Source organism: Hathewaya massiliensis (assembly GCF_902143515.1).
Classification (GTDB): domain Bacteria; phylum Bacillota; class Clostridia; order Clostridiales; family Clostridiaceae; genus Hathewaya; species Hathewaya massiliensis.
Genome location: NZ_CABFVD010000002.1, coordinates 230,687 through 288,357 on the forward strand (window position 1 = coordinate 230,687; position 57,671 = coordinate 288,357).

The 57,671-nt window shown below is 29.0% G+C and carries 57 protein-coding genes, 1 pseudogene and 1 riboswitch (1 of these 59 cut by a window edge); of the genes and pseudogenes, 41 read left to right on the plus strand and 17 right to left on the minus strand.

The window, feature by feature from the left end; genetic code table 11:
• Positions 1 to 128, minus strand: the start of a protein-coding gene (locus FNZ64_RS06325) for an anti-sigma-I factor RsgI family protein (protein WP_185903699.1). It extends 442 nt beyond the left edge of the window; only the first 128 of its 570 coding nucleotides appear in the window; its start codon is at positions 126 to 128; its stop codon lies off the left edge, out of view.
• A gap of 748 nt (positions 129 to 876) precedes the next feature.
• On the opposite strand from FNZ64_RS06325, the gene FNZ64_RS06330 reads away from it, so the two are divergent.
• The 10 genes from FNZ64_RS06330 (at position 877) to FNZ64_RS06375 (ending at position 12,687) form a co-directional block, all read left to right on the plus strand.
• Positions 877 to 1,998, plus strand: coding sequence for a BMP family ABC transporter substrate-binding protein (locus FNZ64_RS06330; RefSeq protein ID WP_142414003.1), 1,122 nt, complete (start codon positions 877 to 879; stop codon positions 1,996 to 1,998).
• 94 nt (positions 1,999 to 2,092) lie between these two features.
• Positions 2,093 to 3,649, plus strand: a complete 1,557-nt coding sequence (locus FNZ64_RS06335) for an ABC transporter ATP-binding protein (protein WP_142414004.1) — start codon at positions 2,093 to 2,095, stop codon at positions 3,647 to 3,649.
• Complete coding sequence (locus tag FNZ64_RS06340) at positions 3,639 to 4,736, plus strand: ABC transporter permease (protein WP_142414005.1); 1,098 nt, start codon at positions 3,639 to 3,641, stop codon at positions 4,734 to 4,736. Before FNZ64_RS06335 ends, FNZ64_RS06340 begins: the two co-directional genes overlap by 11 nt.
• A gap of 1 nt (position 4,737) precedes the next feature.
• Positions 4,738 to 5,667 (plus strand): ABC transporter permease, encoded by a 930-nt coding sequence (locus tag FNZ64_RS06345; protein WP_142414006.1) that lies wholly within the window; start codon positions 4,738 to 4,740, stop codon positions 5,665 to 5,667.
• The gene (gene rihA, locus FNZ64_RS06350) at positions 5,667 to 6,605 is read left to right on the plus strand and encodes a pyrimidine-specific ribonucleoside hydrolase RihA (protein WP_142414007.1); all 939 of its coding nucleotides are present in this window, start codon (positions 5,667 to 5,669) and stop codon (positions 6,603 to 6,605) included. Before FNZ64_RS06345 ends, rihA begins: the two co-directional genes overlap by 1 nt.
• 231 nt (positions 6,606 to 6,836) lie before the next feature.
• Positions 6,837 to 7,763 carry a nucleoside hydrolase gene (locus FNZ64_RS06355; protein WP_142414008.1) on the plus strand — a complete coding sequence of 309 codons (927 nt, stop codon included), beginning with the start codon at positions 6,837 to 6,839 and terminating at the stop codon, positions 7,761 to 7,763.
• Positions 7,764 to 8,018: 255 nt separating this feature from the next.
• Positions 8,019 to 9,044, plus strand: coding sequence for a LacI family DNA-binding transcriptional regulator (locus tag FNZ64_RS06360; protein WP_142414009.1), 1,026 nt, complete (start codon positions 8,019 to 8,021; stop codon positions 9,042 to 9,044).
• The gene (locus FNZ64_RS06365; RefSeq protein WP_142414010.1) at positions 9,041 to 9,256 is read left to right on the plus strand and encodes a heavy-metal-associated domain-containing protein; all 216 of its coding nucleotides are present in this window, start codon (positions 9,041 to 9,043) and stop codon (positions 9,254 to 9,256) included. The genes FNZ64_RS06360 and FNZ64_RS06365 overlap by 4 nt, the downstream gene beginning before the upstream one ends.
• Before the next feature lie 193 nt (positions 9,257 to 9,449).
• A complete protein-coding gene (locus tag FNZ64_RS06370; protein WP_142414011.1) occupies positions 9,450 to 11,966 on the plus strand; it encodes an ABC transporter permease in 2,517 nt (838 codons plus the stop codon).
• Between the two features lie 10 nt (positions 11,967 to 11,976).
• On the plus strand, positions 11,977 to 12,687 hold the full coding sequence (locus FNZ64_RS06375) for an ABC transporter ATP-binding protein (RefSeq protein ID WP_142414012.1): 711 nt from the start codon (positions 11,977 to 11,979) through the stop codon (positions 12,685 to 12,687).
• 94 nt (positions 12,688 to 12,781) lie between these two features.
• Here the strand turns inward: FNZ64_RS06375 and FNZ64_RS14645 are convergent, their stop codons facing one another.
• Positions 12,782 to 13,096: an FtsX-like permease family protein gene (locus tag FNZ64_RS14645; protein WP_185903700.1), complete on the minus strand. Its 315-nt coding sequence runs from the start codon at positions 13,094 to 13,096 to the stop codon at positions 12,782 to 12,784.
• Here FNZ64_RS14645 and FNZ64_RS14650 point away from each other — a divergent pair.
• On the plus strand, positions 13,083 to 13,292 hold the full coding sequence (locus FNZ64_RS14650; protein ID WP_185903701.1) for a hypothetical protein: 210 nt from the start codon (positions 13,083 to 13,085) through the stop codon (positions 13,290 to 13,292). The two genes, FNZ64_RS14645 and FNZ64_RS14650, sit on opposite strands and share 14 nt — an antisense overlap.
• A gap of 52 nt (positions 13,293 to 13,344) precedes the next feature.
• On the opposite strand, the gene FNZ64_RS06385 is transcribed toward FNZ64_RS14650, so the two are convergent.
• Positions 13,345 to 13,614, minus strand: coding sequence for a hypothetical protein (locus FNZ64_RS06385; RefSeq protein WP_142414014.1), 270 nt, complete (start codon positions 13,612 to 13,614; stop codon positions 13,345 to 13,347).
• Positions 13,615 to 13,933: 319 nt separating this feature from the next.
• Between FNZ64_RS06385 and FNZ64_RS06390 the strand changes: the two genes are divergently transcribed.
• Positions 13,934 to 15,151 (plus strand): transposase, encoded by a 1,218-nt coding sequence (locus FNZ64_RS06390; RefSeq protein ID WP_142413083.1) that lies wholly within the window; start codon positions 13,934 to 13,936, stop codon positions 15,149 to 15,151.
• Between the two features lie 174 nt (positions 15,152 to 15,325).
• Here FNZ64_RS06390 and FNZ64_RS06395 read toward each other — a convergent pair whose 3' ends face one another.
• Positions 15,326 to 16,588 (minus strand): ABC transporter permease family protein, encoded by a 1,263-nt coding sequence (locus FNZ64_RS06395; RefSeq protein WP_142414015.1) that lies wholly within the window; start codon positions 16,586 to 16,588, stop codon positions 15,326 to 15,328.
• Between the two features lie 382 nt (positions 16,589 to 16,970).
• Here FNZ64_RS06395 and FNZ64_RS06400 point away from each other — a divergent pair, with 382 nt between their 5' ends.
• From FNZ64_RS06400 to FNZ64_RS06440, 9 genes and pseudogenes are all read left to right on the plus strand, one after another.
• A complete protein-coding gene (locus FNZ64_RS06400) occupies positions 16,971 to 18,107 on the plus strand; it encodes a cysteine desulfurase family protein (RefSeq protein ID WP_142414016.1) in 1,137 nt (378 codons plus the stop codon).
• Between the two features lie 146 nt (positions 18,108 to 18,253).
• Positions 18,254 to 19,399 (plus strand): tRNA uracil 4-sulfurtransferase ThiI, encoded by a 1,146-nt coding sequence (gene thiI, locus FNZ64_RS06405; RefSeq protein ID WP_142414017.1) that lies wholly within the window; start codon positions 18,254 to 18,256, stop codon positions 19,397 to 19,399.
• A gap of 20 nt (positions 19,400 to 19,419) precedes the next feature.
• Entirely contained in the window at positions 19,420 to 19,857 is a 438-nt protein-coding gene (locus tag FNZ64_RS06410) for an RrF2 family transcriptional regulator (RefSeq protein WP_142414018.1), read from the plus strand.
• 102 nt (positions 19,858 to 19,959) lie between these two features.
• A pseudogene (locus FNZ64_RS06415) lies at positions 19,960 to 20,430 on the plus strand (Uma2 family endonuclease); the annotation flags it as partial.
• A gap of 288 nt (positions 20,431 to 20,718) precedes the next feature.
• Entirely contained in the window at positions 20,719 to 21,510 is a 792-nt protein-coding gene (locus FNZ64_RS06420) for a type II CAAX endopeptidase family protein (protein ID WP_142414019.1), read from the plus strand.
• Between the two features lie 125 nt (positions 21,511 to 21,635).
• Positions 21,636 to 22,007, plus strand: coding sequence for a hypothetical protein (locus FNZ64_RS06425; protein ID WP_142414020.1), 372 nt, complete (start codon positions 21,636 to 21,638; stop codon positions 22,005 to 22,007).
• A 39-nt stretch (positions 22,008 to 22,046) separates the two neighbouring features.
• Positions 22,047 to 22,418 (plus strand): CPBP family intramembrane glutamic endopeptidase, encoded by a 372-nt coding sequence (locus tag FNZ64_RS06430; RefSeq protein ID WP_423244933.1) that lies wholly within the window; start codon positions 22,047 to 22,049, stop codon positions 22,416 to 22,418.
• 317 nt (positions 22,419 to 22,735) lie between these two features.
• Complete coding sequence (gene cysK / locus FNZ64_RS06435) at positions 22,736 to 23,665, plus strand: cysteine synthase A (RefSeq protein ID WP_142414022.1); 930 nt, start codon at positions 22,736 to 22,738, stop codon at positions 23,663 to 23,665.
• A 515-nt stretch (positions 23,666 to 24,180) separates the two neighbouring features.
• Complete coding sequence (locus tag FNZ64_RS06440) at positions 24,181 to 25,350, plus strand: recombinase family protein (RefSeq protein WP_142414023.1); 1,170 nt, start codon at positions 24,181 to 24,183, stop codon at positions 25,348 to 25,350.
• 128 nt (positions 25,351 to 25,478) lie between these two features.
• Here FNZ64_RS06440 and FNZ64_RS06445 read toward each other — a convergent pair whose 3' ends face one another.
• Positions 25,479 to 26,069, minus strand: coding sequence for a manganese efflux pump MntP (locus FNZ64_RS06445; RefSeq protein ID WP_142414024.1), 591 nt, complete (start codon positions 26,067 to 26,069; stop codon positions 25,479 to 25,481).
• Positions 26,070 to 26,316: 247 nt separating this feature from the next.
• Between FNZ64_RS06445 and FNZ64_RS06450 the strand changes: the two genes are divergently transcribed.
• From FNZ64_RS06450 to FNZ64_RS06470, 5 genes are all read left to right on the plus strand, one after another.
• Complete coding sequence (locus FNZ64_RS06450) at positions 26,317 to 26,673, plus strand: ArsR/SmtB family transcription factor (protein WP_142414025.1); 357 nt, start codon at positions 26,317 to 26,319, stop codon at positions 26,671 to 26,673.
• Between the two features lie 120 nt (positions 26,674 to 26,793).
• Positions 26,794 to 27,810, plus strand: a complete 1,017-nt coding sequence (locus FNZ64_RS06455; RefSeq protein WP_142414026.1) for a permease — start codon at positions 26,794 to 26,796, stop codon at positions 27,808 to 27,810.
• 139 nt (positions 27,811 to 27,949) lie between these two features.
• Complete coding sequence (locus FNZ64_RS06460; protein WP_142414027.1) at positions 27,950 to 28,183, plus strand: thioredoxin family protein; 234 nt, start codon at positions 27,950 to 27,952, stop codon at positions 28,181 to 28,183.
• A gap of 144 nt (positions 28,184 to 28,327) precedes the next feature.
• Positions 28,328 to 29,257 carry a CobW family GTP-binding protein gene (locus FNZ64_RS06465; RefSeq protein ID WP_142414028.1) on the plus strand — a complete coding sequence of 310 codons (930 nt, stop codon included), beginning with the start codon at positions 28,328 to 28,330 and terminating at the stop codon, positions 29,255 to 29,257.
• Between the two features lie 77 nt (positions 29,258 to 29,334).
• Entirely contained in the window at positions 29,335 to 30,000 is a 666-nt protein-coding gene (locus FNZ64_RS06470; protein WP_142414029.1) for a DUF4230 domain-containing protein, read from the plus strand.
• 137 nt (positions 30,001 to 30,137) lie between these two features.
• Here FNZ64_RS06470 and FNZ64_RS06475 read toward each other — a convergent pair whose 3' ends face one another.
• Entirely contained in the window at positions 30,138 to 30,368 is a 231-nt protein-coding gene (locus FNZ64_RS06475; protein WP_142414030.1) for a hypothetical protein, read from the minus strand.
• 197 nt (positions 30,369 to 30,565) lie between these two features.
• Between FNZ64_RS06475 and FNZ64_RS06480 the strand changes: the two genes are divergently transcribed.
• The 7 genes from FNZ64_RS06480 to FNZ64_RS06510 all read left to right on the plus strand — a co-directional run bounded on the left by FNZ64_RS06480 (position 30,566) and on the right by FNZ64_RS06510 (position 37,118).
• Positions 30,566 to 31,756 carry a DNA polymerase Y family protein gene (locus tag FNZ64_RS06480; RefSeq protein WP_142414031.1) on the plus strand — a complete coding sequence of 397 codons (1,191 nt, stop codon included), beginning with the start codon at positions 30,566 to 30,568 and terminating at the stop codon, positions 31,754 to 31,756.
• 157 nt (positions 31,757 to 31,913) lie between these two features.
• The gene (gene citC, locus FNZ64_RS06485) at positions 31,914 to 32,966 is read left to right on the plus strand and encodes a [citrate (pro-3S)-lyase] ligase (protein ID WP_341472627.1); all 1,053 of its coding nucleotides are present in this window, start codon (positions 31,914 to 31,916) and stop codon (positions 32,964 to 32,966) included.
• Between the two features lie 6 nt (positions 32,967 to 32,972).
• Positions 32,973 to 33,488 carry a citrate lyase holo-[acyl-carrier protein] synthase gene (gene citX / locus FNZ64_RS06490; RefSeq protein WP_142414033.1) on the plus strand — a complete coding sequence of 172 codons (516 nt, stop codon included), beginning with the start codon at positions 32,973 to 32,975 and terminating at the stop codon, positions 33,486 to 33,488.
• Positions 33,481 to 34,374 (plus strand): triphosphoribosyl-dephospho-CoA synthase CitG, encoded by an 894-nt coding sequence (citG, locus tag FNZ64_RS06495; RefSeq protein ID WP_142414034.1) that lies wholly within the window; start codon positions 33,481 to 33,483, stop codon positions 34,372 to 34,374. The genes citX and citG overlap by 8 nt, the downstream gene beginning before the upstream one ends.
• Positions 34,367 to 35,680: a tetratricopeptide repeat protein gene (locus FNZ64_RS06500; protein ID WP_142414035.1), complete on the plus strand. Its 1,314-nt coding sequence runs from the start codon at positions 34,367 to 34,369 to the stop codon at positions 35,678 to 35,680. Before citG ends, FNZ64_RS06500 begins: the two co-directional genes overlap by 8 nt.
• 243 nt (positions 35,681 to 35,923) lie before the next feature.
• Positions 35,924 to 36,238, plus strand: coding sequence for a thioredoxin (trxA, locus tag FNZ64_RS06505; RefSeq protein ID WP_142414036.1), 315 nt, complete (start codon positions 35,924 to 35,926; stop codon positions 36,236 to 36,238).
• A 13-nt stretch (positions 36,239 to 36,251) separates the two neighbouring features.
• A complete protein-coding gene (locus tag FNZ64_RS06510; protein WP_142414037.1) occupies positions 36,252 to 37,118 on the plus strand; it encodes an NAD(P)/FAD-dependent oxidoreductase in 867 nt (288 codons plus the stop codon).
• A gap of 182 nt (positions 37,119 to 37,300) precedes the next feature.
• On the opposite strand, the gene FNZ64_RS06515 is transcribed toward FNZ64_RS06510, so the two are convergent.
• Entirely contained in the window at positions 37,301 to 37,870 is a 570-nt protein-coding gene (locus FNZ64_RS06515) for a cell wall hydrolase (RefSeq protein ID WP_142414038.1), read from the minus strand.
• Position 37,871: 1 nt separating this feature from the next.
• Positions 37,872 to 38,007, minus strand: a riboswitch (cyclic di-AMP (ydaO/yuaA leader).
• 68 nt (positions 38,008 to 38,075) lie between these two features.
• Positions 38,076 to 39,050, minus strand: a complete 975-nt coding sequence (locus FNZ64_RS06520) for a hypothetical protein (protein ID WP_142414039.1) — start codon at positions 39,048 to 39,050, stop codon at positions 38,076 to 38,078.
• A 217-nt stretch (positions 39,051 to 39,267) separates the two neighbouring features.
• On the opposite strand from FNZ64_RS06520, the gene cdaA reads away from it, so the two are divergent.
• The 4 genes from cdaA (at position 39,268) to FNZ64_RS06540 (ending at position 43,949) form a co-directional block, all read left to right on the plus strand.
• Entirely contained in the window at positions 39,268 to 40,125 is an 858-nt protein-coding gene (gene cdaA / locus FNZ64_RS06525) for a diadenylate cyclase CdaA (RefSeq protein WP_243129213.1), read from the plus strand.
• Positions 40,098 to 41,366: a CdaR family protein gene (locus tag FNZ64_RS06530; RefSeq protein WP_142414040.1), complete on the plus strand. Its 1,269-nt coding sequence runs from the start codon at positions 40,098 to 40,100 to the stop codon at positions 41,364 to 41,366. The genes cdaA and FNZ64_RS06530 overlap by 28 nt, the downstream gene beginning before the upstream one ends.
• Positions 41,367 to 41,532: 166 nt before the next feature.
• Positions 41,533 to 43,128, plus strand: coding sequence for an NAD(P)/FAD-dependent oxidoreductase (locus FNZ64_RS06535; RefSeq protein ID WP_142414041.1), 1,596 nt, complete (start codon positions 41,533 to 41,535; stop codon positions 43,126 to 43,128).
• Between the two features lie 26 nt (positions 43,129 to 43,154).
• Positions 43,155 to 43,949, plus strand: a complete 795-nt coding sequence (locus tag FNZ64_RS06540) for a YdcF family protein (RefSeq protein WP_142414042.1) — start codon at positions 43,155 to 43,157, stop codon at positions 43,947 to 43,949.
• Positions 43,950 to 44,180: 231 nt separating this feature from the next.
• On the opposite strand, the gene FNZ64_RS06545 is transcribed toward FNZ64_RS06540, so the two are convergent.
• Together FNZ64_RS06545 and FNZ64_RS06550 are read right to left on the minus strand one after the other, a co-directional pair.
• A complete protein-coding gene (locus FNZ64_RS06545) occupies positions 44,181 to 44,684 on the minus strand; it encodes a hypothetical protein (protein WP_142414043.1) in 504 nt (167 codons plus the stop codon).
• Positions 44,660 to 46,192, minus strand: a complete 1,533-nt coding sequence (locus tag FNZ64_RS06550; RefSeq protein ID WP_142414044.1) for a TrkH family potassium uptake protein — start codon at positions 46,190 to 46,192, stop codon at positions 44,660 to 44,662. Before FNZ64_RS06550 ends, FNZ64_RS06545 begins: the two co-directional genes overlap by 25 nt.
• On the opposite strand from FNZ64_RS06550, the gene FNZ64_RS14655 reads away from it, so the two are divergent.
• Positions 46,187 to 46,336 (plus strand): hypothetical protein, encoded by a 150-nt coding sequence (locus FNZ64_RS14655; protein ID WP_185903702.1) that lies wholly within the window; start codon positions 46,187 to 46,189, stop codon positions 46,334 to 46,336. The two genes, FNZ64_RS06550 and FNZ64_RS14655, sit on opposite strands and share 6 nt — an antisense overlap.
• A gap of 65 nt (positions 46,337 to 46,401) precedes the next feature.
• Here the strand turns inward: FNZ64_RS14655 and FNZ64_RS06555 are convergent, their stop codons facing one another.
• The gene (locus tag FNZ64_RS06555; protein WP_142414045.1) at positions 46,402 to 46,800 is read right to left on the minus strand and encodes a potassium channel family protein; all 399 of its coding nucleotides are present in this window, start codon (positions 46,798 to 46,800) and stop codon (positions 46,402 to 46,404) included.
• 97 nt (positions 46,801 to 46,897) lie between these two features.
• Positions 46,898 to 47,536: a potassium channel family protein gene (locus FNZ64_RS06560; protein ID WP_142414046.1), complete on the minus strand. Its 639-nt coding sequence runs from the start codon at positions 47,534 to 47,536 to the stop codon at positions 46,898 to 46,900.
• 591 nt (positions 47,537 to 48,127) lie between these two features.
• Between FNZ64_RS06560 and FNZ64_RS06565 the strand changes: the two genes are divergently transcribed.
• Together FNZ64_RS06565 and FNZ64_RS06570 are read left to right on the plus strand one after the other, a co-directional pair.
• Positions 48,128 to 50,752 carry an FAD-dependent oxidoreductase gene (locus FNZ64_RS06565; RefSeq protein ID WP_142414047.1) on the plus strand — a complete coding sequence of 875 codons (2,625 nt, stop codon included), beginning with the start codon at positions 48,128 to 48,130 and terminating at the stop codon, positions 50,750 to 50,752.
• Between the two features lie 255 nt (positions 50,753 to 51,007).
• Positions 51,008 to 52,129, plus strand: coding sequence for an IS4 family transposase (locus tag FNZ64_RS06570; protein ID WP_142412845.1), 1,122 nt, complete (start codon positions 51,008 to 51,010; stop codon positions 52,127 to 52,129).
• A 330-nt stretch (positions 52,130 to 52,459) separates the two neighbouring features.
• Here the strand turns inward: FNZ64_RS06570 and FNZ64_RS06575 are convergent, their stop codons facing one another.
• From FNZ64_RS06575 to FNZ64_RS06590, 4 genes are all read right to left on the minus strand, one after another.
• Entirely contained in the window at positions 52,460 to 53,023 is a 564-nt protein-coding gene (locus FNZ64_RS06575) for an HD domain-containing protein (protein ID WP_142414048.1), read from the minus strand.
• Positions 53,024 to 53,237: 214 nt separating this feature from the next.
• Entirely contained in the window at positions 53,238 to 54,014 is a 777-nt protein-coding gene (locus FNZ64_RS06580; protein WP_142414049.1) for an ABC transporter permease, read from the minus strand.
• A 97-nt stretch (positions 54,015 to 54,111) separates the two neighbouring features.
• A complete protein-coding gene (locus tag FNZ64_RS06585) occupies positions 54,112 to 54,735 on the minus strand; it encodes an ABC transporter ATP-binding protein (protein WP_142414050.1) in 624 nt (207 codons plus the stop codon).
• A gap of 11 nt (positions 54,736 to 54,746) precedes the next feature.
• Entirely contained in the window at positions 54,747 to 55,424 is a 678-nt protein-coding gene (locus FNZ64_RS06590) for a uracil-DNA glycosylase (RefSeq protein ID WP_142414051.1), read from the minus strand.
• Positions 55,425 to 56,012: 588 nt separating this feature from the next.
• Here FNZ64_RS06590 and FNZ64_RS06595 point away from each other — a divergent pair.
• Positions 56,013 to 57,314: a methyl-accepting chemotaxis protein gene (locus FNZ64_RS06595; protein ID WP_142414052.1), complete on the plus strand. Its 1,302-nt coding sequence runs from the start codon at positions 56,013 to 56,015 to the stop codon at positions 57,312 to 57,314.
• A 156-nt stretch (positions 57,315 to 57,470) separates the two neighbouring features.
• On the opposite strand, the gene FNZ64_RS06600 is transcribed toward FNZ64_RS06595, so the two are convergent.
• Entirely contained in the window at positions 57,471 to 57,632 is a 162-nt protein-coding gene (locus tag FNZ64_RS06600; RefSeq protein WP_142414053.1) for a DUF1540 domain-containing protein, read from the minus strand.
• Positions 57,633 to 57,671: the final 39 nt, after the last annotated feature.

The following is a 57,671-nucleotide window of genomic DNA, read 5'->3' on the forward strand; positions in this document are numbered from 1 at the left end:
TCTCCAGCATAGGCTGCACCTTTTTCAGGTACTATATTGTTTTTTCTAATAGTACAAAATTCATTATCTTTCGTAACTATGTAAACCTTATCGCCCTCTACATTTAATACCTTTCCTACTTTTCGCAAAATAATCACCCTATTCAAAATTAAAGTTATCTACTTAATAATAAGTAAAAAAGGCATATATATCAATAGGTTATTTTACTTTTTCTAATTCTTTACATGTATATGTGTAGAGCTTAGACGTACTGTATGTAGAAAATATAACTACTAATAGGGTTAAAGTTATAATAATAACCTTTTTCATAGTGGATTTTTTGTATCGGATTTTCATATATAGGTTCCTTTCTTTATTATATATAAATAATATGTATAAAATATTCTATGCAAAATTTTATAAATTAATTAGTATACTCTAAATTAAATTAATATAGCATAATATGCTATATATTATTTATATATTATTCGCCACTGGGACAAAATTTATACCGATAATAAAAAATATTAATGTTATAAAAATTTCATATGGTGGTTTCAAGTTATGAAATACATAGGTTTAAAAATGAAATGGATGATATTTCAATATTTATCTACAAGTTTTCAAGAATAAAATAAAAATGCATAAATGATTAGTTTTTTAGCCAAAATATAATAAAAGTATAGTATATTTATCAAATCAGAAAGTTGTTTAAGATAAATTAGCTTTTTAATTCAACATAATACTACAAAATACTTAGGTGTATACAAAAAAACTTTGAAAATCGAGTTTAATTTGTATATAATGTTATTAGTTAAACGTTTACTCAATGTTTAAAATTTTTTAAATTTGAACTAGAGTAAAAATTATAAACTCAAACTCAGGGGGTATAATGAGATGAAAAAAATATTAACCTTCGTCCTTGCTACTATTATGACCTTTTCTTTAGTTTTAGTAGGTTGTGCTGGTGGTGGCGAAAATAAAGAGTCAGGTAAGGAAGCTACTAAAAAAGATAAGCTTAAAGTAGCATGTCTTATTAATGGTAACTTAGGTGATAAATCTTTCTTCGATTCAGCAGATAACGGCATGAAGCTTATAAAAGAAAAATTAGGCTACGACGTTAAGACTATCGAAATGGGATTTGATCAAACTAAATGGAAACCAACACTACAAGACGTTTCTGAACAAGACTACGATGTAATAGTTGTTGGTACTTGGCAAATGAAAGAAAATTTAGAAGAAGTTGCTCCACAATACAAAGATAAGAAGTATGTAATCTTCGACTCTTCTGTAGACTATGGAAAAGGAGATCTATCAAACGTTTATTCAATAGAATATAAACAAAATGAAGGATCTTTCATAGCAGGAGCTTTAGCTGCTAAAGTTACTACATCTAAAATGCCACTTGCTAATCCAGAAAAGAAAATTGGATTCTTAGGTGGAATGGATATTCCAGTTATAAATGACTTCTTAGTAGGATATATTGAAGGTGCAAAGCACATTGATAAAGACATAAAGGTTGCTATTTCTTATATTGGAGACTTTGAAAACTCCGCAAAAGGTAAAGAAATGGCATTAGCTCAATACAACCAAGGCGCTGATATTGGATTTAACGTTGCAGGGCAAGCAGGTTTAGGACAATTAGATGCTGCTAAAGATGCTAAAAAATATGCTATAGGTGTTGACTCAGACCAAGCTATGTTATTCAAAGACAAAGATGCGGCTAAATCTGATTTAATACCAACATCTGTATTAAAGAGGGTAGATAACTCTTTATTAAGAGCTATGGAATTAATGAAAGATGGAAAATTAGCATTTGGTAAGAGAGAAGTTTTAGGTTTAAAAGAAAATGCTATTGAAATAGTTGAAAATGAATATTACACAAAATTAATATCAGAAGATATTAGAAAAGAAATGAAAGACCTTGAAGATAAAATCGTAAAAGGTGAAGTAAAAGTAAGCTCTGCATTAGGTATGCAAAAAGAAGAGTTAGACAAATTAAGAAACTCTGTTAAATAATTTTAAATTAATTAAATTAGGGGTACATTTATTCATGACCTATAAATGTACCCTTTTCTATAACAATTATTCAGATAGGGTGGAGTGAGAAAACATGGGAAAAGAATTGTTGGAAATGAAGAAGATAACCAAGGTTTATCCCAATGGAATAGTTGCTAATAACGGAATTGATTTTTCAGTTAGAGAGGGAGAAATCCATGCCTTAATGGGCGAAAATGGAGCAGGTAAATCCACTTTAATGAAAATTTTATTTGGTATTGAGCAGGCAGAAGAGGGAGAAATATTTTTAAGAGGAGAAAAGATAAATATAACTTCTCCAAATGTTGCTATTAAATATGGTATTGGAATGGTTCACCAACACTTTATGTTAGTGCCATCTTTAACAGTAGCAGAGAACATGGTTCTAGGAGCTGAACCTAAAAAAGGTATTTCAATTGACATAGAAAAGTCAATTAAAATGACAGAAGAACTATCTAAAAAATACAATTTACATGTAGATCCAAGAGCAAAGGTTGAAGATTTATCTGTTGGTATGAAGCAAAGAGTAGAAATTTTAAAAGCTCTTTTAAGAGGGGCTAAGATACTTATATTAGACGAGCCAACAGCAGTTTTAACTCCTCAAGAAACACAAGAATTATTTGAAGAGTTAATTAACTTAAAAAAACAAGGACACACAATGATATTTATATCTCATAAATTAAAAGAGATAAAACAAATCTGTGACAGAATTACAATTATGAGAAATGGTAAATACATGGGTGTTCATGATGTATCTAAGATAACTGAACAAGATATTTCGAGACTTATGGTTGGTAGAGATGTTATTTTAAAAGTAGAAAAAGAAAAAGCTAAACCTAAGGATGTAGTACTAAGCGTAGATAATGTATCTTATTACGATGAGACAGGGAAAAAAGTTTTAAAAAATGCATCATTAAGCATACGTAGTGGAGAAATCGTAGGAGTTGCTGGAGTAGAAGGAAATGGACAAAGGGAACTAGTTGAAATTATTACTGGAATGAGAAAATCTGATGAAGGTAAAGTTACTATGGATAATACCGAAGTAAGTAGCTTAAATATAAAGAAAATACGTGAACTTGGAATATCACATATTCCTGAAGACAGAATGACTTATGGAGTTGCAGGAAATGTTAGTATAGAGCAAAATTTAATTTCAGATAAATATGACTCTAAAGAGTTAAATGGTGGATTATTACTAAAAATGAGTAAGATTAAAGAACTAGGAGAAAAACTAGTTAAGGATTACAAAGTAAAATGTAATTCACCACAACAAGGAGTTGGAAGATTATCTGGAGGTAATATTCAAAAGGTTGTTGTTGCTAGAGAATTTTCTTCTAATCCTAAGCTTATAGTAGCTGACCAACCAACAAGAGGTATAGATGTTGGTGCTACTGAATTTATAAGAAAAAAATTAGTAGAACTTAGAGATGAAGGAACAGCTGTAATGCTAATTTCTGCAGACTTAAATGAAGTATTAGAATTAAGTGATAGCTTAATCGTAATGTATGGTGGAGAGATTACTGCATATTTTGAAGATGCATCTAAGGTAACAGAAGAAGAATTAGGATTCTATATGTTAGGTGTAAAAAAGCAATCTCCAGAAGAGATTAGGAGGGCTATTTATGCGAAATAAAAATATGATTTATGAGGTTATTAGAACTTTAGTAGCTATAGGTTTATCTCTTGTTTTAGCATTTATCATAATATTAGCTGTAAGTAAACAACCAGGTTTAGCTATAAGTAAGTTCTTATTAGGACCTTTAAAGAGTGTAAGACACCTTGGAAATGTTATTGAGATGGCTATACCTTTAATATTTACAGGTCTTGCAGTAAGTGTAATGTATCAAGCAAAGCAATTTAACCTTGGTGCAGAAGGTGCTTTCTTTATAGGTGGTATAGGTGCTTCTATAGTTGCTATAAAATTAAACTTACCAATTGTTGTTCATCCAATAGTTGCTATACTATTTGGAGCAATATTAGGTGCTATAGCAGGATTAATACCAGCTATTTTAAAGGCAAAATATAAAGCAACAGAATTAGTTTCATCACTTATGTTAAATTATATCTTATTTTATTTTGGTATATATATAGTAAACAATGTTTTAAGAGATATAGATGCAGGTTCTATGGTTTCTGTTAGATTTAATAAAACAGCAGAACTTGCTCGTAATATAATTCCTAACACAAGACTTCACACAGGTTTAATTATCGTTATATTAATGGTAATCCTATGTTATTTCTTCTTATATAGAACTAAATGGGGTTATGAAATAAGAATGACAGGTGAAAACCCAAAATTTGCTCATTATTCAGGAATAAATACATTTAAAGTTATAGTTTTATCACAAGTAATAGGTGGTGCTATTGCTGGTATTGGAGGAGCTACAGAAGTATTAGGTATGTACTCAAGATTCCAATGGCAATCACAACCAGGGTATGGATGGGATGGTATTATAGTAGCTATTTTAGCTAGAAATAATCCATTACTTGTTCCAGTTGGAGCTATATTCTTAGCATACCTAAGAGTTGGTGCAGATTTAATGGCTAGAACCACAGATGTTCAATCAGAAGTTATATCTATTATCCAAGGTATAATGATAATGCTTATCGCAGCAGAAAGATTCTTAGCATATTGGAAACATAAGAGAATATACAAAGATGCTAAAATTAGTGCAGATAAAAACACTAACACTACTATAGCAACAAAGGGGGAAAAATAAAATGAAAGAATTTTTTAATATAGTTTTTTCAGTTGGTTTTGGATATTCTATTCTAAGAGTAACCACCCCTATTTTATTTGCAGCTTTAGGTGCACTAATTTCTGATAAAGCAGGAGTTATAAACATTGCCCTAGAAGGAATAATGTTAATAAGTGCACTAACAGGAGTTGTATTTAGTGCATTAACAGGAAGTGCATGGATGGGGCTTTTAGCAGCTATAGTAATAGGTGCATTAATAGGTATAGTTTTAGCTTATTTCTCCTTAAATTTAAGAACAGATATAATTCTTGCAGGTATAGCCTTAAACTTAATGGCAGGTGGAGGAACTATATTCTTCTTATATTTAGTTGCAAAGGATAAAGGTATATCAACATCTTTAAAAAGTGGAGTACTTCCAAAGTTAACAATACCTTTAATAAATAAAATACCAGTTTTAGGACCTATATTATCAGGTCATAATGTTTTAACTTATGTATCTTTAATTGCTGTAATAGCAGTTTCATACTTCTTATATAAAACACCACTAGGACTTAGAATAAGATCCGTTGGTGAAAACCCAGATGCAGCAGCATCAGTAGGTGTTAATGTAATAAAAATAAAATATATAGCACTTACTCTAAGTGGAGTATTTGCAGGACTTGGTGGAGCGTACATGTCTATGGGATATGTATCTTGGTTTTCAAAGAATATGACAGCAGGAAGAGGATTTATAGCCTTAGCTGCTGAAGCTATGGGAGCTGGAACACCAATAGGAACTTTCTTAACATCCTTATTATTTGGATTTGCAGATTCATTATCAAACTCTCTACAATCTTTAAAAATACCAGCAGAGTTTGTTCAAATGATTCCTTATGTTGCTACAATTGTAGGACTTGTTATATATGCAACTAGGAAATCAGCACAAGTTAAGAAAGTTAGGAGGGAAAACTAATGAAAAAAATTCCCGTAATCATAGATTGCGATCCAGGACATGATGATGCTATAGCCTTGATGCTTGCTCTTGGAAGTGAAAAAATTGAAGTAAAGGCTGTTACAACATCTGCGGGAAATCAAACGCCAGATAAGACTTTAAACAATGCCTTAAGAGTATTAACTTTTTTAGGTATAGATAATATAGAAGTAGCTCAAGGGGCTAAAAAGCCACTAATGAGAGATTTAATAATTGCGCCAGAGGTTCATGGAGAAAGTGGATTAGATGGTCCAGAGCTTCCAAACCCAGGCTTTAAGGAAAGTTCTAGAAGTGCAGTAGAAGTTATAGCTGATGTACTAAGAAATAGCGAAGAAAAGGTAACTTTAATTCCAACAGGGCCTCTAACTAATATAGCAATTTTTCTTTTAACTTATCCTGAATTAAAAGAAAAAATAGAGAGAATATCTCTAATGGGAGGAGCAGCAGACGGTGGAAATTGGACACCAGCTGCAGAATTCAATATATTAGTAGACCCAGAAGCAGCAGATGTGGTATTTAAATCAGGAGTGCCTATTACAATGTGCGGTCTTGACGTTACTCATAAGGCTCAAGTATATGATGAAGATATTGAAAAGTTTAGAGGATTAAGCAATGCAACAGGTAAATTAGTTGCAGAACTACTAGATTTCTTTGCCATATTCCATAAAGATGAGAGATTTGGATTTAAAGGAGCACCACTACATGACCCATGTGCAGTAGCTTATATAATAGATCCAAGCATAATAAAAACAAAAAAATGTCATGTTGACATAGAAACCAATGGAGAATTTACACTTGGAGCCACAGTAGTAGATTACAATGATGTACTAAAAAAAGAAAAGAACGTAGATGTAGCTTTTGATATAGACAGAGAAAAGTTTATTCAAATGATATACGATTCAGTTAAAAATTTAAGATAATCTACGGGACCTTTAAAGTAAGACGGCTTTCATATAAAAGCCGTCTTTTTAAATAAAATAAATGCAATACTATAACAAAACTAAATATAAAATTATAAGGAAACTAAATATATAAAATTATAAGGAGTTTTTAATCTATTAATTAGCATTTTAAAAATAATGAAGATTAACATAGAAAATTACATATATATTAATCTTAGAAATAAAGAGAGATACAAAGGAGAATAACATATGACTAAAAAGCCAATAATTATAGATTGCGATCCAGGAACAGATGATGCCATAGCACTTTTTATGGCACTAGCTTCTAAAAGCTTAGATGTAAGAGCTGTAACTGTGGTTTCAGGAAATCAAACTTTAGAAAAAACTGCAAAAAATGCTCTAGACATAGTTAGTTTTTTAAAAAGAGAAGATGTAAAGGTTGCAAAGGGGGCTAGAGGTCCAATTAAAAGAGAAGCTTTCTTAGCAGACTTTGTCCACGGAGAAAGTGGAGTTGGAAACACAGTTTTCCCAAAGGCTAAAAATGATTTTTATAAGAAAAATGCAGTAGATACCATTTATGAAGAAGCTATAAAATGTGAGGACAAGCTAGAGATAGTTGCCATAGGACCACTAACCAATATAGCTACCTTACTTCTTACATATCCAGAAGTTAAAGAAAAAATACATAGAATAGTTATAATGGGTGGAGCTATATTTGGCGGAAATGATAGCCCAGCTGCTGAATTTAATATATATGTAGACCCAGAAGCAGCAAGAATAGTCTTTGAATCAGGAATACCATTAGTTATGGTTGGACTAGACGCAACTCATAAAGCTAAGATATTTGAAAATGAAATAAGAGAATTAGATACATATAATGAAGTTGGAAAATATGCAGCAGAAATTATGGATTTTACTAAAATATTTTATAATTCCTTAGGTTTTGATGGAGTATTACTTCATGATCCATGTGCACTTGCTTATGTAATAGATGAGAGTATATTAAAAACAGAAAAATACCATGTGGATATAGAAACAAAAGGAGAAATTACAAGAGGGAAAACTGTAGTTGATATATACAGAGTTACAGGAAAAGAACCTAATATAGAGGTTGCAGTAGATGTAGACAGAGAAAGATTCATAAGATTACTTAAAGAATTAATAAAGAGCTATTAGAGGGCTATTAAGGAAAACTTATTAATAAAAACTTATACAAGCATTTTTAAATTCTTCTTATATTTATTAAAGTTAGAATTAAATTATATTTATTAAAGTTAGAATTAAGAGTTTTTATAAAAAAACTGAGTATTATTAGATTTACTCGCTAAATTGAAGTTTAAATAGGCTTAAAGGGGAAGAAGTACTTTACAGTTGAAATTTAGCATAGGCTATGAATTATATCATAACAGAGTAAATTAGGGGGATGGTAAAATGAAAGTAACCATAACAGAAATAGCAGAGGAAGCTAAGGTTTCTATTGCTACTGTATCAAGGGTCTTAAATAATAAAGACAAAGGGGTAAGTAAGGCTACAAGAGAAAGAGTGTTAAATATAATAGAAGAAAAAGGATACCATCCTAATGCTATAGCAAGAGGATTGGTTACAAAAAAGACAAAGGTTATAGGGCTTTTACTTCCTAGCATAACCAATCCTTTCTTTCCAGAAATAGAAAGAGGTATAGAGGATATGGCAACAGCACTAGGGTACAGTATAATATTATGTAATACTGACTATGATAGCGAGAGGGAAAAAAAGTATTTAAAATTACTTATAGAAAGACAAGTAGACGGTATTATATATGCACTAAGTGTAGCAGGAGAAAATTATGAAAGCATAGAAACCCTAAAGAAAAGGGGAATTCCCTTTGTAGTTTTTGATAAATATGTTAAAGATGAAAAAGTCCCATATATATACACAGAAAATGAAGAACCCACTTGCAATATGGTTAAATATATTATAGATAAGGGTCATAAAAAAATAGCATTTATATCGGGGCCCTTAGAGTATATAACTGCAAAGGATAGATTAAATGGTTATAAAAGAGCCTTAAAAGAAAAAGATATAAACTTAGATCTTTCCCTTATAAAATATGAAGCTTATACTATTGAAGGGGGAGAGGCAGCTACTGAAGCCCTTTTAAAAGAAAAAAAAGAGTTTACAGCCATAGCTTGTGCCAATGATTTAATAGCTATAGGAGCCTTAAAAACACTTAGAAAACATAATATAAAAGTTCCAGAAGAAGTTTCAATTACAGGTTTTGATAATATAGATATTACAGATGTAACATACCCTAGAATAACAACTGTACATCAACCTAAATACGAAATAGGACAAATGGCAGTAAAAACTCTTATAGATTTAATAGATAAGGAAAAGATAAATAATAGAGGTATGGTACTAAAAAGTAGTATAATAGAAAGAGACTCAGTAAGTAACTTAAAGGAGGAATTATTATGAAAAAGAGAGTTTTAATAGAAGGTATGAGCTGTGCACATTGTTCAAAACACGTCAAAGATGCACTTTTAGAACTTAAAGGCATTTCAAACATAGAAGTAATATTAGAAGAAAATGCAGCAGAATTTGAAGCAACTTCAGAAGTCACAGAGAAAGAAATAAAAAATGCCATAGAAGATGCAGGATACGATGTTAAGGACATAATAAGTTTGTAAAATATATAATAAAGTCTTATATAAACCTTATCTCAAAAGTAAATTTACTTAGAGATAAGGTTTTTTATACATAAATACTAAAATATATTGAAATTATACATTATTAACAGTAAAAATATGATAGATACACTTAAACAATTTTGAAAATTCCAAATGTTACATCAAAAATCTAAGGGGATATAGGGGTGAATACATGAATAATTTTTGGAGCATAATACCAAAAAATGTTTTGAAAAACAGGAAAAGAAGTTTTTTTATAGCTCTAACTATAATGTTATCAGTAAGTTTAATTGTATCTTTAAAAATTTCCTTAAGTTTTTTTATAAATGGAAGGCGTGAAGCTTTAAGGGGACAAGATGGAGGTATATATGATTCTATAATAACAGCACATTATGACTATAAAGAAGATTTTGATTATATAAATAAGGAAAAATTTATTAAGGAGCAGACACAATGTTTTTTTGTAGGGGATGCGATAAAGGTTGGAAATGGAAAGGAAAAAGTTAAAATCATAGGCTTTGACAAGGAAAAGGCAAGTACCATGTTAAATGTAAAAATTATAAAAGGAAGGGAGCCTGGAAATGCTAATGAAATAGCCCTAGAAGATTGGATAGTAAAACGTATAGATCCTAATCTAAAAATAGGGGACAAGGTTAAGATACCGGTAGTACCTAAAGATTATGGTAACTACGAGGAACTTAATGAGTTTACCTTAGTTGGAATTTTTAATTATGAAGAGACAATGAAAGAGGACAATAAACTTGCAAAAGCCTATGTAAATAAAGAATATGTTAAAAGTAAGTTTCCTAAAGATTTAATATATATTTCAGAATTTATAAAGTATAAGGAGGATTGGTCTATAGATAAAAATATTCAACGCACTATTATGGATTTAACTAATGGTATGGAGTTTTATAAAAATTATAATAGATACATGTTCTATAAAAGTGTTAATATTATAAATTATGTATCTAAGGTATTAAATATAGTTATTCTAATTATAGGAACCATTCTAATTTATAATGTATTTATAAGTTCTATTACTGAAAGAACAAGAGAGTTAGGGATGTTAAGGGCACTAGGATTAACACCTAAGGAGTCAAGAATTTTAGTAATAGGAGAAGGGGTAATCATAGCACTGATTATTATACCTCTTGCTATATTCTTAGGAAGCTTTTTAAGTAGGATTTCAATGTCTATAATGTCAAAAGAAAATCATTTAAAGAACATTTTACTAGTACCAAGTGATGGGATAAAACAAGCTATAGCTGTAGGTATATTATCTGTAATCCTAGGAGCGAACTCAGCTTCTAGAAAGGCAGCCAAAATTTCACCTATAGAGGCAATGAATAATCTAGATAAGGCAGAGTTTGATGAGAGAGTTGTAAAAGAAATTAGTATGAAGATGGAAGATGAACCTAAAGGGTTTTTATTCTCCATGGCTAAGATAAACTTAAATAGAAACAAAAAGAAATTTATAAGCACAGTAATCTCTATGAGTATGAGTGTGGTTTTATTTATTGTAATAAGCTTTATTATGATTAGTATTGATCCTATAAAAGGTTACAAAAAGAAGTTTGGAGGAGACTTTATTATTCAATCTTATAATTATGCAGAAGGAGAGTTTGTAACAGAAAAAGATATAAATAAGATTGAAAAAATAGATGGGATAGAAAAGGTTCACAGAGAGAAGACCCTAATGACTAATGCAATAGTAACCCAGGATCTTTGTACATTTGATATAGTGAAGGAAATGGAGATTAAGGCTACTAGATATATTAAGATGGAAAACTTTTTTAAAGATAATAAATGTTATATACCTGTAGAAGTTATGGGATGTGATGAAAAAGAACTTAAAAATTTAAGGAAATATAAAAAAGAGGGTAGTATAAATACAGAAAATATATCAGGAAGAACGGTTACAGTAATGCAAAAGATTGGAGATAAAGAAGAAAAAACTAAATTTAAAATTGGAGATAAGGTAGATATAGAAGCTATTATATATAATGAGAAAACAAAAAAATATTCATTAGAAATGGTACCCTTTGAAGTAGAGGGCATAATTGAAACAAAAGAAATAGAACCTAAAGATAATAGTGCTTCTTGCATATTTATGGTTTCAGATAAAACTATGATTAACAGTTTCGGTTTGAATGATTATCAAAGAGCAAATATAACCCTAGATAAAAATGCTGATTATAAAAAAGTAGAAAAACAATTAAAAGAAATTGCAAAAAACAATAGAAACTATAAATTTAGAGCTTACGAAGAAGAGCTAAAGGGATTAAAGAAGAATCTTTCAACTGTACATTTTATATTCTATAGTTTTATATTTATGGTAGGGTTAATAAGTATAGTGAATATTTTCAACACAATGAATATGAATGTTATATTAAGAAAAAAAGAATTTGGAATGTTTAGAGCTATAGGAATGTCTAAGCATGAAGTCAGAAAAATGATTGTTAGAGAAGGTATGTTTTATGGATTATGGACATGCGCTTGGGGAGTTATTTTAAGTTTATCTTCTGTATATTTTATATCTAGTGCTATGAAAAGAAACATTATATCCACTAACTTTTTAAACTTAATTTTAACTAAGATTTTACCAGTAGCTTTATTGGTAACTATACTATCTTTTATTGCAGCTTTAAATGCATCTAGAAAGGTTTTCTCAGATAGCATAATAGAATCTATGAGGGGAATAGAGTAGGAGGGGGAATATGGAATTATTAAAAACAAAGGCTTTGCAAAAAACTTATGGAGTTACTTATAATGTGGTAAAGGCTTTAAGACCAACAGATTTAGTTATAAATGAAGGGGAGTTTGTGGCTATTATAGGGCCCAGTGGTTCGGGAAAGAGTACATTATTACATCTTTTAGCAGGACTAGATAAGCCCTCTAGTGGAAAGGTGTATATTGGAGATAAAAGTATATATGATATGAAAGAAAGCGAATTATCTAAATTTAGAAGAAGAAATATAGGATTTATATTTCAATTCTTTAACCTAATACCTGTTCTCACCATAGAAGAAAATATAAAGCTTCCAATGCTCATGGATGGTAAAAAAGTAGACAAAGATTATTTAGAAGAAATACTAGACATATTAGGATTAAAAGATAGAAGAAAGCATCTGCCAGGTGAGGTATCAGGAGGACAACAACAAAGAGCAGCCATAGGAAGAGCACTTTTAAGTAAACCTAAAATAATCTTTGCCGATGAGCCTACAGGAAACTTAGACTCCAAAAGTAGTAACGAAGTTTTAGATTTACTTACAATGTCTATAAAAAAATATAAACAAACCCTAGTTATGATAACACATGACCCTAAAATAGCAGTACTTGCCGATAGAATAATAAGCATAACAGATGGAGTTATAGAAGAAACATCTAAAGAAGTATATGCAAATGCTATAAATGCACTTTCAAGTTAAAGAGATTAAAAAGTAGACTATACTCTTTGAGGTTAAAAAAGAGAGTATAGTCTATTTTCATAATACATGAAGCATCCTTATTAGTTTTCATTTTTTATCTTAGAATTTCCGATACCTCTAATTTCATGGCTTTTCTCATAGGGACAATAGCGGTTACTCTTCCAACAATGAGGCAAAATATGTAGGTTATGGCTGAGGAGAAGAAGTAAACCTTCATATTAGGAATATCGAAAATTTTACTTTTTATAAAAATAACATAGAATATAAAACCTAAAATAAAAGATGAGGTTACTATAAATTCATATTCCAGCAATATTCTTCTTGAAATTTGTTTATCCGTTCCACCAAAAGTCTTTCTTATGGCAAGTTCTTTTTCTTTATTTTCTATCCAATCTGTGGTAAGGCTCACTGTATTAAGTGCAAGACAAACTAGTATTAAAGCTATAAATACAAAACCACTAAAAGCTCCACTAAGTAAATCTAAAAAAGGAGATTTAAGCCTGTCATCTTCAAAGGATTCTACTACTATGTTTAAACGTTTACTAGTAAGGTATTTTTTAAATTTTTCAAAGGTAGCTATAGATTCCTTACCACAATCTATATAGTAAAATCCTGAACTGTAATCAAACTCACCTTTTTGAAAAACAGAGTTTAAATTTACATAAACAGACTATCTAAATAAGTTTTCTTATCATCACTGCCCATAACACCTATTACTAGATATCTACCACTTTCATCGTCAAAATAGTGTTTATTATCTTCTACAGTGCAATTAGCAAAGACTTCACTACCGACTATAGCTAACTTTGTGTCATTTTCAAAATCTTCCTTAGTAAAAAAACGACCACTTTTCATTGGAACCTTAGGAGTTTTGTTTCCAGAAAAATAAATTCCTTTATATAAGGGTTTTGATAAGTCTTTATACATAAGAATATTTTTGTTTAAGCTTTGGAAAAACTGAAAATCTTTTTTATTTAGAGTAGGTACATCCTGTACTCTAATTTTTAAGGCGTTTTCGCTTAGAAAATCCGTATTTTCCTTATTTACACTATAAATACTTTGAAAAAAAGAGGTAAATAAAGAAAATATAAAGGATATTACGGTAAAGGTTATAATTGAGCAAATTTCATAATTTTTAATTGTTGATACAGCTAAATTTTTCTCAACACAAAAAGGAGATTCACCCCCAAATGTTGAATATATTAAGTACGACCAAAATAACCAACGAAAGGAGTGAACCTCACTTATGTATATTCAACAACAATGTTTATTATCCTTTGAGGAAATTATAAAATATCAACCAAAAACAAAATTAGAGATGATTCTTGCTCAATTAAATTTTACTAATATCTTAAATTTTTTATCTTCTAAAAGCGCTGTGCGCGGCCCGAAAGGGTGGGATTCTTTAACTTTGTTATATTCATTAATTGCAATGCAATTAGAGCAAATTAAAACAATAAAAAAATTAGTCGATAGACTTGAAACAGATCCTGTTTTTAGATATACCTGCGGTATTAATGTTTTGGATCGTGCACCTTCTGCTTCAACATTTAGCAGATTTTTAGATAAAATTTCTAGCTCTAATGAGCTTGAAAGAGACTTTGAATCTCTTATATTGAAAGCAAAGGAATTAAATATTATTGAAGGTACAAATATTGCCATAGATTCTACTAAGTTAAATGCTTATGAAAAATCCAAACCATCATCTAAACTTAAAAAGGATGGAGTCTCTCCTAACTGGGGAGCTAAAAATGATACAGATGGCAATAAAATAAAGTGGTTTGGATTTAAATTACACATACTTGCTGACTGCAAAAGTGAATTGCCATTAAGTATATTACTTAGCCCTGCTAGTTATAATGATGGAGATATGGCTTTACCACTAATAGCTAAATTCAAAAATACCTATGGTTCAACATTTAAATCAGTAAATTACATTATGGATTCAGGCTATGATTATAAAAAAGTCTATGATTACATCACTCATATTATTAAAGCTCAACCTATAATAGCATTAAATACTAGAGGAGCATATGCTCCTCCAGAAGGCATGAATGAAAATTTTCATCCAATATGTTCTCTTGGATATCCATTAACATATTGGGGAAAGGACGGAAACTATTTAAAGTTTAGATGTCCTCATGCAGTTAGTAAAGTAAACTGTCCGTACGGGATGAGTTGGTGTAGTAATTCTAACTATGGTTTATGCCATAAAGTAAATTATAAAAAAAATAACAGATTTTATAGTTATCCTTTAAGAGATTCAAAGGAATGGCAATATCTGTACAATAAAAGAAGCTCTGTTGAGAGATGTAACTCTCTCTTAAAGGAATATCTGAGTACTGATAATATCCGTTCCGCAGGAATACGTAAGGCTAAAATATTTGCTTTATTAAATTGTATTACATTAGTAGCAGGTACTATTGCAGTCAATCAGCCTCACGACTTAAAGAAAGTAGCATAAAATAACTTTCAAAAAATAATAAGTTATCCACAGGCACGGTAGTGCTTAGCTTTGCTATTATCTTTTTTAGTGTTTTTAGTAACTCATTTTCACAAATATTAAAAATCTAATTGTGCAATTTGCTCAATTATAAAAATTGATTTTTTAAAAGAAATTTTGATCATAAAATCCTCACTACTCCTTTCTTCTAATTATAGTATCTACATTTAATTTGAAAATTTTATATACAGGTATAATGGAAAGAAGCAAAATTGCTAAAATAGAAAATAAAAATAAATAAGGCGTACTACGTAAATTTTTAAAGTAAAAAGCATTAAATAATGTTATAAAAGAGAAGGATACTCCAATTATAATACTAATTTGAAGGGTGATTCTCAGAGCTATATCAGATAATTTAGCACCACATAAAAGATGAACACCGAATTCAGACATATGTTTTCTTATAAAACTTAGTAAAGAGGTTATAATGCCTGTACTACAAAATATAAGCACAAGAAGAAACATGATGTTTAGCATCTTTATCGGTTCTTTTAATCCATTTACAAAAGAATCATTAAATATTTCTCTAAGACCACGGTACTCAAATTTAAATAGGGTATATTTGCTTGCTTCCTCATTTATTTCATTAAAATAAGCTAAAGCTTTATCCTTATTTTCAGCAAATAAAACTCCATTACTAATAGATGCTAAACAATGACCAAAATCAGGAGTTCTGTCTAAAATGCTAGAATGTGGTATAATTATTCTATTATTTAAATTTTCTACGGTAGCCATGAAAATGTTATCTATAAAATAATAATCTTTTTCTAGAAATCCTATTACTTTAGCTTTAGTAGCTTTGGAATATCTGAAAGGTCTTATATTTAGTTCATCTCCAATTTTATATATACCTTTGTAGTTGGCACCTAAAATTAAAGGAATTATCTTTGTAGGATTAGCATTTTCTTCATACTCAAAATCTTCTTTTTTAAAAAAACTACCCTCTGTAACTTTTAAATTAAATAATTTAGTAAAATTATAATCAATATAAAAACCCTTTATAGAAGAGCAAGAAGGATTTTCTGGGTTAACATGCATATCGTTTAAAAATTTAGCATCACCCTTAAAATTATCTACTTCAATATAATCAGAATCAAAGTTTGTAAAAATGAAGTTTTTATTATACTTTATATAATGATATAACTTTTTTACATTACCAGTGTCTATTTCTTCATTCTCCATTTTATTTATTACTTCATTTGAAATAGCTGGTTGAAATCTAAAAGGTTCCTTATTATCAAAAATTTTAAGAATTCTATCACCATCTTCTTTTAACTTTAACTTACTATTTATACTATTATTTAAGAAGAAAAAGGCAGTAGTAATTTGAATAATAATAATTATGGTCATAAGCAAATTAGTGCTTAGTCCATGAAAGGCGTATTTTAAATTTTTCACAAGAATATTCTCCTTTCCAACTTACATTTTAACTATATTATACTTTAATTACTTTATATTAACAATTTATTTAAATATATTATTTTCTAATTATATTATTTTCTATTCTAATTATGATATTTATCCTTAAATATTTCTTCTTGACTTAGGAAAAATAATACTATATATTATTTTTATAAAACATAGTAATTCTGTAGGAATTATATATAAAGAGGGGTTTTAGCTTCAGAGGAAGTTTTTACTTATGAAGCTAAAGCTTAGAAATTTTAATGAACATTAAAAATTGTCATTTAGAGATGAGTAGAGATCTACTTTAAATTTGGATAATATATGAGTATTAGAGATGTATTCATTACTCATAGGTTAAAGAAAGGATTTTAATATGGAGATTTATTTAGATAATAGTGCAACTACAAAGCCCTATGAAGAGGTTATTGAAGCTATGGGCAAGACCATGAGGGAATGTTATGCCAATCCATCTTCTGCATATAAATTAGGGATAAAAGCTGAGAAAAAAATTACAGAGTGCAGGGAAGTCATTGGTAAGACCATAAATGCTGAAAAAGATGAGATAATTTTCACCTCAGGAGGAAGTGAGGCTAATAATTTTCTTATAAGAGGATTTGTTCAAGGAGGAAATCATTTAATTACAAGTAGCATAGAGCATCCTAGTGTGTTAAAGTTATGCAAGGAGTTAGAGGAAAGCGGAGTTCGTGTAACTTATTTAAATGTAGATTCCAAGGGAAGAATAGATATAAATGAATTAGAAAAAAGCATAACTAAGGATACAGTGCTAGTTAGCATTATGCACGTAAATAATGAAATAGGTGCTGTGCAGGATTTAGAAAGCATAGGGAAATTAATTAAGGAAAAGAGCAGTAGGATAAAGTTCCACGTGGATACAGTTCAAAGTTATGGAAAGTTTAAAATTGATGTAAAAAAATTTAATATAGACATGTTATCTGTTAGTGCTCATAAGTTTCATGGACCTCGTGGAGTAGGATTTGCTTATATAAAAAAAGGATTAAATCCAAGACCGCTTATTTTAGGTGGAGGGCAGGAAAAGAGTTTTAGAGCAGGAACTGAAAACACAGCAGGTATAGTAGGGCTTACAGTGGCAGCTGAAATTATGAATAAAAATATGGAGACAAATTATGCTCATGTAAGTGAACTTAAAGAATACTTTATAGGAGAACTTTCAAAATTAGATAATATAAAAATAAATAGTGAGCACAGCAAAGAATTTTCACCTTATATTTTAAACCTATCATTTAAGGGTATAAGATCAGAAATTTTACTTAGGGTTTTAGATGAGAAAAACATTTATGTTTCAGTGGGTTCAGCTTGTTCTGCCAAGAAGTCTAAGCAAAGTCATGTGCTTAAAGCTATAGGACTTTCAGATGAAGAAATCTTAGGGTCTATAAGGTTTAGTTTTTGTGAATACTCTAAAAAAGAGGAAATTGATTATACTATAAAGGTACTAAAAGAAAATATTAAATTACTTAGAAGAATGAAATAATTATAAATTTCACCCATAGACTTTGTTAGGTAAATTATGAAAACTTAAGAATAAAAGAGCATATTAAAAAAATTAAAGATTATAGAGGGAGGAATTAGTAAGAGAATTATCATATATGGTAGATATTTTCTTATTAAAAACAATAAATGAGACAATTACTTTTAATAAAATACGCATCAGAAATATTTTTAAAAGGATTAAACAGAGGAAAGTTTGAAAGAAAGTTAAAGGATAACATTAAAAAGGTTTTAGAAAATGTTGAATATGAAATGGTACAGGATCAAGGCAGATGGTTTTTATATTCAGAAGACATGGATACCTTAATAAATAAAGTTAAAAAAGTTTTTGGGATTACGGAGCTTTGCCTAGTTACAGAGGTGGAACCAACTATGGAAGCCATAGGTAAGCAAGCCTTAGAAGAGGTTAAGAGTGGAAATTATAAGACTTTTAAAATAGATACCAATAGGGCAAATAAGAAATTTCCAATGAACTCCATGGAAGTAAGCAGGGAAATAGGAGGTTATGTGCTTCAGAACTTAGAAGGAATAACCGTAGATATTCATAAACCAGAAGGGCTAATTAATGTAGAAATTAGAGAGAGAGCCTATGTATATTCTAAAAGGATTAAGGCTATAGGTGGACTCCCTTATGGAACTAACGGAAGTACAATGCTTATGTTATCAGGGGGCATAGATTCTCCAGTAGCAGGATATTTAATGGCAAGAAGAGGAGTACAATTAAATTGTGTTTATTACCATAGCCATCCTTATACATCAGAAAGGGCAAAGGAAAAAGTAAAAGATCTAGCCAAGATTTTAAAAGAGTATACAGGACATGTGAACCTATTTATAGTGCCATTTACAGATATACAAATGGAGATTATAGATAAGTGCAGGGAAGATGAACTTACTATTATAATGAGAAGATTTATGATGAGACTTGCCTGTGCACTTGCAGAAAAATATGATATACACTCAGTAACAACAGGAGAAAGTGTAGGCCAAGTGGCAAGTCAGACTATGGAAGGCTTAGTTGTAAGCAATGATACTGCAGATAGACCAGTATTTAGACCTTTAATTGCCATGGATAAAACAGATATTATGGATATAGCAAGAGAAATAGGAACCTATGAAACATCCATACTTCCATATGAAGACTGCTGCACCATCTTTGTGCCTAAGCATCCTAAGACAAAGCCTGTTTTAGAACATATAATAAAGGAAGAAATAGCTTTAGACATAGAGAAGTTAGTTGAAGAAGCCATAGAAAATATGGAGATATATAGAGAATAATTTATGGGAGAGATTAAACAATGAAAGTTTCAACAAAGGGGATATATGGACTTAAAGCTATGGTAGACCTTGCATACTATTCCAATAAAGAAGAGGTAGTAACCTTAAAAAGTATATCAGAAAGACAAGAGATTTCAGAGAGATACTTAGAACAAATATTTTCTCTACTTAGAAAAAAAGGAATAATAAAGGGAAGAAAAGGATCCCAAGGAGGATACACCTTAGTCTACAGTCCATCAGAAATAACCATAGGACAAATTTTAAGATCTCTAGAAGGAGAACTTATTTTAGTAAACACAGAAGACTACAACAAGGATAAACTTGAAAGATGTATAAACAGCAACATATGGGACAAATTAAATTTTTCCGTAAACCAATTTGTAGACTCAATAACATTAGAAAAATTAGTAGAAGAATATAAAAAGGTTAATGAAGATGTAATAATGTATTATATATAATTAAAAAAAGGGGGTAATACCATGGAAGTTGACTACACTCATTTATATACAGAAGAACAGTTTGAAGAAATTTAAGCTAGCTACAATGGAAAGGCAGAATATGATAATGGATTTATATATCTAAGTTCAAATACCTCCATTGCTCACAATAGAATTAAAGGGAGAATATTAACAAAGCTTAACATATATTTAGAAGGCACTAAATATGAAGCCTTCGATGAGCAAATAGAAGTTATATTTCAATCTGATAAAGATTTGAGAAAATATAAGCCTGATGTATTCGTTATGTGTGATAATGCAACAAGACGTGGAGAGAGATTTATCTCTGTACCTAAGATTATCTTTGAGATAATCTCTAAAAGTACTGCACCACATGACTATATTACAAAACTTGCTGTATATCAGAATTATGGAGTACTTGAGTATAATATAGTTGAACAGGACGGAAAGATTATTCAATACTCATTAGAAGAGAATCAATATAGAATAACTGATGTCTTTAAAAATGATGATGAATATGTCAGTACAGTATTTCCAGATTTAAGAATAAATTTGGGAGATATATTTAAATAGATTCATATGCAATACAAGCTAAAATAACTAGGGGAAAAAATAATGTAAACTGTAAGTAAAGATGATGTGTCAATTAATATAATACAGTTAAAAGATGAAAAAACCAGCTGAATTTAAGTAGGCTGGTTTATTATTTTTTTTAGATTTATATAATAACATATACAAATGATGTAAATAGTAAACTTATGTACGTAAGATCTAAAGTTATTATACATAATATAACAAAATAGAATTATATATGATATAATTACAATAAAGTATTAAGTTATTAAAAATGAAGGGGTTAATATGGAAAATTTAGTCACAGATAAGAAGAGTGGATTAAGTATAAAAAAGAGTATCTTTGTGGTTATTTCATTTTTGGTTTTAGATTTCGTTTTTCGAGTTATTTGGGAAAGTTTATCAACAAGTTTACAGTCTGCTGGTATTAATGTGAATAATGTGAATACATATGCACATGAATTAATTTCTATTATAACTTATAGTATATTTATAAAAGTTTATAAATTGATAGTACCAAATAAATTAAAATTTTCAAATACAATTAAAATTGATAAGTATATTTTTATAGCTTTAATTATTATAGGATATATATTTATTTATGATAATACATTAAATTTATTCTTATGCAAACTTACAACTAATAGTTGGTATAATGAATTTATAAAAGAGAGTCTTGATTCACCAATAATTATGATTATAGGTGCAATTATAGTTGCACCTATATTTGAAGAGATTTTGTGTAGAGGAATAATATTAGAGGGGTTACTACTTAGAAATAAGCCATATATTTCTATAATAATTTCATCTTTAATATTTTCTATAATGCATGGCAATTTAGTACAAATTCCAAATGCATTTTTTATAGGAGTTATAATTGGAATAATTTATTATAAAACTAAGTCATTATTACCATGTATATTTGCACATTTTACAAACAATTTTTTTGTTACTATAGATTACTGTAATCCTGGACTTTATAATGCTGATAAATTTAGCATTGTTAAGTTAAGTATAGGAATAATTCTTTTTGTGGGTTCTATTTGGGTAGTAAGAAATAAGTCAAATAATACTAATTAAATAAGTATGTGTATAAAGTATTACAATTTTAAGGACTATGGGTGTGATTGCTTGGTTACAATAAGGTATGTTATATAACTTAAAAGATCTTCTATTAAAAATACTGTATTAAATGGGGTGGGGATATGGAAGAACTAGCTATAGATAAAAGAAAAGGATTAAGTATAAAAAAGAGTTTTCTAGTATTAATTTTTTATTTTATTTTACGTGTTTTTTTACTAGGTGCGACAGAAAGTATTTTAAGTTTATTAAAAACTAGTGGTATGAACACAAAAATTATTAGTGGTTATGTGTATATAATAGTAGAAACTATAATGAATCTTATATTTATCAGTGTATATAAACAGTTAACAGAGAATGAATTGAGGTTTTCAAATACAATTAAACTTAATAAGTATATTTTTGTAGCTTTAATTATTATAGGGTACAGTTGTATTTATGACAATACATTAAGTTTAATTATGGATAAAATTATAACTAACAGTTGGTATAATTAGGCTATAAAAAAGGAACTTGAAAATTTACCAAGTTTTTTTATAGGTGCTCTTATAATTGCACCTATATTTGAGGAGATTTTGTGTAGAGGAATATTATTAGAGGGATTACTTCTTAGAAATAAGCCGTATATTTCTATAGTAATTTCAGCTTCAATGTTTTCTTTAATGCATGGCAATTTAGTACAAATTCCAAATACATTCTTTATGGGTCTTATAATAGGTTGGGTTTATTATAAAACTAGATCAGTAATACCATGTATATTTGCTCATTTTATAAATAATCTTTTGCCGACTATATTATACTGTAATCCTAAACTTTATAATGATGGTAAATTTAATGTAATTACACTAATAATGGGGATGATTTTTTTTATAGGTTCTGTTTGGGGGTTGAAAAATGGGGTTGAATAATATCACTGTATTTTCATAGGGTTTAAATTTTCTCTAAATAAGATATTGAAAAATATAAATTATAAGTATATAATATAATTAATAAAAAGCAAATTAGGTTTAATTAAAATAAATTTTATTAAATAATGTATGAATTTTATTAATCAGAATAGTAACATCATATAAATTATAGAATAAAATAATTTTAAAGATAATTTCAAAAATAAATTCATAGGGAAACCTATGAATTTTATAAAAAACCAAAACCTAGTAAACTTATAAGAATAATAAGTATTATGAAAGTAAAAATAAATCTAATATATTAAGGAGCGATTTTTATGAAGAAAATATATAATAATTTAATTGAACTTATAGGAAATACTCCTTTAGTAAGTTTAAAAAACTTTGAAAGGGAAAATAATTTAGAGGCAAATATTATAGGTAAGGTAGAGTACTTTAATCCAGCTGGTAGCGTAAAGGATAGAATAGCTCTTGCTATGATAGAAGAGGCAGAGAGACAAGGAAAAATAAATAAGAATACAGTTATAATAGAACCTACTAGTGGAAATACAGGGGTTGGGCTTGCCTTTATAGCTGCTACAAAAGGATATAAGTTAATTTTAACTATGCCAGATACTATGAGTGTTGAAAGAAGGAATATATTAAAAGCTTATGGTGCGGAACTTGTGTTAACTCCTGGTGCTGAGGGCATGAATGGGGCTATAAAAGGAGCTAAAGAATTAGCAGAGAAAAATCCAAACTCTTTTATACCACAACAATTTGAAAACTTATCAAATCCAGAAAAGCATAAAAAGACTACAGCAGAGGAAATTTGGAGAGATACAGATGGAGAAGTAGATATATTTATAGCTGGAGTTGGTACAGGTGGTACTATTACAGGAGTTGGAACTGCATTAAAGGAAAAAAATAAGGATATAAAAATTATAGCAATAGAGCCAAAGGATTCTGCAGTATTATCAGGAGAAAAAGCAGGTCCTCATAAAATTCAAGGAATTGGGGCTGGCTTTGTACCAAAGGTTTTAGATATGAATGTAGTTGATGAAGTTATAAGGGTAAGCAACGAGGATGCCTTTAAAGTAACTAGAGAAGTTGCTCATAAAGAAGGATTATTAGTTGGAATATCTTCAGGAGCAGCACTTTATGCAGCAATAGAAATTGCAAAACGTAAAGAAAATAAGGGAAAGAACATTGTAGTTCTATTACCTGATACAGGACAAAGATATTTATCTATGCCTATATTTGACTAAAGATATTCTAACTAGATTCTAATAAGCAATTTTTAAGGATATAATACTAATAATTTTTAATAAAAGTTTTATAGCAATATAACCAAATATTTTTTATTCCAAATTACTAACCACCCTCTAACTAAGAAGTTTTAGGGTGGTAGTTATGTAAGAAATGATGAGAACACCAAAAAGAGGCACGCTCTAAGGTGTTCTTTTCTTATTTTGATAAGAGATAAGTAAAAAGTAGAAATATGCCTAAGACTATCCCCAAGTACCAATGCATATTTTTCATAATATACATCTTTTTCAATTAAATAACCCCCAATAAATATAGTTCTTAGCTTAATGGATAAATATTAAGAATATGTATTAATCATAACATCTATAGGTGATATAAATCAATACTAAAAGTGATACTAAATAACTTATTTTATGATAAATAAAATTACAAAATATATTTGACTTATAAATACTTGTTTGATATCCTTTATATTGTGATAATGAAATTCATTTATTCTTATTAGGGGGATGTCATGGTTAATAATACGAAATTTATAAAAAAATATGATAAAAATTTACTGTCTAAAAGAATTTCTAAGTGTGTAAAAAAAGCTTTAAAAAATAAAATGAGAAAAGGTTCTTCTATTGCAAGCAGACCTCCCTATGGATATGAATTTAAAGACATATATAAAGATGGAGAGAAAATAGTTACCTTAGTACCAGCAGGGGATATTACTACAAAAACTGTTAAAAAGATTTATAAATTATACCTAAAAGGATATGGCTGTGGCAAAATTGCAACATATTTAAATGAAAAAGAAATTCCTGTACCTTCTTCTTATATTGAAAATTTTAAAAAGAGTAAATTTGGACTCTGGAGTAAAAATACCATAAAAGCAATTTTAACTAATGAAAAATATGCAGGGATTATGGTTCAGTATAAGTGGAAAAGAGTTGAGGGAAATAAAATAATGTTAACTAGTGAAGAGGAGAGAATATACGGCGAAGAGTTTCAAGGTATAATATCAAAGGAAGATTTCGAAGCTGTTGAAGATTTAATGAAAGAAAAGTCTAAAAACTTTAAAAATAAAGAGAGAAAAACCCATCTATTTTCACCTTTCCTCAAGTGTAATGAATGCGGTGGTTCTATGTGTTATAGAAAGAATTACGAAGGCTATAAATGTAATAATAGCCAAAGTGGTAAAGATAGATGTACAGCTCATTCTGTGAAAGAGGAAGAACTTAAAAAAATAGTATTAAAAAAGCTAGAAGAGGTATATGAAAAACATAAAAAAGAATCTGATTTTTATAGTATGCTTTATGGTGCTGTAAAGGAAGAGACGGATATAGAAAAAGAAATACATAATCTAGAGAAGAAAATTAAGAAGGTTGATGAGAAGATGGAGAGCTTATCTTTAGATAAGAATAATAAGAAACATGAAAAGCATATACAACATAAAGAACTTCATGAATTAGAACATAAAAAGAAGAAGTTAATAAAAAAAATAGACAAGTTAGAGTCCTTAGAGCATAGCATTAATAAATGGGATAACATAAGTAATGGGTTTTTAAAAAGTGCAGAGGAACTACTAGAAAATAAGAAGTTTACAAGAGAGATTTTAGAAGACTTAGTAGAAAAAATAGTTGTAAAAGAAAAGAAGGAAAAGAAAGAAAAAAAGATAAAGGTGTATCTTAAACTTTGATATAGAATGAAACTATAAAACTAGTTTTTGTAGGTTTAAGTAGTTAACCAGTAAATATAAGGTACAAAGTAATAGGGATATATGTAGTATATTACTTTATACCTTATTTTGATTTTTTATAGTTATTATTATGTAAACAAACTTAATATAGAACTCAATGTAATGTTTAAATGATCAAATAAAATATTAATTCCAATTAAAATCAAAATAGCGCCACCTATGTATTCAGCCCAACTTCTAAATATACAGTTACATTTCTTACCTATTAAGACCCCAATAAAACAGGCTATAAAGGTAATTAATCCAATGGTTAAAGTTGCATTTATAATTGACACATTTAAAAATGCAAAGCTTATGCCAATAACTAGGGCATCAATACTAGTAGCTATTGAGGACATAATAAGTACCTTAGGATCCAGTGGATTAAAGGCTTTTTTATCTTCGCATTCTTGCATACCATCTAAAATCATTTTTATACCTAAAAAACCAAGTAACAAGAAAGCTATCCAATGATCTAATTTAGAAATATAGTCTTTAAATTTAATTCCTGCAACAAAGCCAATTAAAGGCATTATACCTTGAGCAAATCCAAAGGAAAAAGCTATTTTAATGGCATGTTTCTTTTTTAAATTTGGAATAAGCATACCGCTAGTAATAGAAACAGTAAAAGCATCCATTGCAAGTCCAAGAGCGATGAAAATTATCTGAAGTAAATCCATTAAAGGAACCCCCTTAAGTAAATATGAAATTAGTATCAAATAATAATAGTATACATAGGCTTAGACTACAAGTCAAAGTTTGAAAAAGGAGGGAGTATTAAAGTAGGTAGTTATTGCATAAAAATAATTGACAAAATATATAATTAATATTACTATATGAGTATATAGTCATATAGTAATATTAATTTATTATAAAAAGTGAGGTGAAAATTAAATTAGATAATAAAATTTTAATTGGAGGTAAACTATGGAACAGGAACTAATGAAAATTTTAAAAGCTATCTCAGATGAGAATAGATTAAGGATAATGAATTTACTTAGAAATGGGGAACTGTGTGTTTGTGAAATAGAAAGTGTACTAAATTTAAATCAATCAAATGCATCTAGACATCTAGGTAAATTAACTGATGCAAATATAATAAATAGCTATAAAAAAGCTCAATATGTGTATTTTACTTTAAATAAAGAGTCTTTAGAAAATCATGAATTTTTAAGTAAGTTATTAGAAGAATTAGATACTATGGAAAAATATAAAAGAGATATGGAGATTTTAAACTTATTTAAAGAAAAGGGCATAGGATGCAAGGAATTAGAAAGGAAGTAAAATTTACTACAGAAGTATTGAAATTCTCAAAGCTTTTTTATATGTGATTACATAACCATCATATCAACAAAAATTTTTAACAGAGCAAATTTTAATATATTGTAAATGGGGGTTAGGGTTATGGATATTGTTAATGCAATTTTAAAAGGGTTTAACAACATCTTTTTTAAGATGACTTGGCTTTCTGATTTAATAAAACTTTTGGTGGGAAAAGTTTTTAAATTAGATACTTCTTCTAGAGTAGGAGGTAGCCTACACTTTTTTATATACGATACAATTAAAATATTTATTTTGTTGTCTGTTTTAATATTTTTAATTTCCTATATTCAAAGTTATTTCCCACCAGAGAGAACAAAGAAGATTCTTGGAAGAATAAAAGGTATAAAGGGAAATATATTAGGGGCATTACTTGGAACTATTACTCCATTTTGTAGTTGTTCTAGTATACCATTATTCATAGGGTTTACTGCAGCAGGACTTCCAGTAGGCGTAACTTTTTCCTTTTTAATTTCTTCTCCCTTAGTAGACCTTGGTTCCTTAGTTATTTTAATATCCTTTTTTGGATTTAAAATTGCTATAGCTTATGTGGTAGTAGGGCTTATTTTAGCAGTTTTAGGTGGAACGATAATAGATAAGTTTGGCATGGAAAAGTATGTTCAAGAGTATGTTAAAGAGATAGAATTAGGAGAAGATATAGTAATTGAAATGAACAAAAAAGAAAGAATAGATTATGCTAAGGATCAAGTTTTAAGCATTATACGCAAGGTTTTTATATATGTTTTAGTTGGAGTTGGTATAGGAGCTGCTATTCATAACTGGATTCCTCAAAGTGTAATAGAAAATGTAATTGGAAGTAACAATCCTTTTGCAGTAGTTCTTGCAACTTTGGTTGGTATACCGATGTATGCTGATATATTTGGAACTATTCCTATAGCTGAAGCGTTATTTATGAAAGGTGTTGGAGTTGGTACTATACTTTCATTTATGATGGCAGTTACAGCACTTTCATTGCCATCTATGATTATGCTTAGTAAGGTTGTAAAACCAAAACTATTAGGATTTTTTATAACCATTGTCTCTGTGGGCATAATAATAATTGGTTATCTATTTAATGTATTTTCTTTTGTGTTTATATAAACGTACAATATAAGTTAATTTTAAAAAGTATTATATTACCATATTTAGTTATGAAAATTTTTTTGGAAGAAGTTATAGATTATCAATGGATTTAGTATTGTTTAATAAAAAATTATATTTATGAAAGAGGTTCATATGTATGGAAATTAAAGTTTTAGGAGCTTGTTGTGAGGATTGTGATAGATTACAAAAAAATGCTCAAAAGGCAGTAAAAGAACTAGGTTTGGATGTTAAGGTTGAAAAGATAGAGGATTTTAAAGAAATAGTGTCTTATGGTGTAATAAAAACACCGGCTCTTGTAATCAATGGTAAAGTTAAAGTTACAGGAAGAGTAATTTCTTCTGAAGATATTAAAAAATATATACAAGGATAGATACCTAATGTATCTTTGCAGTGATATTTGAAGCAAGAAAATAGTTAAAGTTTAAAATAATAAAAGGTTTGTAGTAATGTTTGTTAGAATAATAGATAGTTTTCTATTGAATATTATGATTACCTTATAAAAGGGGGAGTTTTAGTGGATAAAAAGACTAAACTTTATATTTTATCAGGATTTTTAGGTTCAGGAAAAACAACTTTTCTTTTAAAACTTTTAGAGCATTTAAAGGATAAAAAAGTTGGAGTTATAATGAATGAATTTGGGAAGATAGGTATTGATGGGCCTATAATTAAACGTGATGGTATGGAACTTATGGAGATCAATAGAGGGTCTATATTTTGTTCTTGTTTAAAGATTTCCTTTTTATCAGCTATGGTAGAGATGTCAGATAGGGAAATGGATTATTTAATTGTGGAAAGCTCAGGTCTTGCAGATCCTTCAAATATAGGTGACATATTAGATGGAATAAAGCAAGTTAAAGGAGACCTTTATGACTATAAGGGTGCTATTTGCCTTATAGATGGTACGGGATTCTTAGAACAATTAGAGGACTTAGAAACCGTAGAAAGACAATTAAAACACTGTCATTTAGCAATATTAAATAAGGTAGATTTAATAGATGAAGAGACTAAAAACAAGGTTTTAGAAAAAATAGAAGAAATAAATCCTAAGGTTAATGTAATTGAAACCTCCTTTGGAGATGTGGATTTTAAATTTTTAGAGGAAGATTTAATGAAATATGCTTGGGCTGAGGATGAAGAAACTACAAATTCTGTGGATTCAAAGCCTAAAACCTTAAGTTTAACCTATGATGGGGAAATTCAAAAAAGTAAACTTACTAATTTCTTAAATTTAATATCAAAGGATGCCTATAGAATAAAAGGATTCTGTAATTTAGAAGATGGCATAAATCAAGTTGATGTAGTAAATAGAAGAATTGATTATAAGTTAATAGATAGAAATGAAGAAAATTCCTTAGTTATAATATCTAAAATAGGACCACAAATTATAAAGCCTATATTTGCAGCATGGGAAAGTGAAGTTGGTATAGAGATGAAGCTTAGATAAAATCACTTGAAATCCTACTATCATAATTGTATACTTAACTAAAGTATAATAGATAAAGAGAGTAGGAGGTGCTAAGTATGTCTTTAGATACGAAATCAAAAAAAGAATTAGAGAATAAGGATATAGATTATAAGCCTAGTTTTAGGGACAAGCTAAGAAGAAGACCTAGATTAAATCTTACTATAACTGTTGTTTGTATAACTATAGTTGCTATACTCATATTTATAAGTGGCATGAAGGTTAATAAAATTAGCAAAGTAAATACAAGTACCATTGCAGAGAAAGTGGAAAAAATAGCTGAAATATCTACCATTAAATATAATTATTCTTCTGTAGTCGCTCTAAAGGACAGCATGAAACTAAAAGATATACCAATACCTTTTACAGGGAAATCCTTTATAGTTAAGTATAATGGATATATAAAATTTGGTACGGATTTTAAAAATAAAACTATAAATTTAAGTTCAGATAAAAAGAAAGTTACCATAACACTATCTAAGTCAAGGGTTCTAGATAATGTAGCAGATACTAAAAATCTAATGGTATATGATGAGAGATACTCTATATTTAATAGATATGGGGCAGAGGATATGATAGATGAAATTGCAAAGGAACAAAAAAGAATAGAAGAAACCTTAGTTAAAGAAGGTTATATAGAAAAAGCTAATAAAGAGGTTGAAATTCTCTTAAAAAGCATGTTATCTGAGATGGGATTTGAAGAGATAGATGTAGTATTTAAGTAAATTAATAAGTAGTCTAATTGAGGTTTTAATAAAGAATTTAATAATGATTTTAGTAAAGAGTATTAATAATGATTTTAATAAAGTGGTTGTATAGAATAACTTTAAAGTTATCTACACAACCACTATTTTAATTTAGACTAACATCTCCTATTACATAAAAGCAAAAGCAATGTTACTAAACATACAGGATTTTGTGTAAGACCATTTAAAAAGTTAGGATTACAGTTATAAGGGTTGGTGTTACAGTGGTAGTTATGTCCATAGGGTTCAATATTACATTGGTTACTATGGCAATGATCATGATGATGATTGTTACATGAACATTTACAACTACAACTGCAGCTGCAGTTATTTTTCTTGTGACTCATATATACTACCTCCTTTATAATTGGTTAAGTATATAGGAGAGATGCCCTTCTGAATCCTAAAATTTTAGTCCAAATATATTAATCCTAATAACATTATAGTTTAAGTTTGACGATGTGTGACTAAAACTTGAAACTGAACAAATGTTCGTATATAATTATATACATTGGATATAATTTAAAGAAAAGGGTTGAGTTTCATGGAGCATAAAAGATTAATTTTTCATGTTGATGTTAATTCAGCATATCTTTCTTGGTCTGCTGTGGAGAGGCTAAAGCGTGGAGATACTGTGGATTTAAGAAAGGTTCCCTCTGTAATTGGAGGAGATCCTAATAGTAGAAGAGGGGTCGTACTTGCTAAATCTGAAATGGCAAAGAAATATAATATTAAATCAGGGGAAACTTTATTTTCAGCTTTTCAAAAATGCCCTAACCTGATGGTAGAGTTACCTTCTTTTGATTTGTATAAAAGTTGCAGTAGTGCTATGGTGAGTATTTTAGAAGAATACACTCCCTTATTGGAGCGATACTCTATAGATGAGTGTTTTTTAGATTTAAGTAAAATGGAACATATGTACCCTAATTATTATGATTTAGCCTATAAAATAAAAAATAGAATACATAAAGAACTGGGTTTTACTGTTAATATTGGCATAGGGGAAAATAAACTTTTAGCTAAAATGGCTTCTGACTTTGAAAAACCAAATAAAATTCATACACTTTTCAAAAATGAAATAAAGGATAAAATGTGGCCACTTCCCATTGAAAAATTATTTATGGTAGGAAAGGTTGCAGCAAAAAAACTTAGAAATGTAAATATAAATACTATAGGAGATTTAGCTCTATGTGATATAGAATTTGTTCAGTATATACTAAAAAATAAAGGTATAACCTTGTGGGAATATGCTAGAGGAATTGAAGACTCAGAGGTAGTTAATAATGAAGATATAGAAATAAAAAGTATTAGTAATTCTACCACTACCCCCTCTGATATAAATTCTAAAGAAGAGGCTTTTAGGGTTATTCTTGCTCTTTCAGAGAATGTGGCATGGAGGATAAGAAGAGAGGAAAAAAAGGCCTTTGTAATATCTGTAAGTTTAAAAAATAAGGATTTTATATCTTCTGGTAAGCAGAGAAAATTGCAAGAACCAACTAACTGTACGGAACTTATTTTTAAGGAGGCCTGTGAGCTTTTCCAGAGGCTTTGGAAGGGAGAACCCTTAAGGCATATAGGGGTTGCCCTAACTGAACTTGAAAGTGAGGCTATAGAACAGCTCAACTTTTTTAATTATGAAGAGAAAGAGAAAAAAGAGAGTTTAGATAAAACCATGGATATAATAAGAAAAAAGTATGGAGAAGATATATTAAAAAGGTCTACATTATTAAAATAGAAATAATGAAATTCTAAAAACTTATTCATAGGTGATTACGTAATCGTCATATAGAAAAAATTGTCTAACAAAGCCTTGAAGTAAAATTATCCTTGAGTAAGTGTAGTTTTAAAAGTAAACTATACTTAGATAGAGATTTATTTTTGTAGATTTAGAGGTGATAATTTTGTATGAGTATTTCATAGAGAAAGTTAATTTAAACAATAAAGATGAGGTTTTAGAGGTTAAGGAATTTTTAATTAAATATAATCTTGATTTAGATAAAGATGTGGATTACACTTTGGTTATAAAAAAAGATAATAATATAAAAGGAACATGCTCAAAGAGTAAAAGTGTGTTAAAATGCTTTGCCATAAGCGAAGAACTTAGAGGGGAAGGTTTAAGCGAAAAGCTAATAACTAGCTTAAATGACAGGCTTTTTGAAGAGGGTATATACCATAGTTTTATTTTTACAAAGCCAGAGAATACAGCTATTTTTACAGGGCTTGGCTATACTGTGGTGGCAGAAGTGGATAAGGTAACTCTTCTTGAAAATGGAATTTATAATATAAATAAATATCTAGATAAATTAGCTACGAAGTATGATCTTAATTCTGAAAAACATAGGGCTGCCATAGTTATGAATTGTAACCCTTTTACCTTAGGACACAGATATTTAATAGAAGAAGCTTCTAAAAAGGCTGAAGAAGTTTTGGTATTTATAGTAGAAGAAGAAAAGTCCTTATTTCCTTTTAAAGTAAGGTATAATTTGGTTAAAGAGGGCGTTAAGGATCTTATCAATGTTAAAGTTATTGAAGGGGGAGAATATATAATTTCCTCAGCTACATTTCCTTCTTATTTTTTAAGAAAGGAAGATGAGGTATTAAAGGCTTATACGAAGCTAGATGGAACTATATTTGCAAAGTATTTTTGTGAAAGATTTAATATAAAAAAGAGATTTGTAGGGGATGAACCTTATTGCAAGGTTACTAGAGCTTATAATGAATCACTAAAAGAGATATTTGAAAAATATAATAGAGAGCTTATTATTATAGATAGGAAGAGTGACTCTAATAGCAAGATAAGTGCATCTAAGGTTAGAGAACTTATAAAGAATGATAAATTAGAGGAAACACGGGACATTGTACCAAAGGTTACTTTTGAATTTTTAAATAGTAGTGAAGGGAGAGAGATTGCAGAAAAGATTAAAACTAGCAATTCTCCACATTAAATTATTATGTATAGTGCAGAAGATATTTTAAATGCAAGAGAAGAAAGAGTTGAATTTCAACAGGAATTACTTCAGAAATTTAAGGAAACTTTAATAACTATGAGGGTAAATTATCCTGGTATAAATAAGGATAATTCTATTACAAGGGGCATAATTTCTATTATGAAGCATAATCTTTATGATTTATTTAAGCATAATATTATTTTCAAAAAGGAAGAGGTAAGGGCAGAAGGCCCTTTAGTGTATCTAGTTGTAAAAGGGGATTCAAGAGATATAAAAATAAAAACCATAGAATTAGAAGAAGCCCATGCTCTAGGGAGACTTTTAGACATTGATGTATATGATAAAGAGGGGAATTCTCTAAGTAGAAGTGAGCTTGGCTTTGAAAAGAGAAAGTGTTTTATTTGTAATGAGGAGGCTCATCTTTGTGTTAGAGCTAGAAAACATAAGGAAGAGCATATAAAAGATTTTATAAAAAATAAATACGAAGAATATTTACAAGTGGGGAAAGAGGATGAATAAAAATAAGGAGCATATTATAAGGAAATTAGGAGAGTTTGCAAGCGAAGCTATGCTATATGAGGTTTCAGCATACCCTAAACCTGGACTTGTAACCCCTAATTCTAAAGGTGCTCATGAGGATATGGATTATTTCACTTTTTTAAGTAGCATTTCCGCTCTAAACTTTTATATGTATAGGTTCGCAGAGGCGGGTTTTAGTCATAATAAGCCTAAAGAGATTTTCAGTAATATTAGAGTCTTAGGGGTAAAGGCAGAAAAGGCAATGATGGAGAAAACCGACAATACAAATACCCATAAGGGAATGATATTTCTAATGGGTATAAGTCTTGTAGCTACTGCTAAAACCATATATGAGGGGGGCGACTTTTCTGATATTAGGGAAACTATAAAAGATATGACAGAGGGCATAGTAGATAGGGAGTTAAAAAGTAAACACTTAGAGCATATAAAAGAGAAAAAATCTACAAAGTTAACTTATGGTGAAAAACTTTACTTTAAATATGGTATAAAAGGCATAAGAGGTGAGGTTGAGAGAGGCATTCCAGTAGTATTTGAACATGCTCTTCCTACATATAGGGGGTTAAAGGATATAGGGGAGAGAGAAAGACTTATACATACTTTAATTTGTATAATGGCCCATTGTGAGGATAGTACAGTACTTCACAGAAATACCATAGATAAACTTTATTATGTGCAGGAAAAAGCAAAATATATACTTAGTTTAGGTGGTTTTAAAAATGAACAAGGTAGAAGAGAAATAGAAAATCTAGATAGAGAATTTTGTAATATACATATAAGTCCAGGAGGATGTGCAGACCTTTTAGCAATTACTATATTTTTTAGTTTAGTATACGATTTTATGGGAGAGGGAACCTTTTATGAGTAAAGATAATGAAATTTATAAGAAAGCTTTGGATTATTATCATAATGGAGATATAGAAAAAGCTATTTCAGTTTGTGAAAGTTTAGGAGAAGAAATTGCTTTAAGTAGCAATATATTAAATTTTAAAGGCTTGTTGCATTATCTAAAAGGCGAAATGAATGATGCTAGGAAACTTTGGAATTTAAATTATGAAAAAAATAAGGATGAAATATCAAAGAAGTATCTTTTAGACAGTAAAAAGGATGAAGACTATGCAATTTTATTTATTGAAGCATTGCATCATATAAAAGAGCTTCAAATATCTAATGCCATAGAGAAGCTTGAGGTTTGCAAGGAAAAAACTAATTATAACAGTATTAATGTAAATAATGAACTTGCTAAATGTTATATGAAAAAAGGAAAATATAAAAAGGTTATGGAATGTATAGAAGTGGTTTTAAATTTAGATAAGAAGAATCCTATAGCCTTAGAAAATAGAAAGACTTTAATATCCTTAGGAATAATTAAAGATAAGAGTAACAAAAAACTATATATAGGATTATCAATTATTTTAATCCTTTTATGTGGAGGGCTATTTTATAAATTTGGTATTTTAGATAAGAATAATATTAGTAAGAAAAATGTAAACAATACAAATATGGCGAAGAAAACAGTTGAGAATGATAAAAATAAAAATGAATTAAACAAAAACCAATTAAATAATAAAGATAATAAAGTTACGGAAGATAAGTCTAAAAACAGTACAGAAGAAAAAGAAGATGAAGTAAAAAATAAAGAAGATGAGAAGAATAAAGATAAAAGTAAAGAGCAGATAGATGAAAAAAAAGTTTTTCCTTCACAAAACCTAAGAAGTGCTATAGACAATAAAGAGTATGATAAGATTTATACCATACTACAGGAATATAAGGTTGAAAATTTAAATATAAATGATAAAGTAATTTTTAATGAAGCTAAAAATCTTATGGAGAATAAGGCAGGGGAATATTATTATTTTAAGGGAAGAGATTTTGCTAAGAATAATAAATTTAATGAAGCTATAGAATGTTATAAAAAGGGAATAAACTATGGAAAAGGAATATTTCCATATGAAGATAGTCTTTACATTCTTGGAGTTTCATACAATAAGGTAGGTAATACAGAAGAGGCATTAAGAATTTATGAGAAATATTATAAGGAATATAAGGATAAGTCCTATGTAAAAAAAGGAACTTATATAAAAGATGTTATGTATTATCTTAGAGATACTTATAAGAATTTAGATGATAATAAATTTAAGGTCTATGAAGAAGAACTTAAAAAACTAGATTAATATTAGATTAAATTTCAATAGTTAAGCCTTTGAGTGTTTGACTATTAACTTAAATTTATATAGAATTTGTATAGTCAAATAAAGTAAAGTTTAATGTCTATAAGACATTTGAATAAAGAATATAATGGTTTAGCATATTAATGATTTCTAAGCTTTATATATGGAGTACCACTGCATATATAGCTTAGAATTCTATTTCTAATGATGCACTAAAAAGGTATAAATTAATATGGAGGAATGGAAATGATAGATATAAGTGGAATGAACTTTGATAAAGAGGTATTAGAAGAAGGAAACCTTGTTGTAGCTGATTTTTGGGCTTCTTGGTGTAATCCATGTAAAATGTTAGGGGTAGTCTTAGAAGAAGTATCTGAAGAAATAGGATCAAAAGTAAAATTTGTTAAAATAAATGTAGAGGAAAATCCGCAATTAGCACAAAGATTTAACGTTAAAAACTTACCTACACTTATGGTGTTTAACAAAGGTGAATTAAAAGATATGGTTACTGGATTTAAACCAAAACAGGACATTGAAAAGTTTATACAAAAGAACTTATAGGAAGAGGTAGAAAATGAATAGATACGATGTAGCTATAATTGGTAGTGGACCTGCAGGGTTAGAGGCTGCTATTAATCTTAAACGTAAGGGTAAAGATTTTATAATTTTTGGATCAGAGGAATTAAGTGAAAAATTAGTTAGAGCAAGAGAGATAAATAACTATTTAGGATTTCATAGAATAACAGGAGTAGAACTTAAAAATCATTTTAAAAATCATATAGAATCCTTAGGAATTTCAATAACTTGTGAAAGAGTAAATAATGTATACGCTATGGGTGATTATTATACTATAATTTCTGGGGATAAAACCTATGAAGCTAAGTCTATAATAGTTGCTACAGGAGCAAACTATGGTAAACCTTTAGTAAATGAAGAGAAGTTTCATGGAAAGGGTATAAGTTATTGTGCAAGTTGCGATGCTCCTTTGTATAGCGAAAGCACAGTTGCAGTAGTAGGTTATAGCAAAAGGTCTGAAGAAGAGGCTATGTATATAGCAAATATGGGAGCAAAGGTTTATTATATACCTATGTATAAAGACTTTAAAAATACTATTTCAAATAAAAATATTAAGGTAGTAAACGAAAAGGCTGTAGAAGTAAAAGGAAATGAAGTTATAGAAACCTTAGTTTTAGAGAATAGTGAACTAGAAGTTGAAGGAATCTTTATATTAAAAGAAGTTGCTGAATATGAAGCTTTAATACCGAGCATAGAATTGGAAAATGGTTTTATAAAGGTAGATAAGAATATGGAGACTAATCTTAAAGGGTGTTTTGCAGCAGGAGATTGTACAGGAAGACCTTATAGATTTATGGTAGCTGCATCTGAAGGGCTTATAGCTTCAGCAGAAGCTGTTAACTATTTAGATGAATTGGATATGTAGAAGATGTATAGAATTAATAATTACAAACTTTATTAAAATAAGCCTTATCGTAGTTAAATATGATAAGGCTTATTAGTTAAAATTATTTTTTATGTTATATTTATATTAATATACTTTTATATTTAAAGTAAAATTTATCTTAAGTTAAAGTATCCTTTTAATTTTGTAAGGTTTTTTATTTGTTAGTTAATTACAAAAAAAACGTGTCTACCAATGGATCTCTGATTTTCCTTTTTAGTATTCTTCATCCAACTACAAGTAGCTATTTGAGGATTATAAAAGAATAGAGCATTATTTGTAGGATCTACTCCTTTTAGTGCATCGAAAACTGCTGAATAGCATTCTTCAGTAGGAGTTACTTCTATGCTTCCATTCTTAACACAAGAAAAAGCTCCTCTTTGTTTTATAACTTGTTCTATGGTTTTAGGAAACTTTTTATCCCTTGCTCTATTTAAAATTACAGAAGCTACAGCTACCTTTCCATCATAAGGTTCTCCTCTGCTTTCGCCATATACAACCTTAGCCATAAGATGAATATCTTCATCTGTAACATGAAGACTTCTATGATTGTTGTTGAATACGGCCTTTGCATTATCCTTTTCATTGTATAAGATTTTTGTATCCTCAGAAGCACTTTTAGCTACAACTAAATTATCATAAGGATGATGTTGTAATCCACCCACTGTTGGTGTAGAAAATACTAAAAAACTAAGTATTAATAAAAAAGTAAAAGTTAATTTTTTGGTATTCATATTTCTCCCTTCCTTTTGCCTACGGAGTTAGCTGTCGGGTTCGGTAAAGGATAACCTTCACTATATAGTGATTCACCCCTAAATTTGGTTCCTCCGCGTTTTAACCTAAATTTAAAAAACCTTGGCGTTTACTTAGGCTATTGATATTTTAACCAAAATAAAATATTTAATACATAAATTTAAAAGTTTATTATTAAATATGTCTTTATAGATCTATCTTTAAGTTCTTATATTTACTTAAGATTTCTTCTAAGGAGGTATTAACTTTTTCATAATCTTTTTGAATGTTTTCATTTTCCATATATTCATCAGGATTATTATTTTCTATAGTTACTATAGTGTTTAAATTTTGCAAATATAGTTCATAATCTTTTAATAGAGAATGTAAAGAATCAAAGGGAGCCTTACCTTTTTCAGGTATAGAAATATCAGATAAAGAGATTTTAATGTTTGATAAATCTTCTAGGTCTTTATTTATAGAATTTAATACAGGCTCAAAGACTCTATTTCCCTCTCGTATTCGTTTTATATTTTCATCATAATTATTTTTGCTTAATAAGTCTTCAAATTTTTGTTTAGCTAATTCTAAAGAATTTTTAAATTGAAGATTCTGAGACTCTTTAACTTTTTCTTCCTTTTGTTTTTCTATGGAGGTATTTGCAAAATCCATTACCATATCTATAAAGGAATTTAAAGTAGAGGGAAATTCTATGTTAAAGGATTTATCTTTAACAAGTTCATAATTTGACTCAGTATTTTCTCTATATTTTTTTAGACTATCTATGGCCTTATCAAGACCTATATTATTTGGGTTGTTTACTATGGAAATGCACTGTTTATATATCATTATATTATTTTCTAATCCTTCCTTTAGATATTTTTGCTTATCCTTATATTTTTCAGGAGGATTTAACTTAGTAACTTCATTTTTATATTGGATTAAATTATCTATTACTTCTTTATTCATGGTTGCATTTATTTTATCCAAGTTTAAGTTTCTGTTAGCACTATAAGTATTTATATCTTCGTTTATTTTGTTTATTTTAGTTATGTAACTTTTAATAGATTTTTCATAGGAGGAATTATTTGCGCCTATAAAATAGTAATATATACAAAAGAAGAGTCCAGCTAAGGTAAGAATAACAATGGAGCTTATAACTAAAGTTTTTTTCTTTTGCAATAGGATCACACCCCTTAACATAATATTTTTAGAATAGTTTATTCGAGAATTCTGTTTATAACAATTATACATAAATATCCTTACTTTATAAAGAATAAAATGAATATTTAGGTATTACAAAGAAGTAAAATTCATAAAAATTTATACTATATAATTATTTAATAGTGTATAATTAAACTATACACTATATTAAATTAAAAGTTTTGAGGTGAAAAGGGTGGAGTATATTAATACATTTTTAAATGGATTTTTCAATACCATAGAAAATATAAGGATATCTAATATTTTGGATATTATTGTAGTTTCTATTATTTTTTATAAAACTTATAATCTCATAAAAGAAACTAGGGCAGAGCAATTATTAAAAGGTATTTTATTTGTATTTTTATTAATTCCTGTAAGTGGATTTCTTCACCTAACCACTTTAAACTGGATATTAAATGAAACTATAACAATTGGATTATTAACCATTGTAATTATATTTCAGCCTGAAATTAGAAAGGCACTTGAACACTTAGGTAGGAGTACCTTTACTGATAGGCACATTCTAGAGGATGAGGAGATAAGAAAGCACGTTATTGGAGAGATAATAGATGCTGTTGAAAATCTATCTGCCACTAAAACAGGTGCTTTAATAGTACTAGAACAACGCACAGGCCTTGGAGAGATAATGAATACAGGGACAAAAATAGATGCCATTGTTTCTTCAGCTTTACTTGAAAATATTTTTGTTGTAAACACACCACTTCATGATGGAGCTACTATTATAAGAGATGATAGGATAGTAGCATCGGGATGTTTTTTACCTTTAACAGATAATAACACTATAAATAAAAAACTAGGAACTAGGCATAGAGCTGCCATAGGGCTTTCTGAGACATCAGATGCTATAGTTATAGTGGTTTCAGAGGAAACAGGAACTATATCTATAGCTTTAAATGGGAAAATAATTAGAAATTACGACAAGGAAAGACTAAGAAATGTTCTATTGAAACTTATAGAAAATAGGCAGCCTAAGAAATTAACCTTAATGGAGAGGGTGAAGTCATGGATAAAGAAAGAAAAGGAAAATTAGTATTAAAAATTTGCTGTGTACTAGCAGCAACGGTTTTATGGCTTTATATATCAAACACCCAAAATCCTTTAATCACATATACAGTTAAAAAAGTACCAGTTGAGATTAAGAATGAAGATATACTAGCTAAAAATAAATTAACATTAGTAAAAAAGGAGCAATATTATGTGGATATTAAGATTCAAGGAAGGTCTTCTGATGTGTATAGGACAAAAGCTAGTGATTTTAAAGTAGTTGCCGATCTAAGTGGGTATATAGTGAGAAAAGGAGAGAATAAAATTCCAGTTGAAGTACAAAATATGCCTTCTAGTGTGAGCATAGTGAATAATGGTAACCTATGGGTTGAACTTGAAATAGATGAGATTATAGAGAGAACCGTTGCAGTTTCAATTAACATTAAGGGAGACAAATCTGATGATAGGTTTATAAAAGATACCATTGCAAGCCCTAAAGAGGTTAAGGTAACAGGACCTTCAAAAAATGTAAACTTAATAGATAAAGCTGTAGCTACCATAGATGTATCTAAGCTTTCAGAATCAAAAACCCTATCAGCAGAATTAGTACCTGTAAATCCATCAGGAGCTAAGGTAAATGGAGTAGAATTAGATCCACCTATAGTACATGTTTCTATAGGAGTTAATCTTACAAAAGAAGTTCCAATTCAGGTAGATACTATTGGAAATCTTGGAGATAGATTTAAGTTAGAGGGCATGGAACTATCTAAAGATAAGGTTAAAATCTTAGGGGAAGAAAAATTAGTAAGAGACATAAAATATTTAAAAACAGAAACCGTAGATTTAAGCAGTTTAACTGGGGAAACTATTAAAGAAGTCAAACTAATAATTCCTCAAGGCATAGACACTTTAGATAATATTAAAGTTATAAATGTAAAGTTAAAAGTTAAACCTAAAGAAAGCAGACCAAATGCAGGAGACGATCAGAATACTGAACAGCCTACTTCTAAAAAAATTGAGAAGGAAATCTCGGCTAAGATTAACATGATAAATATACAAGATAATATTACAGCTAATATAGATAAAGAAAAAATTAGCTTTAAAGTTTCAGGTGATGAAAATATTATAAAGAATTTAAGTGAAAATAATTTTAAAGCATATGTAGACCTTAAGAATGTAAATTCCGAAGGACAAAAAACTATGGCTGTAACTATAGAACTACCACATGGAGTTACTTTAGTATCTAAAGAATTTTCAGATGTAAAGGTAGATGCTAAAAGAAAGTAGCAGATATAAAGGTAAGTCATGGACACTAAATTAAATGATATCAAGATAAAGTGATTGATATTATAGTAGCATATATTAAAATAGAGTAATAACTACTAAAATAAAGTAATGGATATGAAAATAATTAGTAGATATTAAGAGAAAGTACTAGAAAGCGGAGGACGGTATGGCAATACAGATAAACAATATAAATTTAAGCATAGAAGAACCACTAGATGAAATAAAAAAGAGGGCAGCTAAAAAGCTTAAAATAAAAGAAGAGGATATAAAGGAAATAGGGATTTTAAAAGAATCCATTGATGCGAGAAAGAAAGATAATATTAAATTTAACTACCAGGTTTTTGTTGAATGTCTTAATGAAGATAAAATTGTAAAGAAAATAAATAGCAATGAGGTTTCTATAAGAAAGGAAACTTATGCCCCAGATTTTAAATTAGGGGATAAAAAACTTAGTACAAGACCAATAGTTGTAGGTATGGGTCCAGCAGGGTTATTTGCTGGACTTCTTATGGCTGAAAAGGGCTATAGGCCTATAATTATTGAAAGAGGAGAAGACGTAGACAATAGAAGTAATACTGTAGAAAAGTTTTGGAAAACCGGTGAATTAAATACTGAATCCAATGTTCAATTTGGAGAAGGTGGAGCAGGAACTTTTTCCGATGGAAAACTTACTACAAGAAGCAAAGATTTTAGATGTGACTATATAGTGGATCAATTTATAAAAGCAGGTGCCAAGGAAGAAATAAGATATATGGGAAAGCCTCATGTGGGAACTGATATTTTAAAGGATGTTGTAAAAAACATAAGAAATAAAATCATAAGTTTAGGTGGAGAAGTTAGATTTAATAGTAAATTAGAAGATCTTATTATAAAAGACAAGAAGATAAAAGGCATAGTGGTAAATGGAGAAAAAATCTTAAGTGAAGTAGTGGTGCTTGCCATAGGACATAGTTCAAGAGATACCTACGAAATGCTTTATAAAAATAATATATTTATGACTCCAAAGGCATTTGCTATAGGGGTTAGGGTAGAACATCCTCAAAGTCTTATAAATGAAAATCAATATGGAAAGTATGCAAATCATCCAAGACTTAGGGCAGCAGATTATAAATTAACTTATACAGATGAAGTCACAGGAAGAGGAGTTTATAGTTTCTGTATGTGTCCTGGTGGTGTGGTAGTTGCATCATCTTCAGAAGAAAATTCCTTAGTTACAAATGGTATGAGCTATTCAAAGCGAGATAAGGAAAATGCTAATGCAGCCATTGTAGTTTCTGTAGGAGAAAATGATTTTGAAGGAAGCAACCCCCTAAAAGGAATTGAATTTCAAAGACATTATGAAAAATTAGCTTATTCTTTAGGTGGAGGCTCACATGTTGCACCAATTCAGTTAGTTGGAGACTTTATAAAGGATAGACAAAGTAAGCATATAGGCTCTATTAATCCTAGTTTTACAAGAGGGTATGAGTTTAGAGAGCTAAAAAATTGTCTTCCTTCTTATGTAGTAGATTCCTTAAAACGCGGCATGATTAAATTTGATAATAAGATAAGAGGATTTGCTATGGATGATGCCATAATGACCGGAATTGAAACTAGAACATCAGCTCCACTTAGAATTGAGAGAAATGAAAATCTAGAGAGCATATCCTTAGAGGATTTATATCCTACAGGAGAGGGTGCAGGGTATGCAGGGGGAATAATTTCCGCAGCTGTAGATGGAATTAAAGTTGCTGAAAGAATAATGCAGAAGTGGATATATTAGAATGAAGTTTGATATTGGGGGAGAATATGAAAAAATTTAAGCTAAAGGGTAAAAATTTAGTCTTATTTATTTTAGGGGTTATATCCATATTTTATTTTTTAACTTTAAAATTCTTTGGACCCATTGCGTTTTCTAAGTTTTGGCTTGTTTTAGGAGTAATATTAATTATATTTTCACTTTTAAATGAAAGTAAATATAAAGAAAAACTAAAACTAAAAGAAAATTATTTATCTAGTAAGGGTGTTTTAAAAAATATGATTTTAGCTATTATTATATGCTTTCTGTCTTTATTCCTTGTTTTAGAGGGAATTATTATTTATCATGGAGAAGTGAAAAGTAATGAGCCTGTAGACATGGTTATAGTCTTAGGAGCTGGACTTAAGGGGAGAGAACTCTCTCAATCTCTATATAAGAGAATGATAACTTCCCTAGAGTATTTAAAGGATAATCCTAAGATGAATGTTATAGTATCAGGAGGACAAGGGCCAGGAGAAGATATTACAGAGGCAGAAGCCATGGAAGAGTTTTTAATAAAAAATGGTATAGATAAAGGGAGAATCATTAAAGAAGATAAATCTAGAAATACCTTTCAAAATTTTAAGTTTTCAAGAGAAAAGTTAGATAGTATGGGACAAGAACACACAAAAAAAGTTTTAATTGTAACTAATAATTTTCATATGTTTAGGTCAAAAATACTTGCAAAACGAAATGGCTTTGAAGGTTATGGACTTCCAGCAAGCCTTCATCCTTATTTAAAACCTAATTTTTATGTAAGAGAATTTTTTGCCGTTGTAAAATCCTTTATTTTTGATAGAAATTAATAGAATATAAGTTACTAAAGATATAGAAATAACATACAGTTAAATGATGTTATAAGCATTGAACGTAAAGAGTTGGTTTACTAAAGATATAGAAGTAACATATAGATAAAAATAAAAAATAGTCTCTATGATTTAATATATAAGCTAAATCATAGGGGCTATTTAATTGCTTCTTGTATTTTAAATAGAATAGTGGTTTAAGTAGTAGCCTCTTAGCAACTTAGAAAGTTATTAAGAAGCATTTACCTTTTTATAAAAGAATATTCCTATAAGTATTAAAGAAATTGAGCATAAGGCAGAAAATAAAATAATCTTATTTTTGGATATACTGTGAGTACTTTTATGTCCATGTTCAATGACTTTTAATTCTTTTACATGAAAGTCCATTTCTCCACCATGCTCAGTGCAAGCCACGTTAAATACTGCTTTAATTTCAACCATATCTCCAGTATAGTCATAGCTTCCAAAAGTTTTTATCTTATTTGCTAATTCATTGCTCATAAAAAGACCTATGGAAGTATTACCATCTGATATATTTATCCAAGTATTTTCTTTTCTTTTTAAGGCTTCACCAATAGCTTCACCATTAACTATAAACTCCTTATTGTCTAAAGTTCTACCTTTTTCAACAAGGTCATTAAAGTTAGCTATACTAGGAGTTTCTGCAAAAGTTAAGGTATAAGAAAATATTACAATACCTATTAAACCTATTAATGTCCTAAATATTTTAAGCATAATTTTTTAACTCCTCCACAAATAAATCCCATTAAAGCAAAGACTGATACAAACTCTAACCTACCTAAATACATAGCTATAATATAAAAAATTTTTAAAGCAGAAGGCATAGTAGGAGCAGTAACACCTATAGAAAGTCCAACATTACCAGTAGCTGAGGCAGATTCAAAGGCTGCACTTGATAGAGGATAGCCATAATAAGTCCCAATTAAAGTTCCAACACCAAATAATACAAGATAACAAAATGCTATAATTGCAGCACTTTTAACTAATCCATCTTCTAATACATAGTCCTTGATATTATGGAATTTAAAGACCTTAACTCTTCTTTCGGAACTTATATTAGTTTTAATATCTGCTATAATACCTTTTGCAATGACACCCAGCCTTAAACCTTTAATACCACCAGCTGTGGAACAAGCAGATCCCCCTATTAACATAACAATTACCATAATCAATATGCCAAAGTCACCATAATCTAGGGCAAACTGCCTTGCGTATATATTAGCAAAACCTGTGGTTGTATGAGCTGAAAGAAGGTTGTACACTCCACGTCTAAATATGGAGGTCGCATTTTTATAATATCCTAATTTCTGCATTCCAGTAATCAGTAAAGCAGAAAACAAAGTAGCAGTTATAAAGAAGCTCCTAGTTTCAATGTTTTTAAATATTTCTTTTTTATTTCCCTTCCACATAGCATAGTGTAGTCCAAAGTTAAATGAACCTATTATAAAGAAGATAATAGAAAGATTTTCATATAGGAAACTATGGTAATACATAAGGTTTTGCGACATAGGTCCAAAACCACCAGTACTCCAAGCAGACATAAAAATATACATTCCATGTAAGAATGCAGTAGAGGGTTTTAAACCTATTACAAGTCCAGCAATGAAAAAACAAATAGTTCCTATAATTAAATAGATAATACTTATAAGCCAAATAAGTCTTGCAGTATTTTTAGTATTAGGTAGGAGCTCTATATCCTTAGCTTCCCCTACATACATCTTATAAGCTCCATTCATGTTTTTAGCAAAGAAGCATAGTATAAGCACAATCATACCTTGTCCACCTACAAAGGTTAGTATATGTCTCCACATATTAAGGCCACGTGATAAATGATCTAGATTTTGAGTTAGTACAAGTCCTGTAGTTGTTAAACCACTCATAACATCGAAAACAGCATCTAAAAAAGAGTTACTAGTGTGACCACTTAAAAAATAAGGTATAGCACATAGAGCTGTAAGCATTGCCCAAGTTAAAGACGCTATTATTAGTCCATGTTTCCACTGAAAATTTTCATTGTGCTTTTTCCCAATTAGTATAAATAAAATACCAATTATTAAACTTATACTTAAACTTATTAAAAAGTCTATAATAACTATCCATTCCTTATAAAAAAGAGATGTTATTATGGGGAGGATCATTAAAGAAGTTGTTGCTAATATTGCATAGCCCACATAATATAAAATCGTATTTACATCATTACTCCATTCCCTTGAAATTTGCATGATTTACCACCTTATAATAAAAAATTTAGTAACAATAAGAAACCAAGAAACACAACCGTTGTAGCAAGTTCTTCAACTATTCCTAAAATCATATCTTCTCTTTTAAGCATAATTATCTTAGAAAGACCAATAATAAAAGTCTAACTAAATTTTCACCCCTTCTGCATTATTTTTATTGTACATAACTAAATAGTAATATATTGATTGCATTATAAAAATTCTTCATCAATTATCTCTGAGATTACTTCAGTACTGCACACAGTATTATCTACCCCAAGCTCCTTAAAAATCTCCTTATTTTTAGGATTATTTATTCTAGCTATGGTTTTATCTACACTAAAGGTGAGTTTTGCAACTTGACATATAACTAAGTTTTCCTCATCTTTTCCTGTTACAGCAGCAATAATTTGAGTCTCAGTTATTCCAGCATCCATTAGCACATTTATATCAGAACCATCACCACATATAATATCTCCATCAAGATCCTCTGAGATTTTAGTACATCTATCTCTATCCTCTTCAATTAAAGTTACATGAAAATCTCTATTTCTAAGAGTTTTAAATAAATAGTAACCAACTTTTCCTCCACCTACGATAATAGCTTTCATATAAATTCCCCCATATTTTAAAATTTTAACATATGATTTTCTTTAAGAGTATTCTTTTACATGGTGCTTACATCATGATTCTAAATAATTTAATATTTTATAATTTAACATAGTTTAAACGTTCACTATTTTCCTTATTAATTGTGCAGATAATTTTATCGTTGATTTCTAAGCATTCTATATTTGATGGGGAAATAGCATCTCCTTTTCTTATTACTGCAGAGATTATACAATTAAATTCTTCCTCAATTTCTTCTAATTTTGAGTATTTTAAGTTTACAATGGGTATTTCAATGATATAGGAATCCTTGTCTATAAAGCATAGAGTTCTAAAACCACTGTTTAATATTTTATTTTTACTTACATTTATAAATAATTCCGTAGCACTAATAGTTTCTATACCAAGTTTTTTATATATAAACTCTTTACTTGGTTCATAAACCCTTGAAAATACCTCTGGTACCTTAAAAATATTTTTAGCAATTTGAGTTGCCATTAAGTTTATATTATCATCCTTAGTTAAAGCTAGAAAAACATCAGCCATTTCAATGCCTGCGCTAATTAATATATCCTTGTCAATTTCAACTCCATTTACTCTTTGTCCATTAAATCCAAGACCAAGCCTCTTAAGACTTTCCTCATTACTATCAATTACAGAAACGTCATGACCTTCATTTGAGAGTTCCAAGGCAAGTCCACTACCTATACGTCCACAGCCGATAATTACAATATACATAAATTGCCCCCTTCTAAATTAATTAAAAACTTTAAAATAAAGAATATCTTTAACTTATTAGCTTAAAATAAATAAAGATATTTAATTTACTATTTTAAAATAAATAATATCTTCAATTTATTATCTTAAATTAAAGATATTTCATATATTTGTATGATTTTAGTATAAGTTTTTGACATACGAATATTTTACCACGGGGTATCTGTTTTGAAAATTTCAACCAACTGCTAAAAAGCTTACTTTATTATGTATAAACTATAAATGCAGAAAAGGAATGCCATTAATCTTATCCTTCATTTAATTTCCTTCATTTTCATTTGAGTTTCTAATTTTAAATGTTAAATAAGATTTAACATTTGAAAGTGTTGAATATAAAGGTTTAAACCTATTTTCTTATATAATTAAAGTTACTTTTTTTACAGTTAAATATAACTTTAAGCATAATCATCGGATAAACTATTTGAAAATATAGAATTTACTTATTGTACTTATAAATTTATATGATATAATTATTGTTATAATAATAACGATTATTATTTAATAAGAATTTGTAACCAATGGAAAATTATTGTGAATAGGGAGAGGTTATATATGAAAGCGTACGAAATAAAGAAAGATGTTTATTGGTGCGGTGCTTTAGATCCTAATTTGAGAATTTTCGATATTATAATGTATACCCCTTTTGGAACAACATATAATTCATATGTAATAAAGGGGAAAAATAAAACTGCTATTGTTGAAACTGTAAAAGAGAAATTTTTTGATGAATATTTAGAAAGATTAGAATCCATAAATTTAGACCTTAAAGATGTAGACTATATTATATTAAACCATACAGAACCTGACCATGCAGGCTCGCTTGCTAAACTGTTAAAACTTTCACCTAAGGCTAAGGTTGTAGCTTCAGCTACTGCCATAAGTTTCTTAAAGGATATAACAAACATAGAGTTTGATTATATTGAGGCAGTTGAAGGGGAGAGTTTAGATTTAGGAGGAAAAACCTTAGATTTTATATCGGCTCCATTTTTGCATTGGCCAGACTCAATGTATACTTATTTAAAAGAAGACAATGTGCTATTTACCTGTGACTCTTTTGGCTGTCACTATTGCAATTCTGATATATTTGATGACTACAATGAGAGTGAGAAAGATTATAGGGAAGCCTTAAAATATTATTTTGATAATATAATGGGTCCTTTTAAGCCACATGTTTTAAAAGCTATAGATAAAATTAAAGATTTAAAAATTGATGCTATATGCAATGGACATGGTCCTGTTTTAAGAAAGAATCCTTGGGATATAGTAGAACAGTACAAGGTCTGGAGCACACCAGAGAAACTTTCTAAAGATGAACTTAACGTTGCATTATGTTATGTATCAGCTTATGGATATACAGAAACCATGACTAAAAAGATTATTGAGGGCGTAGAAGCTAATTCCGATGTAAAGGTATATGCTTATGACCTTGTTAAAGACGACATGAATCAGGTTTTAGATAAAATAAATAATTCAAAGGGAGTTTTATTTGGTACACCTACTATAAATGGTGATGCCCTAAAACCAATATGGGATATTTTAATAAATTTAAATCCAATAGTTCATGGAGACATGGTTGCAGGAAGTTACGGTTCTTATGGCTGGAGTGGAGAAGGTCCGGACAATATAACAGAAAGATTAAATCAACTTAGAATGGATGTTGTAGACCCTCTTAAAATAAAATTTAAGCCTTCTGAAGAAGATTTAAAAGCAGCCTTTAACTATGGAGAAGCCTTTGGTAAGAGATTAAAAGCTAAATTCCTAAGAGGAGCTTCAGATTCTTCAATTAGAAGAAAGAGATTCTGGAAATGTCTTGTTTGTGGTGAGATATTTGAAGGAGAAGCACCACCAAAGATATGTCCAGCATGTGGTGTTGGAGAGGAGCATTTTGTTGAAGTTATAGAAGAAGTAATAGATTATTCTTCAGATAAAAACGAAAAAATGGTTATAATCGGAAACGGTGTTGCAGGATATTATGCAGCTGATGCCATAAGGAAAAGGAATAAGGTATGTAGTATAACCATGATATCAACGGAAGAAGCCTTAACCTACTATAGACCAGCACTTTCAGAGCTTATAGGAGATGCAAAACCAGATGAAAACTTCTTCTTATCAAAAGAAGATTGGTATAGAGAGAATAATATAGAGTTAAAACTAGGTGTTACAGTAAAAGATGTAATTACAAATCAGAAGAAATTAGTTTTACAAGATGGCACAGAAATTTCCTATGATAAACTTATACTTGCAAATGGAAGTAGAAACTTTATTCCACCAATACAAGGTTATGATAAGGAAGGTGTATTTACACTTAGAAACATAAAAGATCTAGAAGATATTAAAAAACACCTTAAAAAATCTAAAAAAACTATAGTAATCGGTGGAGGACTTCTAGGACTTGAAGCAGCATGGGCTATGAAAGAAATGAGTGCTGAGGAAGCTGGGAATACCTATTTCCGCACAGTTGGAAACCATGTATATGTAGAGAAAAAAGGTATGGATGTAACTGTAATAGAAGCAGCAGGACATCTTTTAAGTAGACAGCTAGATGAAGAGGGCGCTGCACTTTTCAATAAATCCATAGAAGAGAGTAACCTTGAAGTATTAACAGGAGCTCAAGTTTCAGAAATTATTGGAGATCACAAAGTAAAAGGCGTTAGACTAAAGAGTGGGGAAGAAATAGAAGCAGACATGATACTATTCTCCATAGGAATTAGATCTAATATAGAATTATTTAAGGATACGGATATTTCTTTAAATAGAGGAGTAGTTGTAAATAACAAAATGGAAACTACAGTGCAAGACGTTTATGCTTGTGGAGATGTTGCAGAATTAAATGGAAGAGTATATGGAAACTGGCCAGCTTCTATTGAAATGGCAATGGTTGCAGGAGCAAATGCTGTTGGAGATCATAGACAATTTGAAAACTATGTAGATGTAATTTCATTTAACGCTATAAACACAGAACTTTTAAGCTGTGGCTCTATTCCAGAAGAACCATCAGGAGTAATTTCAATGAGTAACAAAGAAAAAGGAATTTACAAGAAGTTCTTCTTCAAAGATGATGTACTTGTAGCAGCCATATTAATAGGAGACACTAGTGATAGTGTAAAAGTAATAAACGGAGTTAAAAATAAAGAAGACTTTAGTAGCTTTTCAAGTAAAATAAAATTTAAGGCGTAGGAAGTTTTGAAATTTTTGCATAATGTAAAATAAAACTTTAGAAAAATCCAGATTGTAAAGGATAAATATTGAATTTATTTTGTATAAGACATAGAAATAGTCACTAGTGTTTAATTAATGGATTGAAAATCCTATTGACAATAATAACTTGTAATAAATTTCTATGTGTACCAGCAATATATAAATGAAAATAGTCAGCACCTTTGCTTTAATATAATTACCACAATCATATCGCAAAGGAGTTGCTGACTATCTATGAATAATTATATCACTATTTTTGAAAAATTATTAGATATTGTTAACTGGAACACTTTGAAAAAATCTACGTATAAGTTAGATGTTGACTATAATATAGCATCAAATCATTTGAAAACTCACCTTTACTTTCATTTAGCGAAGCTAGATAGCTTAAGGGATGTTGATGATTTTATGCAATCTGATTCTAAGCTAAAGGAGTCAATAAAAAGCGTTAGCTTGGGAACGTTGTCTAATTATAATAACTATATGGATTATAATGTTTACATTCCAATATTAAACGAACTAATTGATACTGCTTTAAAACAATTACCTGTAAATGAGAAACTTAAAAAGTTTGGAACCATAAAACTAATAGATTCTTCAACTATAAGTATGGCCAAGACTTATTTTCAGTGGGCAGAATTTCGCTCTACAAAAGCAGGAATAAAGCTTCATACAAAATTCAACTTAAGCAAAGGAGTTCCTGAGCTTATAATTGTGTCTAATGCTAAACCACATGATAGAACTAAGATGAAAGAACTTATTACAGAAAACAACTGTATATATGTCTTTGACAAAGGCTATGTTGACTATAAAAAGTTTGATGAGTTTAGCAATAAAGGAATACGCTTTATTACCCGATTAAAAGATAATGCTGCTATAACTGAAGTAAGTAAGCTTGAAATAACTTACTCTGACGTTACTCTACTAGATGATTCTATAAATATCATTGAAGATATTATTTGCTATCTTGGTACAGAAGATATTAATATGACAAAAAATCAGTATAGGGTTATCACTGTAGTTGATTCTGAAGGTCAAATACTAACCTTTGTAACTAACATATTACAATATACTAGTGAAGATATAGCATGGTTATATAAAAAACGTTGGGATATCGAGCTATTCTTCAAATGGATTAAGCAAAATTTAAAAATTAAAAGATTCATAGGACATAGCCTTAATGCAGTTATGATGCAAATTGTTTCGGCAATAATAACATTCATTATAATAAAACTAATACAAGACGTAGCCAAAACAGCCTACGGCTTATTAAAAATAAAGAGATTAATAAAACATTCAATTACAAAATTAATAGATAATATCTTGTTTTCTTGGGAGAAGTGGTTAGGTGGCTAACTGCAACTATAAAACCATATACTTCCATACAAGCTATCACTATGCGGGCAAGTCTGCCCTTTGTTATAGGAATATTATTCTATATTAGCTTAATTTAAGAATTTTACTATAAAGAATGATTATAATACAAATGTCAATGAAAATATTTTCTAAAAATTAAACACTAGTGAGAAATAGTAAATAAAAAATCTATGGATATATTGGGGTCAAATCCTATTATCCATGGATTTTTTATGTTTTTACTACATAGAAACATTACTTTGTCTTAACTTCTTTTCTTTTTTTCAATTTTGAAAGAGGCATAATTACAAAAACGGTTTTCAGAGAGAACTATTTTCCTGCTTCAATCTTCTTAATGGTATCTTCACGGACAGCCTGTCTTAATGTTTTGAGATAATCAGAGAAAGCAACTTTATCGTCAGCATAGGTAAGATTAAGGTCAAATTCTTTCGGAATCCATGTAGACAAATCGGAAATATTGTGCTGAATCAATGCTTCAAGGCTGTCAATAGATTTATAGATTTTTGATTCCATGGTTTTACGTTCTGCCATTTCTTCGTAAAGTTCTTTCATTTCTACTGCGTATTTTTGGGGCAGAGAACTAATCCAGTTATACAACAGGTTTTTCTCACTTTCTTCATGGTTTTGGTTTTTATCAAAGGTTGGAATGTCACCAGTAAAACATTCGCCTAAATCGTGGATGATACACATTCTAATAACCTTATCCATATCTACTTCGGGGAACTCGTCACGCATAAAGAAAGCCATCAAAGTCATCATCCAACTATGTTCTGCTACGCTTTCATGCCTACCTTTTGCTGTATAGCAATGGCGAGTTGTATCTTTTAACCTTTCGGCAACCAATAAGGCATCTAATAATTTTCTTGCTTTCATTTTCAATTACCTCCTACTCACGATTATCGTTCAGTTAGATTATATAAATTCCTTAATACAACGTTAAAAATTCTCACTACTACTTTAAAAAATTTTAATAGGCAGTATATATAAAAATTTTACCACAATGGCTCTAATATTCCAAACTTACCAGATGATCTGAAGTATATTTATACTAACATTTTTTCCTTAATAAGCATTTTTATAAATAAAATTATATTACTTGATCTTCCTCATTGAAGAAGGTTTTATATCCTAGTAATAAAAACAGTATAACACTTAAGGTTACACTACCTAGTACACCTAACATAATAGCTATTTGATAAGATATAGCCGTAGTAGGGGATGTCCCAGATAGAATCTGACCTGTCATCATGCCAGGAAGAAATACAATTCCCATACCTACCATGGAATTTATGGTTGGTAATATTGCAGAGTCAAAAGCATGGTTAACTATATCTTTGCAAGATTCCTTTGGAGTTGCACCAAGCATTAAAGCAGTTTCTACAATTTCTTTTTTAGAAATCATTCCATCTAAAAGAGTGTTTATGCCAAGAGAAATCCCTGTCATTGAGTTTCCAATTAACATTCCCCCAATAGGTATAAAATATCTAGAGTTATACCAAGGAGTAACCTTAACCACTATAAATAAGAAATATACTAGGGAAGAAGTAGTTCCAACCCCCATAGATAGAGCTATAATTTTCTTTAAATCCCTTGAAAGTTTAAATTTTGTTCTCTTAAAAATATTGTATATAGAGAATGTTTCCATGCCTATAAGAATAAGTATAGTATATATTGGGTTATCATTTTTAAAGACAATTCCTAATATATAGCCAGCTATAACAAGCTGAAGGGTCATTCGCAAGGAAGATATTAAAATTTCACGTTCTCTCTTTATATCTCTTTTTTTAACTATAACAAGCAGAATAATTATGAACACATAGGCACATAACATCTGTAAAAGGTTTAAATCTATTATGGTATTCATATTTACTTCCACCACCTTTCCATGTCTTATATATCATATATTGTACAAATTATATACATTACAGGTATTACATGTACTACATATACAAAATACGTAGTTATAAAATTTTACCATTATTTATTTTAATTATGTTTTCACCAAAGTTTTCAGCTGCCTTTTTAGAGTGAGTAACCATAATTAAGGAAATATTGTTTTCAGCACAATGCGTAGTAATTTTATTTAATATAAACTCTTCAGTGTCATCATCTAAAGCAGAAGAAGGCTCGTCTAAAAGTAATACCTTTGGATTCATTAACATAACTCTGCCAAGGGCAACTCTTTGTTTTTCTCCACCAGATAATTCCTTAGTGGAGTCCTCTAGAGACTTATTTAATTTTACTTTTTCTAGGATTTCAATTAAAGTTTCTTTGGAAGGAATCTTTTTCTCAGAAAATCTTAGGCCCATTGTTAAGTTGGTTAAAATATCTCCCTCAAACATAATAGGGTTTTGAGGGAGCATAACCACATCACGACGAAGCTTTACAGAATCTAAGGATTTTAGATTTCTTCCATTATAAAAAATATCCCCACTAGTTGGTGAAATAAGCTTATTAAGCATTCTAAGAAGAGTTGTTTTTCCACTGCCACTTTCTCCTATAATACAACTTATTTTATCCTTAGGAATATTTAAGTTTTCTATTTTTAATATATCTTTATATAATACATTTTCTAGTTCAAACATGAAAATCTCCCCTAAATATTTTCTATTTGCCAGTCTACTTCAGTCTTTCCAATGGATTTTAAAAATTCATTGGTTTTTGAAAAAGGTTTACTTCCAAAGAATCCACGGCTTGCAGACAATGGACTTGGGTGCACTGACTCTATTATATAGTGTTTTGAATTAGTTATTAGCTTAGTTTTTGATTGAGCATTTTTTCCCCAAAGTATAAAGACCACAGGATCTTCTTTTTCATTTATAAGAGATATAATTTTATCTGTAAACTTTTCCCAACCTTTGTTTTTATGTGAGTTAGGCTCACCAGCTCTTACTGTAAGAACTGTGTTTAGAAGAAGTATACCTTCGTGTGCCCACTTTTCCAAGTATCCATTATTAGGTATATAACAATCTAAATCACTATGAAGTTCCTTATATATATTAACAAGAGAAGGAGGTGTCTTCACACCAGGTTTTACTGAAAAACTAAGTCCATGAGATTGATTTGGACCATGATAAGGATCTTGCCCTAATATTACTACCTTTACATCTTTATAAGCGGTATAATGTAAGGCATTAAATATATTATGCATATCAGGATATATGGTTTTTGTTTTATATTCATTTATTAAAAAATCTCGTAAATTTAAGTAATATTCTTTTGAAAATTCCTCATTTAAAAGTTCATTCCAATCATTTTTAAGTATGTTTTTCATTTTATCACCCTTTACAACAATATTTCATGAAATAATAAATTATATTCTTTTATACAAGCTTCCATGAAATAATAAGTTATCATATTTTACAACAATCTTCTATGAAATAATCAAAGTTTCCATGGAAACTTTGTATACAATTAAAATAGTATACTCTTATTATACACTTTTTTAAGAATTTAATTAAACACTTAATATTTATTTGTGCTAAAACTTTCTAAATCATGGTTAAATATATTTTACAATATATTTCATCTAATGACTAAATGCTTTAATATTTCCATAACACTCTCTTATTATAAAATTTATATTATAAATTGTTATTAATTTATAGAACTAAATACTAAGTTACTTAATATAATAATAGTGGGAAAGAATAATTAAATTTAAAAAGATATTAGGATAATTAAGGTAATATAAACTTTATGAAGAATTAACCAAGATATTATTACAAAAGAAAATAGTATAAAGCATAAAAGTAGAGAAAAGTGATAAAAATAGGGTAACCTGTGAAAATCATAATAAGATACAAAAGAATATAAAACAACAAATGAAAGGAGATGAATTTAGCTCAAGGCTAAATTTATTATGAAAAAAATAAGCTTAAAACTAAGTTTTTTGCTAATCATTTCAAATCTCTTAGGTGTAATCCTAATTGCAATAAGTTTTTTACTTCATGTAGATCATATATTTATTAAAGGTAAACCTCATATACAAATAAGTGAATTAGTGTTGTCAGTATTCATTTCTATAATAATAATATGCATAATCTCTTTTATAACCACTTTTATAATTTCAAAGATTATAGGGAAGCCTATTCAATGTGTAACAAGATTATTAGATTATATCTCAAAATTTGATTTAAGTAAGGATTTTATAGATAAAAATGTTTTAGATAGAAAAGATGAATTAGGAAATATGTCAAGATCACTTAATAATCTTAAAAATAATCTAATGTTTGTGGGAAAAGGCATTAAGGAAAGTTCAGAAAATATTTCAGATAGTGTTTTATCTTTAAGTGATGATATTAATGTATCAGAGAAATCTATGGAAAATATATCAAAGGCTATGGAAGAACTATCTAAGGGTGCTGTAGAACTTGCTGAAAATACCCAAAGTAGCTTTGAAAAACTAGAGGAGCTATCTAAAAAAATTATTTTTACAAGAGGAGAAGGTATTAATTTACAACAGTGTTCTAAGGAAAATAGAACTATTATGAGAAAATCTACAGAACAACTATGTGAAGTAGAAGATAAATTTAATGAAAGCACTAGAAATATAAGAGAAACATCAAAATTTATAGATGATTTATGGAAAAAATCAGAGGATATAGAGGGGATTACAAGAACTATTGAAGATATAAGCATGAGAACAGATTTACTATCTTTAAATGCCACAATAGAAGCTGCAAAAGCTAAGGAAAATGGCAAGGGTTTTTCAGTTATAGCAGAAGAAATTAGGTTACTTTCTCAAAAAACAAAAAATGCTACAGATGTAATAGGTGAAATCTTAGGAGAATTAAAAGAAGAAATTAAATTTTCTAAAGAAAATATGGATAAGTGTATTCTAATAAATGAAGAAAATAATAATGCTTTAAAAATAGAAAGAAGTTATAGTAATAAACTACAAAAGTCATATAGTAATAGTGTAAAGACATTAGATAATCTTATTCAAAACATTGATAAAATGAACGAAGACAGGGATGTAGTACTTGAGGCACTACAGGAAATTAGTGCAGTGTCTGAAGAAACTGCTGCAGCTACAGAAGAGGTATTTTCTATAATACAAGATCAGTTACAATCTATTGAAAGTATTGGACAATCTAGTTCTTATTTAAAAAGTATTAGTAAAGTTTTAGATAATATAACTAATAAAATAAAATTAGAATAAAGTTAAATTATAATTAAAGTATTTAAGTTATTGGATTATTTTTTTTGAGGTTATAATTAGTTAATCTATTAAATAAAATTATTATATTCAATATCTATAAAAAATATGCTTAGATTCAGAAAGGGTATTAACTCCTTCTGAATCTAAGCTTTACTTTTAGCCTTGCATTTCAAAACTTCCACAATCTGTACACTTAACAGTTTTTGCAGTTGGTTCATGTTTAACTACTTTAATAACATTTAGTGTGCAGTAATTGTCTTCTTTACAATGATATTTACATTCATCTACAGTACATTGTATACTTTCATTATGTTTCATATATATTCACCTCTTTTCTTAGTCTCAAATATTATTGTT

Excerpts from the sequence above, each read along its gene's own strand:
- citX (WP_142414033.1), top strand. The coding sequence starts at position 32,973 with ATGTATAGTGCAGAAGATATTTTAAATGCAAGAGAAGAAAGAGTTGAA.
- FNZ64_RS06580 (WP_142414049.1), bottom strand. The coding sequence starts at position 54,014 with ATGAATACCATAATAGATTTAAACCTTTTACAGATGTTATGTGCCTAT.
- FNZ64_RS06595 (WP_142414052.1), top strand. The coding sequence starts at position 56,013 with ATGAAAAAAATAAGCTTAAAACTAAGTTTTTTGCTAATCATTTCAAAT.
- citG (WP_142414034.1), top strand. The coding sequence starts at position 33,481 with ATGAATAAAAATAAGGAGCATATTATAAGGAAATTAGGAGAGTTTGCA.
- trxA (WP_142414036.1), top strand. The coding sequence starts at position 35,924 with ATGATAGATATAAGTGGAATGAACTTTGATAAAGAGGTATTAGAAGAA.
- FNZ64_RS06390 (WP_142413083.1), top strand. The coding sequence starts at position 13,934 with ATGTATATTCAACAACAATGTTTATTATCCTTTGAGGAAATTATAAAA.
- FNZ64_RS06340 (WP_142414005.1), top strand. The coding sequence starts at position 3,639 with ATGCGAAATAAAAATATGATTTATGAGGTTATTAGAACTTTAGTAGCT.
- FNZ64_RS06540 (WP_142414042.1), top strand. The coding sequence starts at position 43,155 with ATGAAAAAATTTAAGCTAAAGGGTAAAAATTTAGTCTTATTTATTTTA.
- FNZ64_RS06565 (WP_142414047.1), top strand. The coding sequence starts at position 48,128 with ATGAAAGCGTACGAAATAAAGAAAGATGTTTATTGGTGCGGTGCTTTA.
- FNZ64_RS06355 (WP_142414008.1), top strand. The coding sequence starts at position 6,837 with ATGACTAAAAAGCCAATAATTATAGATTGCGATCCAGGAACAGATGAT.
- FNZ64_RS06530 (WP_142414040.1), top strand. The coding sequence starts at position 40,098 with ATGGATAAAGAAAGAAAAGGAAAATTAGTATTAAAAATTTGCTGTGTA.
- FNZ64_RS06480 (WP_142414031.1), top strand. The coding sequence starts at position 30,566 with ATGGAGCATAAAAGATTAATTTTTCATGTTGATGTTAATTCAGCATAT.
- FNZ64_RS06425 (WP_142414020.1), top strand. The coding sequence starts at position 21,636 with ATGGAAGAACTAGCTATAGATAAAAGAAAAGGATTAAGTATAAAAAAG.
- FNZ64_RS06370 (WP_142414011.1), top strand. The coding sequence starts at position 9,450 with ATGAATAATTTTTGGAGCATAATACCAAAAAATGTTTTGAAAAACAGG.
- FNZ64_RS06545 (WP_142414043.1), bottom strand. The coding sequence starts at position 44,684 with ATGCTTAAAATATTTAGGACATTAATAGGTTTAATAGGTATTGTAATA.
- FNZ64_RS06420 (WP_142414019.1), top strand. The coding sequence starts at position 20,719 with ATGGAAAATTTAGTCACAGATAAGAAGAGTGGATTAAGTATAAAAAAG.
- FNZ64_RS06555 (WP_142414045.1), bottom strand. The coding sequence starts at position 46,800 with ATGAAAGCTATTATCGTAGGTGGAGGAAAAGTTGGTTACTATTTATTT.
- FNZ64_RS06570 (WP_142412845.1), top strand. The coding sequence starts at position 51,008 with ATGAATAATTATATCACTATTTTTGAAAAATTATTAGATATTGTTAAC.
- FNZ64_RS06400 (WP_142414016.1), top strand. The coding sequence starts at position 16,971 with ATGGAGATTTATTTAGATAATAGTGCAACTACAAAGCCCTATGAAGAG.
- thiI (WP_142414017.1), top strand. The coding sequence starts at position 18,254 with ATGAGACAATTACTTTTAATAAAATACGCATCAGAAATATTTTTAAAA.
- FNZ64_RS06500 (WP_142414035.1), top strand. The coding sequence starts at position 34,367 with ATGAGTAAAGATAATGAAATTTATAAGAAAGCTTTGGATTATTATCAT.
- FNZ64_RS06365 (WP_142414010.1), top strand. The coding sequence starts at position 9,041 with ATGAAAAAGAGAGTTTTAATAGAAGGTATGAGCTGTGCACATTGTTCA.
- FNZ64_RS06600 (WP_142414053.1), bottom strand. The coding sequence starts at position 57,632 with ATGAAACATAATGAAAGTATACAATGTACTGTAGATGAATGTAAATAT.
- rihA (WP_142414007.1), top strand. The coding sequence starts at position 5,667 with ATGAAAAAAATTCCCGTAATCATAGATTGCGATCCAGGACATGATGAT.
- FNZ64_RS06375 (WP_142414012.1), top strand. The coding sequence starts at position 11,977 with ATGGAATTATTAAAAACAAAGGCTTTGCAAAAAACTTATGGAGTTACT.
- FNZ64_RS06385 (WP_142414014.1), bottom strand. The coding sequence starts at position 13,614 with ATGTATAAAGACTTATCAAAACCCTTATATAAAGGAATTTATTTTTCT.
- FNZ64_RS06590 (WP_142414051.1), bottom strand. The coding sequence starts at position 55,424 with ATGAAAAACATACTTAAAAATGATTGGAATGAACTTTTAAATGAGGAA.
- FNZ64_RS06585 (WP_142414050.1), bottom strand. The coding sequence starts at position 54,735 with ATGTTTGAACTAGAAAATGTATTATATAAAGATATATTAAAAATAGAA.
- FNZ64_RS06515 (WP_142414038.1), bottom strand. The coding sequence starts at position 37,870 with ATGAATACCAAAAAATTAACTTTTACTTTTTTATTAATACTTAGTTTT.
- FNZ64_RS06470 (WP_142414029.1), top strand. The coding sequence starts at position 29,335 with ATGTCTTTAGATACGAAATCAAAAAAAGAATTAGAGAATAAGGATATA.
- FNZ64_RS06445 (WP_142414024.1), bottom strand. The coding sequence starts at position 26,069 with ATGGATTTACTTCAGATAATTTTCATCGCTCTTGGACTTGCAATGGAT.
- FNZ64_RS06575 (WP_142414048.1), bottom strand. The coding sequence starts at position 53,023 with ATGAAAGCAAGAAAATTATTAGATGCCTTATTGGTTGCCGAAAGGTTA.
- FNZ64_RS06335 (WP_142414004.1), top strand. The coding sequence starts at position 2,093 with ATGGGAAAAGAATTGTTGGAAATGAAGAAGATAACCAAGGTTTATCCC.
- FNZ64_RS06345 (WP_142414006.1), top strand. The coding sequence starts at position 4,738 with ATGAAAGAATTTTTTAATATAGTTTTTTCAGTTGGTTTTGGATATTCT.
- FNZ64_RS06560 (WP_142414046.1), bottom strand. The coding sequence starts at position 47,536 with ATGTATATTGTAATTATCGGCTGTGGACGTATAGGTAGTGGACTTGCC.
- FNZ64_RS06330 (WP_142414003.1), top strand. The coding sequence starts at position 877 with ATGAAAAAAATATTAACCTTCGTCCTTGCTACTATTATGACCTTTTCT.
- FNZ64_RS06410 (WP_142414018.1), top strand. The coding sequence starts at position 19,420 with ATGAAAGTTTCAACAAAGGGGATATATGGACTTAAAGCTATGGTAGAC.
- FNZ64_RS06510 (WP_142414037.1), top strand. The coding sequence starts at position 36,252 with ATGAATAGATACGATGTAGCTATAATTGGTAGTGGACCTGCAGGGTTA.
- FNZ64_RS06455 (WP_142414026.1), top strand. The coding sequence starts at position 26,794 with ATGGATATTGTTAATGCAATTTTAAAAGGGTTTAACAACATCTTTTTT.
- FNZ64_RS06475 (WP_142414030.1), bottom strand. The coding sequence starts at position 30,368 with ATGAGTCACAAGAAAAATAACTGCAGCTGCAGTTGTAGTTGTAAATGT.
- FNZ64_RS06460 (WP_142414027.1), top strand. The coding sequence starts at position 27,950 with ATGGAAATTAAAGTTTTAGGAGCTTGTTGTGAGGATTGTGATAGATTA.
- FNZ64_RS06360 (WP_142414009.1), top strand. The coding sequence starts at position 8,019 with ATGAAAGTAACCATAACAGAAATAGCAGAGGAAGCTAAGGTTTCTATT.
- FNZ64_RS06440 (WP_142414023.1), top strand. The coding sequence starts at position 24,181 with ATGGTTAATAATACGAAATTTATAAAAAAATATGATAAAAATTTACTG.
- cysK (WP_142414022.1), top strand. The coding sequence starts at position 22,736 with ATGAAGAAAATATATAATAATTTAATTGAACTTATAGGAAATACTCCT.
- FNZ64_RS06450 (WP_142414025.1), top strand. The coding sequence starts at position 26,317 with ATGGAACAGGAACTAATGAAAATTTTAAAAGCTATCTCAGATGAGAAT.
- FNZ64_RS06550 (WP_142414044.1), bottom strand. The coding sequence starts at position 46,192 with ATGCAAATTTCAAGGGAATGGAGTAATGATGTAAATACGATTTTATAT.
- FNZ64_RS06535 (WP_142414041.1), top strand. The coding sequence starts at position 41,533 with ATGGCAATACAGATAAACAATATAAATTTAAGCATAGAAGAACCACTA.